We start from the raw sequence: 55,779 nt of genomic DNA on the forward strand, positions 1-55,779 counted from the left end.
GGTTTTGATGGCGATACAGCTGCTGTATTAGTTGCAATTGATGAGCAATCACCAGACATTGCTCAAGGAGTCGACACCGCGTTAGAAGCAAGAGATGAGAAAAAAGATAGTTTAGATGAAATTGGCGCAGGAGACCAAGGTTTGATGTTTGGTTTTGCGGTGGATGAAACACCAGAATTAATGCCATTACCGATTTCTTTAAGTCATCGTTTAGTTAGACGTTTAGCAGAATTACGTAAGACAGAAGAAATTCCTTACTTACGTCCGGATGCAAAATCACAAGTGACTGTAGAATATGACGATCAAGGTAAACCACAACGCGTGGATACAGTCGTTATTAGTACACAACATGATGAAGCAACTAACAATGAAACCATTCATCGTGACGTCATTGAAAAAGTTATTAAAGAAGTCATTCCATCTGAATTATTAGATGATAAAACAAAATATTATATTAATCCAACTGGACGTTTTGTCATTGGGGGACCACAAGGAGATGCTGGTTTAACCGGACGTAAAATTATTGTTGATACGTATGGTGGCTATGCGCGTCATGGCGGGGGAGCATTTTCAGGAAAAGATGCGACAAAAGTCGATCGTTCTGCAAGTTACGCAGCCCGCTATATTGCGAAAAATATTGTCGCTGCTCAATTGGCTTCTAAAGTAGAAGTACAATTGGCATATGCAATTGGTGTAGCACAACCTGTGTCAATTTCAATTGATACATTTGGGACAGGAAAAGTTTCGCAAGCAAAATTAGTCGAAGCGGTACGTCAAAACTTTGATTTGCGTCCAGCAGGGATTATCGAAATGCTAGACTTACGTCGACCAATTTATCGACAAACAGCAGCATATGGACATTTTGGTCGTACAGATATCGACTTACCATGGGAACAAACTGACAAAGTAGACGGTTTATTGGCAAGTGTGAAGGAATAACAGAGGCGATCTCTATTGAGCAATCAATAGGGATGGTCTTATTTTTTTTTTTTTTGAAAGAATGTAAGGGAAGTGAAGAAATGGAAAGAAAAACGAATACAATGATTGTCACGATTGCGATTTTTGTGGCAACTTTTATGACAGCAGTCGAAGGTACGATTGTTACAACCGCTATGCCGACAATTGTGGGATCATTACATGGGATTGAAATCATGAACTGGGTATTTTCAATTTATTTATTAACCAATGCCATGTTGACACCAATTTATGGAAAATTAGCCGACAAAGTTGGGCGTAAACCAATTTTTATTTTTGGAACAGCCATTTTTATTATTGGTTCAGCGTTATGTGGCTTGTCAAATGCGATGTTGCCTTTGATTATCTCACGTGCCATTCAAGGGATTGGTGCTGGAGCAATGATGCCAGTTGCGTTGACTATTTTAGCCGATTTATATGATACGGAAAAGCGGGCACGCATGTTGGGCTTGAATAGTACTGCTTGGGGTGTGGCCAGTGTAATTGGACCTTTAGCAGGTGGTTTGATTGTAGATACTATTGGTTGGCATTGGATTTTCTTTATCAATGTTCCGATTGGTTTAGTATTAATTGCTTTAATTGTGATTTTTTTAGTTGAACCAAAACGGGTAAAAGATACCAAGAAAATGGATTTTCTGGGCAGTATCTTTTTAATGCTGATTCTTTTAAGTTTGTTGCTAGGGTTCCAATATTTAAGTGAACCAAACGCTACATGGAAAGTGTTGGCGCTCTTTAGTTTAACGATTGTCTCGTTTATCCTGTTTATTAAAGTCGAAAAACGTGCAGAAGATCCGGTTATCTCTTTAAATATATTTAGCAATCATGTGTTTGTGATTGTAAATATTGTCGCTGCCTTGTCTAGTGGGTTCTTGATGGGAATTGAAGTGTATATTCCAATGTGGATGCAAGGGGTTCTTGGTTTAAGTGCAGGTATTGGTGGATTGGTGTTAGCACCACTATCAATTATGTGGGTAATGGGTTCATCAATGGCTAGTCGTTGGATGACCAACAAAACCGTGCATTGGGTATTAACTGCGAGTCTTTTCATTATTTTAGTTGGTGGTTTAGGTTTATTTTTAGCACCAGCGAATACACCAATTATTGTCTTTATCTTATTATCAGCAATTACTGGTACTGGTATGGGTGCCGTGACTGTCACAGGAACGGTGGTTGCTCAAAATAGTGTCCCGACATCACAACTAGGAATGGCGACTTCGTTTAATACGCTAGTTAGAACGATTGGACAAACGATTATGGTATCGGTCTTTGGGATTACCTTTAACATGGTTACTTCCGCACAATTAGCTAAAAGTGCGTTAACCGATGATCCCGATATTATGAATAAGTTAGTTAATCCTCAAACAGCCAAATTATTAACCAATGAGTTATTGTTGCCTTTACGTGGAATTTTACACCAAGGATTGCAAGTAGTTTATGGTTTTGCCGCGTTCTTAATTATTATTGCCTTAATTTTTACGCAAACACTTCGTAAAAAACGTGCTATAATAAATAAAAACACTTAAGATAGCGAGGGAAACAAATGGCATTTTTACAAGCAAATGTATATTCGAATGAATTGGGAATGGAAGTTATGGTCAATGTAATTCTTCCACAACAGACCAAAAAAGTGGTTGGGAAAGAGACAAAAGGCGCGTTAACCGATGTCCCAGTCTTGTATTTATTACATGGAATGAATGGCAATCATAGCGTCTGGGCACGACGAACGTCCATTGAACGCTATGTGTCTGATTTAGGCTTAGCTGTGATTATGCCCTCGACAGATTTAGGATTTTACACGGATACAACGTATGATATGAATTATTGGACGTTTATTTCAGAAGAATTACCTAAAATTTGTCATGAACTGTTTCCACAATTAACAACCAAACGAGAAAAAACGTTTGCTGCAGGGTTATCCATGGGCGGTTATGGTGCGATGAAATTAGGCTTACGTAAACCAGAAAAATTTGCGGCAGTGGCTTCCTTATCAGGTGCACTGGCCTTGGCTGAAAGTACCGATTCCTTTTTAGAAATTCGTGGTAAGAACTATTGGGAAGGTATTTTTGGTCCATTGGAAAAAATCAAAGGGTCCGAAAATGATTTAATTCATCTCATTCAAACGATTGATAAAAAGCAAGCACCGCGTTTTTTTATTACGTGTGGAACCGAAGATGAGTTATATGATGCCAATGTTTATGCGACCAAGCAACTGAAAAAACGTCGCTTGGACGTGACATTTGAAGATGGTCCAGGTGCGCATGATTGGGATTTTTGGGATAAATGGATTCAGCGCGTCTTAACATGGATTGCTGAAAAATAAGAGTTAAAAACCGTATGCTTGTTATTTTTTATTGACAGGCATGCGGTTTTCTTTATTATAAAACATAGTTTGTTGGTCTTTGGTCTAATGAAAACGTTTTTTAGAATCCAAATTGGACTCAAACAAACTTTAATTGAAAACGCTTTTAAATTATGATGAAAACATGGAGGTGAGGTTATGTTGGATTATCACTTACAAAAATTATTTCAAAAAAAGTTTTATGGTTCACGTATTTCTCTCGAGGAGTTGGCACTAGTTATTGGAATCGATCCGCAACGACTTTATCAACAAATTCGTGAAGTAAATATTTTTTTGAGAAAAAAGGGACAACCGGAGTTTCGCTTTGTAGATGGTGATATTCAACTACCAGAAAAAATTAATTTTAGTTGGGCAGAGTTAAAGTTTTTGACTTCGCGTTATGAGATTATTTTTTCGGAAATTGAACGCCAACGACTCATCTTTCTATATTGCTTTTTGGAGGTCGAAAATTTATCCGTTTTTCATTTTCAAGATTTTTTGCAAGTAAGTAAAAATACGATTTTGGCAGATATCAAAAAATTGAGAGAATATCTTGAGGAAAATGCTATCCAACTTGTGTATCAACGAAAATCTGGTTTTTATTTATCAGGTGAGGAACTACCAATTCGGATTTTTGCTCGGAATATTGTTTCGGAACTATTGGATAGTGATTCGGGGTATTGGGGATTAACCGCGTTACAAGAACAACTACCACAAAATGACTATTTGCTTTTTCGTCAGCATTTAAAACAAGCAGTAATTGAGCAAAAGCTGACAGTGGTACCAAGTCGAGTGGAAGAAGTGTCGCATTATATCACATTGTTAAGTGGACGAATTGCCCATCATCGCGTCGTTTTCACACAAGAAGAACAAGAGCTTTTGGTAGGGCTAGAAGCAAAAGTAGCAGCAGAAAAATTTATTGCCTGTACGCCAGCATTTGATTACCCGAATGAAGCTTTGTTTCTAACAAGTTTGGTGATGACCGTTGTAGAAGGGAGCATTCAAGATGCTTCACTGGATTATTTATTGCAGTGCGCCCATCAAATTATTCAACGGATTCAAACATTTAGTGCGATTGATTTTCGTGAACGTAATCAAACGTTGTTGCATGTTTTTTATCATCTGGTGCCGTCTTTTTTTCGAATTTATTTTGGGTATCATTTACCCAATGCATGGACCGATGTCGTCAAACGGCAACACAATGAATTGTTTAAATTGACGAAAATTGCTTTACGTCCTTTAGAAAAATTAACGAGAAAAACGATACCCGATATATTGTGCGAACGTACGTTCTATGATAAGCTAAATAACAACTAAGAGGAAAAGTCATTTTTTAACTGTTCTAAGCCTAAAAGATAGATTTTGACACTATTCATAAACGTTTCTTTGGTATCTAGTTCTTGTTCACGTTGCGAAAGAGCAAAACGAAACGATTCGAGCGCTTGTTCTTGTGCATATTGGCGCATCCATTGCACGGATTGTTGTAAAGATTGATTACCGGTTCTAATTTTTTGTGCCAATTGTTCTTCTTTTTGTCGATCAATCAAATAACCAATCAATAAGTAATGAAGCGATAAGACAGCATGACGACTTTGCGCCAAGCTATACCCTTGTTGGTAAACTAATTGATTCATGGCTTCAATATGTTCTAATCGACTGGCGTAAGCTGGAACCGTATTGATTTCTAATTCAGCGCCACACGGAAATTGAGTGTATAAATCATAATAGGCGCTCATAAAAGCGCTGAGTTGCTCCATTGCCGTGAGTGCTGAATCGGGTACTTGTAATTGTTGCTCCATTGTTTCAGCCATATTTTGTAATAAGTCTTGTTTGTCTTTGAAATACCAATAAATGGCAGGTGCTTTGACATCCAATGCGGTTGCTAAGTTTCGCATGGAGAGCCCCTCGATGGTTCGTTTTTCAGCGAGAATGTCGAAGGCGATTTGAATAATTTTTTCCTTCGATAATTTTTGTTCCATTAAAGTCATCCTTTTAGTTGCAATTGATTTTTACTCGTGGTAAATTATTTATCTGCCTGTATTTTACAGTGTTAAATACAAGGTGTCAAATTTATAAAAAAGGAGAAAAAACGATGGATTTAGTCTTAAAACACGTCAAGAAATACAAGCTTGCTGTAACAGTTTCCTTACTATCGGTTGTAGTAATGGTCATGGCATCGTTATGGCAGCCAAAGTTACTCCAACAAGTATTAGAAGCAATTATCACAGAAAACAACGATGAAATGACTGAAATCGGTATTTATTTAATTGGTTTAGCTGTATTAGGTTTAATTGCTGGGATTTTAAATACGATTTTTTCAGCAAAAGTGGCACAAGGTGTCAGTGCGGATATTCGTGAAGAAGCGTTCCGAAAAGTGCAAACCTTCTCATTTGGAAATATCGAAACATTTTCAGCAGGAAATATTGTTGTTCGTTTAACGAACGATGTCAATCAAATTCAAAACTTAGTGATGATTACCTTACAATCATTGTTTAGAATTCCGATTCTCTTTATTGGTAGTTTCATTTTAGCGATGCTGACCTTACCAGAATTATGGTGGATTATTGTCGCTTTAATTATTGCAGTCGTGGTGATTACAGGTTTGTCTTTCACGCGTATGGGCAAACATTTTATGATTATTCAAAATTTAATCGATAAAATCAACAATATTGCCAAAGAAAATCTAATGGGTGTTCGGGTTGTAAAATCATTTGTTCAAGAAAAAAATCAATTGGCTTATTTTAGCAAAGTAAGTGATGATTTAACCAAACACAATATTATTGTGGGAACCTTGTTTTCAGTGATGATTCCCGGTTTTATGTTAGCGGCGAATTTAGCTGTAGTAGGGGCTATTTTCTTTGTAAGTCATCTAGTCAAAGATGATCCAACTGTCATCGGTGGAATTGCTTCATTTATGAACTATTTGATGCAAATTATGATGGCAATTATTATTGGAGGCATGATGATGATGATGACATCACGTGCAGCAGTTTCTTTGAAGCGTATCAAAGAAATTTTAGCTGCTGAACCTGATGTGACGTATGCCGATGTTCCGGAACAAGCGTTGTCAGGTAGCGTCGTATTCGACCATGTCTCATTCCGTTATCCAGGTGATGAGAAAGATACTTTAAAAGATATTAGTTTTACTATTCAATCAGGAGAAATGATTGGGATTGTGGGTGCAACTGGTTCTGGTAAGTCAACCTTAGCGCAATTGATTCCCCGATTATTTGATCCAACTTCAGGAAAAGTTGAAGTTGGAGGTGTTGATTTAACACAAGTTAATGAACGTAGCCTACGTGAAACGGTCTCGTTTGTCTTGCAACGTGCGATTTTATTCTCTGGAACAATTGCGGACAATTTGCGCCATGGAAAAAAAGATGCGACCGAACAAGAGATGACACGTGCTACACAAATTGCGCAAGCTCGCGAATTTATTGAAAAATTACCTGATGGATACAATGCGACTGTTGAAGAACGCAGTGCCAACTTTTCTGGTGGGCAAAAACAACGTTTGTCTATTTCACGCGGCGTCATTGGTGCACCAAAAATTTTAATTTTAGATGATAGTACCAGTGCATTAGATGCTCGTTCAGAACGTTTGGTCCGTGAAGCATTGGATCGTGAATTGAAAGAGACAACGACAATTGTCATTGCCCAAAAAATTGCTTCGGTTGTTAAAGCCGATCGCATTCTAGTCCTTGATGAAGGAAAACTAGTGGGTGAAGGAACGCATAGCGAATTAGTTGCAACAAACCCAATTTATCAAGAAATTTTTGAAACACAAAAAGGAGCGGAGTAAGTATGACTGATTTAGTAAAAGCAAGTAAGTTCTTCTATCATTATTTGAAACGCTACAAAGTATCCTTTTTCTTTATTTTTGTGACCATTATCTTAGCAACTTATCTGCAAGTAAAAGCACCGCAATTTGTCGGAGAAGCTTTTCAAGAATTAGCCAATTATGTTGGTGGATTGATGCAAGGTGTCGATGATAAGAGTAAATTTATTGCGGTTGTGTGGAAATTACTGATTTTTTATGTCTTAGCTAGTGCGGCCAACTTTATTTACAGTATCTTATTTACGCAAGTTGTAGGAAAATCGACCAACCGTATGCGGATTGGATTATTTAATAAATTGGAAAAATTAACCATTCGTTTTTTTGATTCACATCAAGATGGTCAAATTTTAAGCCGTTTTACCAGTGACTTGGATAATATTCAAAATAGTTTGAACCAAGCATTGCTGCAATTCTTTACGAATATTGCGTTGTTAGTGGGGATTTTAATCATGATGTTCCAACAAAATGTGACTTTGGCTTGGGCAACGATTGCTTCCACACCAATTGCGGTTATTTTAGCAGTAGTCGTGATTCAAAAAGCACGCAAATACGTGAATATTCAACAAGATGAAGTTGGTAAACTAAATGGCTACATGGATGAAAAAATCAGTGGTCAACGAATCATTATTACCAATGGTCTACAAGAAGAAACAATTGATGGCTTTTTAGAACACAATGAAAAAGTGCGTCAAGCAACTTTCAAAGGACAAGTTTATTCAGGGATGTTATTTCCATTAATGCAAGGAATGTCCCTAGTGAATACGGCGATTGTGATTTTCTTAGGTGGTTGGTTAGCATTAAATGGTGACTTAGAACGTGCCACAGCATTGGGATTAGTCGTGATGTTTGTCCAATATTCACAACAATATTACCGTCCATTAATGGAAATTTCCTCTGGTTACAGCATGATCCAATTAGCAATTACAGGTGCGCGTCGTTTGAACGAAATGTTTGATGAACCTGATGAAATCAAACCAGTGAATGCTCCTAAAATTTCTGGTGTGGCACAAGCAGTCGCTTTAAATCATGTTGACTTTGGCTATAAAGAAGACCGTTTGATTTTAAAAGACGTTTCTATTCAAGTAAACAAAGGCGAAATGGTGGCTTTAGTTGGGCCAACAGGTTCTGGGAAAACAACCATCATGAATCTTTTAAATCGTTTTTATGATGTCAATCAAGGTTCGGTGACCTTTGATGACAAAGATATTCGTGACATTGATTTGGATAGTTTGCGTCAAAATGTCGGAATTGTGTTACAAGATTCGGTACTATTTTCGGGAACCATTCGTGAGAACATTGTTTTTGGAAAACCTGATGCAACAGATGAAGAAGTGGTGTATGCGGCGCAACAAGCCAACATTCATGACTTTATTATGGGACTAGAAAAAGGGTACGATACCCAAATTACTGAAGAAAACAGTGTCTTTAGTACTGGGCAAAAACAGTTAATCAGTATTGCGCGGACGATTATTACCAATCCATCCTTGTTAATTCTTGATGAAGCAACCAGTAATGTGGATACAGTAACGGAAGCGAAAATTCAAAAAGCGATGGATGAAGCGATTAAAGGACGGACAAGTTTTGTCATTGCCCATCGATTGAAAACGATTTTGAATGCCGATCGAATTGTGGTCTTGAAAGATGGCCAAGTTATTGAAGAAGGCAATCATCATGAGTTACTGGAAAAAGATGGTTTTTACGCTGAATTGTATCACAACCAATTTGTATTTGAATAAGAAAAAAAAGCTCTGAACCAGATAAAGATGGTTCAGAGCTTTTTTTCTATTGGAGTCTTTTTTTGCTGTCTCTTGGGGAAGATTCGCTTAATTAAAGGGAAAAATTATTTTTTTGCTTGATTCATTAAATCTAAGTCTTTTTCAATAGTTGCATCAATTCCTTTGATAACAGTTGAGATAAAGGCATTGTTTTCTAATTCAACTAACCCAGCAACTGTTGTTCCACCAGGTGAGCAGACACGATCAATTAATGTCCAAGGGTTTTCTTTTGATTCTTCAATCATTTTGGCACTACCTAAAACTGCTTGCGTCGCAATTTCTAACGCGATGTCTTTTGGTAAACCGTTTTTGACACCCGCACGTGCAATTGAATCGATAAATAGGTAAGCATAAGCTGGTGAGCTTCCTGCTAAAGCAGTGAAGTTTGAAAAGTTCTTTTCTTCTAATTCCCATGCACGACCAATTTTGTTAAACATTTCAACGATTAATGAAATATCTTCTTTTGAAGCAAATTCATTACCGCAAACTGCAGCAGCACCTTCACCAACCATCGCATTCACGTTTGGCATCACGCGTACGACTTTCACTGGTTGATCTGTTTCAAAGATATCATAGATTGCTTCAGTTGTTGTACCAGCTGCGATTGAAACAAGTAGTGGTTGTTTTTCTAAAATACCTGCTTTAGCATTTAATAAAGCTGTGCGAACGATATTTGGTTTTACTGCTAAAACTAAAACATCTACATTTTCAATGACTTCTTCTGGTGAATTCATGGCATGTGCGCCTAATTTACCAGCAAATTGTTGTACTTTTTCTGTTAAAATATCGAATAAATAAATTTGTGAACCTGCAACAAATTCTTTTGCGACAATTCCTTCAACAATAGCAGATGCCATGTTACCGACACCGATAAATCCAATTTTTAAATCTTTCATTATTTGACACTCCCTAATTTTGTTTGTTGTGTTTCTTTTTTATGTTTTGCAGGTGAATAATTCATCATAATAATTGATAGGCAAACTAATGCTAAACCAACTAATAATGGTGCAGTGAATTTTTCACCTAAGATAACAGATAGAATACTACCTGAAATTGGCATAATAAATTTATAAACAGATAATTCGCTTAGATTTGCGTATTGTGCACACCAGTACCATAAGCTAAATGGAATCGCGGATGTTGCAGCTAAAATGATTAGTAACGTAATTCCTAGTGGTGTCCAAGTGATGATGCTTAAATCGTCATTCATGAATAATCCAATGAGTAATAAAGCAAAACCATCAATGACTAAGTTCCAACCAGTCATGACAAATGAGTTTAAGGTAGAACCTAATTTTTTTGCTAGCATTGTTGCAAGGGCTGCTAATAATCCATAGATTAACATGAAACCTTCACCAGTGAAAGAGAAAGAAAATAAATCGGTAAGTGATGTACCACCTTTAATTTGTGAAATTATTAAACCGGCAAAACCAATAATTAATGCGACTGATATTTACATTTCCAATATTAAAGAAGAAATAGGCAGCAGTTGTTGAAACAAGACCCATTAAAACAACGTCGTCCCATTGTTTTTTTGTTACTTTTAAAATGTTTTGTCCAATGCACATTGCAAAGATTAGCGTCATTAATCCAGCTAAGACAAAACGGATACTAATAACTGATAATACTTGTCCAATGTATTGATCGCCTAAAAGTGTGCGGTCAATTCCTAATTCTGTATTCATGACTTTGATTAATTTTTTTCGAATAATGGCTACCATTCACTTAATTGTGTCTGTGTTCACAATCTTGAAGTTAGATTTATTTGTAATTACATGTTATATTCTACATGAAAATTTTGTGAAAAAAATAGCTAAGCAAAAGGAAAAAGTGTTCTTTTCAAAGGTGGTTAGTATGTATCAATTTAGTTACGAACAACATCAAAAGTTTTATGAGTTTTTGGAGCAATTGGATTGCTATATTTCTTCGGAAGCAGGAATGATAGCAGAATTACATGAGTTTAAAGAGAATTCTCAACGAAATATTGCTGCGTTAGTTTGTCAAAATACCCAAGAAAAATTAAGTTTTCCGGCACCTTATCTGCGGATTTTGTATGTGTTGGAAGGGGAAGTTAAGATATTAATTGATGGGAAGGAATTGGTTTAAGGCGCTGGTCGGATGATTTTATCCAATCGGTTTACGACAATTGCTTATGAGGAGTTGCAAGAATGGTCCTGCATTGTTGGTTTTTATTTTAAACCCGAATATTTTACCGAGTCTTTGTTAAATCAGTTAGCGGAAGAACCGTTATTGTATCGTTTTTTGATTGAATCATTAAAATTAGAAGATACGATTGGTCGTTATTATGTTTTTGAATTTAGTCCCTTAGATGATGTGCATTTCTATAGTATACTATTGTTAAAACAAGTAGTGAAAATGCGTTATAAAGACAATAAAGTTACACGTGTCACCTTTTTATTATTGACGGTTGAAGGTAGTCAATTGGCTGAAAAGTCCCTGCGTTTAAATGATTCCTTTATTTCTTCAACTATTTTAGTATCAGAAATGTTGAATGTAATGGAAAATAATTCAAAAGATATCACGTTAGAAAAATTAGCGAGACAATTTAATTTTCATCCCAATTATTTATCAAGTTTGATAAAAAAGAAACGGGCAAATCATTCAAAGAACATCTTTTGACCATGCGATTAGAAACAGCCGCGTATTATTTACGAAATACCAAGTTGTCGATTCAAAAAATCAGTGAAGAAATCGGTTATCAAGATCGCGCATTCTTCTTTCGTATTTTTAAGAAACATTACGAAAAGACACCTGGACAATATCGAAGTAAATTTCAATCCGTACAAATTTTCGATTCTAAAGAAAACAATTAGCGAAAAAAATATTCAATTGAAAAAGGAGTATTCTCTTTGCGCGAAGAGGGTACTTCTTTTACGTAAGGACGGATTTAAACGTTGTAATTCGTACAACTGAATGGTGGGTTAGAAGAAGATTAGACTCATGTTGCACAACAAGCAGAAGAAAAGTGAGTCTTGAAAGCGATTGCTGTGTAAGCGCTTGTAACGTATAGTAAGACTTGTAAAAGATAACAAATACACAGTGAGATTCAAAATAGTTGTTTTTACATAAAAAGTATATTGGAGGAATTAAGATGAAAAAAGTACGAGTTTTGATTGCATGTGGTGCAGGAATTGCAACATCAACGGTAGTGGTAAAAAAAGTAGAAGATTTATTTGCAGAGCATCATATTCCCTGTGAAATTCAGCAAATTAAAATTTCGGAAGCAGTAGGAAAGCAAGAGAATGCAGACATGCTCATCTCGACGACTATGCTTCCAACACAGTATAAAATTCCGGCGATTCAAGCAATGGCCTTTCTTACAGGTATTGGGACAGAAAAAGTAGAAGACAAAATTATCACCATCGCAAAAGAAATTCTAGCATAGTTTGATTATTATTATTTATAGAATGGAGAGGTCTTATTAATGGATACATTGATGAATATTGTACAGAGTGTCTTGAATATGGGTGCAAGTGTAATGTTACCAATCATTATTTTTATTCTAGGTGTTGTTTTTAAAGTGAAACCTACCAAAGCATTGCTCTCGGGAATTACGGTGGGAATCGGCATGATTGGCATTAATTTAGTGATTAATCTTTTAACGACGAGCGTAGGTCCAGCTGCCCAAGCAATGGTTGAACGTTTTGGGTTAAATTTAACGGTGATTGATGGTGGTTGGCCGGCTATTGCCGCTGGAACTTGGGCACAGCCTATCTCAGCCTTGATGATTCCCATTATTTTAGTGGTTAATTTGATAATGTTAGCATTGAATTGGACCAAAACGTTAAATATTGATATTTGGAATTATTGGCATATGTCGGCAGCCGCAGCAACTGTTTATATTGTGACTGGAAATTTAATTCTAGGTGTGATTGCGGGGATTGCATATACCGTATTTGTACAAATTTTAGCAGATAAAACGGCACCTGCTGTCCAAGAATATTATGGACTTGAAGGGATTGCTTTTTCAACTGGATCAACAGCCGGTTATGCGGTATTGGGAATTCCGATTGGCTGGGTGATTAGTCGAATTCCAGGTATTCGTGACATTGATGTTAACCCAGAGACCATTCAAAAACGTTTCGGCATTTTCGGTGAGCCAATGGTTATGGGTATCTTAATTGGTGGAGTATTGGCAGCTTTAGGTGGGTATGATATTTCAGGTATTTTGCAAATGGGAATGACGATGGGTGCCGTTATGTTATTAATGCCACGGATGGTAAAAATTTTAATGGAAGGTTTAATACCTATCCAAGAAGGCGCGCAAAAATTATTGAAAGATCGCTATGGAGACCGTGAAATTTACCTAGGAATGGATGCGGCGTTAGCAACTGGTTCACCATCAGCGTTAGCTACAGGTTTATTAATGGTACCAATCACGCTATTTTTAGCAGTTATCTTACCAGGAAATCGCGTGTTACCATTTGGAGACTTAGCAACAATTCCATTTTTTGTGGGAATGATTGTTCCAAGTCGCAAAGGAAACATTTTGCATTCTGTTTTAACGTGTACAGTTGTAATGGTATTTGCTTTATTAATGGCGACAGATTATGCACCAGTTTTAACACAAATGGCAGAGGGTGTGGTAGCCTTTCCAGAAGGTGCTGCCCAAATTAGTAATTTTGACACTGGTGGAAATATTTTAAACTGGATTTTCTTAAAATTAGCACAATTATGGAATGGTATTTTCTAAAAAAACGATAAGTTAGAAAGGCTGAAAACAATGACAACGGATAAAATGTTAGGTGTAACTAAAACGGCACCTGGATACGATCAAATGGCACTCTTAGAAGTAGATATTCCGTCTCCTGCAGCGGATGAATTATTAGTGAAAGTTGCTTATACAGGGATTTGTGGTTCAGATATACACACATTTAAAGGCGAATATAACAATCCTACAACACCGGTGATTTTAGGACATGAATTTTCTGGTCAAGTGGTGGAAGTGGGAGCAGACGTGACAAAATTTGTCCCAAATGATCGAGTGACGAGTCAAACGACTTTTTATGTATGCAACGAATGTGAATATTGCGCAAAAGAACAATATAACTTATGCCCCCACCGCAAAGGTATCGGTACACAACAAAATGGCTCAATGGCTAATTATTTATTAGTAAAGGAAAAATATGCGCATAAGTTACCGGACTCTTTAAGCTATAAGGGTGCCGCAATGACTGAACCGTTAGCATGTTGCGTCCACGCCATGTATCAAAAAAGTCATTTGGATTTACATGATACGATTTTAATTATTGGTCCTGGTCCGATTGGTTTGTATTTAGTTCAAATTGCAAAAGAAATTGGTTCTAAAGTTATTGTGACAGGCATTACCAGAGATGAACATCGGTTGGCGTTAGCACAAAAAATGGGTGCTGATGTGATTGTAAATACAGAAAAAGAAGACTTAAAAGAAGTTGTTTTACAAGAAACCGATGAGTTAGGTGTAGATAAAATTTACGATGCTTCTGGTGCAGTAGGTGCCATTAATTATGCGTTACCGTTAATTCGAAAAGGCGGCGAGTTCATTCAAGTAGGTTTGTTCAAAAATAAAATGAATGAATTAGATTTAGAAACAATTATCCAAAGAGAAATTAACTACGTAGGTAGCCGTTCTCAAAATCCCTATGATTGGCCAGTAGCATTGCATTTACTTGCAAAAGGTTCTATTCATATTGATGAAATGATTACCAAAGAATTTGTGTTAGCAGATTGGCGCAAAGCATTTGAAAGTGTCATGTCTGGGGATGAAATTAAAGTGATGATTAAGTCCAATGACTTTTAATTGAGGAGATAGGCAGCGTGATTTGTCCGCTGTCTACTCTTTAAAGATAAGGGTAAAAAGAGGTATATCATGGAATTAGACGTACGAACAAATGAATTATTTATGGAGATATTGAATCATCCTAATGAAACAAGTGGATCATTAGGCAAGCGCTTGGGTTTAACACGGGCGCAAATAAACTATTCGTTTAAAAAACTGAACGAATATTTAGCCGATTTACAATTAGAAGCCATTCATCGAACGCCCAATGGCCACTTTGTTGTTCCACGAACAGTTAACGAACAGTTTAATGATTTGCATCAGCGTAAACAAATTGATATTTATTTGGCACCAGAGGAACGGATGTATTTAATCACATTGATGTTATTATCAAAAACTGATTTTTTATCAATGAATCATTTTATTGTTGAACTAAATGTGAGTAAAAATACCGTAGTTAGAGATTTAAAAGAGTTAGGGGGACTTTTAGCTAAACAAGGATTTAAATTAGAATATTTACGCTCAAAAGGCTATCGCATTAAAGCAACTGAATGGCAACGTCGACAGTTGTTATTGGAAACAATTAATCAAATTTATTTGTTTGATACAGACGGCACATTGTTGCTCCAATTTGCGGATATTAATGAAGCAAGTTTAGCCAAGTATCAAGCGAAAGTCGAAGCTGTTGAACAATCTCTAAATATTCGCTACTCTGACAACAAGATCAAAAATTTACCGGTGTTCACTTTGTTGTTGCATCGACGTGTGAAACGCAAAAAAACGATTCGTTACGATGTCGAATTAGATTTCTCAGAATTACAAGAAACACAAGAATACAATGTCATCAAAGAAATATTTTTTGATGGTGCACTTGCTACAGCTGATTTTAATGATGTGATTTACTTTACGTTATTATTTTTATCAACGAATTTGACGCAGATGGACATTTTATCTGCTAAAGAGTTGCGGCAACTAGAATTAGCTGTCACAAAAGTCATTCAAAACTTTGAGAAAATAGCCCATATGACCATTGTAGATAAAGAAGGGTTGCTACAGCGAGTGATGATACACATGCGTCCAGCTTATTATCGGATTAAATATCAAATGCACTTAAATGAAGTGGACATCGAACGCCAAAAAAACATGGGTGTTTCTTCAGTGTTTTATTTAGTGAAACAATCCTTAGAACCATTGGAACAATTTTTTTCAAAACAGTTACCAGAAACGGAAATCTTTTATTTGGCTTTGTTTTTTGGCGGACATTTATTAGAACATGAGAGTGTGCTTGCAAAGGAAGAACGCAAAACGGCCATCATTGTTTGTACGAATGGCATTTCGGTTTCACTGATGCTGGAAAGAAATTTGACGGGGCTTTTCCCCGAAATTGATTTTATCGCCACGCTATCGGCTAGAGAATTTTATGAGAAAAATATTGAAGCAGAATATGTTTTTTCTTCGGTACCCTTAGAAACGGACAAACGGTTTTATTTAGTGAAGGATTTTCTAACCGATGAGGGTAAATTACAGCTTAGAAAGCAAGTAATGAATGATACATTGGTTGGAATGGATGATTTTGCTTTAGCTGAAAAAATTGTCAAAAAAGTTAAAAAAAATACCAAAGTATTAGATGAAGAAGCGTTATTTTTAGATGTTTTAAATGTGTTAAAAGAAAATGTGGCAAAAAATGAAAAAATCAAAGACCACGTGATTCATTTCGACCAGTTAATTCCATCTAAAAGTATATTAATTGAAGAAAATCAGGTGACTTGGCATGAAGCACTAGACGCGTTAAGTCAACCACTCATTTCTGAAAAAATAATCACACCACAGTATTTAACGGCATTAAAACAAGAGATGGCAGAGATACCGCCATATATGATTTTTCGCAATCGATTGGCCTTGCCACATACTGAACCAGAAAAAGGCGCGCTGGGAGTAGCTATGAGTTTTGGTATCTTTAAAGAAGGATTTCTTACTGAGACAGATGAACGGATACATATTGTCGTATTATTAGCTTCCAATGATAAAGAAAAGCATATAGATGCGCTCTTAGAATTAATGGATTTATCCGGAAGAGACGATTATATTTCAAAATTAGTAGAATGTCAGACGGCAGCACAAGCCTATAAAATTCTACATTCCTATCGAATCAACTATTGGGGGTAAAAAAATGACAGAAAAAGTAACAGATTATTTAAAGAATGCACCGATTTTATTAGGTGATGAATTTGAAAACCGCGAAGTTGTGTTTACTAAAGTAACAGAACAAACGCTTGAAAAAGGTTGGGTGACGGAACAATTCTTGCAGAAAATTATTGAGCGTGAACAGGTTTTTCCAACAGGTTTGCACCAAGGTTCCTTTGGGATTGCGATTCCTCATACAGATCCGGAATGTATTGTAGAACAGTTTATTTCTTTGGTCGTTCCTAAAAAGCCAGTTACTTTTCAACGGATGGACGACATTAATTTATCTGTAGATGCTGATTTCATCTTCATCTTAGGCTTGAATCAACCACATCAGCAATTAGCAATGCTGCAACAATTAATGGGGTTAATTCAAAATACTACCTTACTTCAAGCATTATCGAAACAAACGGAAGCCCAAGACATCATTACCTTACTTGAAGAAAATGGCTATTAAAAGAAAGGAATAAGAAAATGAAAATCGCAATTGGAAATGATCACGGTGGTTTTGAACTGAAAAAAGCAATTGTTGTCTTTTTAAAAGAACACGACATTGAAGTCATTGATGTCGGTACACATAAGCTATTAGAATCTGGAGATTATCCAGATTTTGCCGAAATGGTCGCCGAAAAAGTGGCCAAGAATGAAGTAGACAGTGGGATTTTAATTTGTGGAACAGGGATTGGCGTTAGCATTACCGCCAACAAAATAGCAGGTGTCCGTGCTGCGGTGGTTGGCGATGTCTTTTCCGCACAAGCCACCAAAGAACACAATCATGCCAATGTTTTGTGCTTAGGGCAGCGCGTAATCGGTGAAGGCTTGGCACTAATGATTGTGGATACTTGGTTGAAGACAGAATGTTCGATGGATGAACGTCATTTACGTAGAATTGAGAAAATTCATTTGATTGAAAGACGCAAACAGGAAAATTGATTAAAAAAGAAGAATTCTTCTTTTTTAATCAATAATTTCAGCTGTACCGTCAGCTTGCATTTGTTTTAAATGAGCTTTTGTTTGAGCAATCATTTCATCCGCATGACGTTCCCAGGTTGCCAGTTCTCCAATGATTTTTAATGGTTCTTTCGAGCGATAAGAGCGTGTGGGGTTCCCAGGAAAACGTTTGTCAGTTAGATTGGGATCATTTTCAAATTCACCTAAAGGTTCCACTAAATAGATTCGTTCTTTTCCAGAACCAGTGGCCAATTCCGCGCCCCATTTGGCAGCTTCTAAAGTACCAGTAAAATAGATATAATTAGAAATTCGTCCGACTTCATAGTTGGAATGATGTTGCGGTTTAAAGCAATCACCTAGTTGCAAGACAGCTTTTGTCCCATGCAAAAAGGGTCCACGATCTAACACATTATCAGTTGTCATAAACGTACCTCCGATTGTTATTTGGAAGTCTATCTTATGCTATTTTCGATGAAAGAACCAGTCTATAATTGTCGACCAAAGTGTAGTATAATAAAGGTGAGGGAACCGCCAGCGTGTCGGTTCCCGTTTTTGTTTGCTAAATAAAAACTTCCTCGTTACAATGAAAGAAAAGCGAGGTGTTAACATGAAATCATTAAGAGAATTATTTCCAAATGATGACATATATCAGGCGGTGCAACAAACAGAAGTAGCTGTGTTAGCTTTTTCTTTTAAAAATGCGGGACCATTATCTTTAACAACGAGTAAAGCAGGTGGTGTGGGTTATTTTTCAAAAGAGTTGGCTTATCCAACAAATTTAGCAGGTCAACCGCTATCTTTATTAGCCCAAATCAATTTTGAAGAAATGCCGCACTTAGCAAAGTATCCGAAAAAGGGAATTTTAGCATTTTATATTGATTTATTCGACGATCTGTTGGGATTGGATTTTGACAACCCGACCAATAATAAGGGGTTTAGAGTTGTTTATTTTGAAGACATCACAAAAGAAAGTTATACCAGAGAAGAAATGGATGACATTTTTGCAGAATTCCCTAAAGAAGATGACTATTGTGTAGTGAATGGTGAATTTCAAATGCTTGGGACAATCGAACCTCGCTATTTAGTGACAGATAGTTATTCTTTTGAAAAAGTATATGGCACGCATTTTTATGAGTATATGGAAACGCACTTTGGTGATGCTGCCGATGATGTGAGCGATGCCATTTATGAGAATCTCGCAATTGCTGGGTCACTAATGGGGGGCTATCCGTTCTTTACACAAGAAGACCCCCGTAACTACGCTGAAAATGTCACACATACTGAATTATTGTTCCAGTTAGACACGGATGAGATTGGGATTATGTGGGGCGACTCGGGTGTAGGTAACTTCTTTATTTCGAAAGAAGATTTAGCCAATCGAAATTTTACCAATGTTCTTTACAATTGGGATTGTTATTAGAAAAAAGGCTGTGACGCGTGTCACAGCCTTTTTTGATTTATAAGAAGAATAACATGGTAATCACGGCAATGGTGTTATTGACGAAATGAAAGAGCATTGAAGCGATGACATTCCGATCGTATTTCCAATAGAGCCAAGTCAATACAAGTGTTAATGGTAAATACAAAGCGATGTCTGCTACATGCAACGTGTGTAATAGAGTAAAAATAGTCACCGAAAGAATGGTTAAAAAGATGACTTTTGGTCGATTATTTTTATCGACATATCCCAACATTGCTTGGCGAAAGACGAGTTCTTCTACTAATGGGGCATAAATGGACATCAATAAAAAACTAGCAATAATTGGAATGTTTTGAGAAAGTTCATTTAACATTTCTTGGTTTTGTCCAATTTGACTGGTATCGATAAATAAATCTAGGATCTGTAATGCAATTACCCGAACTACAGCGATTAATAGAAAATAACCGATACAAGAAAGTAAAAATTTGCCAAGATGTACTTGTTGGCTAAATCGTTGGAATTCTGAGCGTAAATAATTGCCAAATAAAAGAAGCGCCAAGACAAGCAAAAAGAGAGACGAACCAATTGATAACCATTCAATAGAGATGAATGAGGCTAAAACTATTGGTAATGCTAACATGACGACAAAATAACTAATAAATAAAATCCGAGACCGCTGTTTCATGACAACACACCCTTTATTGTTTTCTTTTATGATAACATAAAGGGTTTTATTTTGTGTGTTCGCGTAAAATCTTAGGATAATGGATCTCTTGTCCACGGTTTTCAAATGCTTCGATAATCCGTTGAATCATTGATAAGGTAATGCTATCATAGTCAGTTTTATTTGAAGGCGTCAATAAACCAATTGGTGGATGAATCGGCAAGTTTTTGATGGGAATGACTTTCGTTCCACTAAATACTTCTGAATGCGCTGTGGCAGTAAAAATCGAAACGCCCAAATTTTCGCGGACATAATATTTGTGTGACAAGCTAGTCGTTACTTCCATTTTTTTATATTGATCGCCAATACTGCGACGTAAATACTGTTCGATTTGAATCCGAATCGGGCAGTTTTCTGGTGTAAATAAGAAGGTTTCATTTTTTAATTCTTTTAATGACACCACTTTTCGATGAGCAAGTGGATGCTGTTCTGAAACCAATAAATTTAAGTCGTCATGGAAAAAAGGTTCATAATAATGGTCCAACATTAAATTGGGTGCGCCACAGATAGCAAAATCAATGATGCCATCTTGGAGTGCTTGACTACAAGCGTTGGCATCAGCCACTTGTACATGAATCGTAACGGTTGGATGTGCAACATTAAATGACTTGATGACTTGCGGCATAATTAAGCTAGCAGTCGGATCTGAAATACCTAAGACTAAAGAACGTGGCGCTTCGTTATGTAATTGTTCCGCCAATTGATCCAATGCGTCATATTGTGCTAGAAGTGCTTGGGCTTTTTCATAAAAAAGAGTACCAGCAGGGGTTAATTGTAACGTTTTACCTCGTTCGAATAAGGGGATTTTTAATTCGGCTTCTAATTGTTTGATGCGCATAGAGATAGTTGGTTGTGAATATTGTAAAATTTCAGCAGCTTTTTGGAAACTGCCGGTTTTAACGATAACTGCAAATGTCTGAATTTCTCGTATGTCCATAAAATCCCCTCTTTCTAGTGTCTTTCTTACAGTATAAAGAGAGTTTGTGTAATCAACAATCTTATTGTTTTAGGGATATAGTTTTTTTATATCACGTGAAAGAGGACGTTGGATTTTAAAAATAAAGGTGAAAATAAAAAGAATATAGTTGTTTGGAAGCTTGATTTATCAAGCTTTTTTGTTGTTTTTACACATGAATATTTTTTCATGTATTAGTTTTTTTGATACGTCAGATTACTTTTTTTTATTTGTAACTGTGTTTTTTATCCCTTATAGTTTAGAAACAAATTTCACTAAACAATCAGGAAAGAGGGATAAACATGACGAAAGTTACACTCATTGTCGGTGCCAATTCAATGTCTTCTAGATTAAATGGCTTGGTAGAATATACGCAAAAAGTATTATTTGACTATAAAATACAAACGCAGGTGATTCAAGTACACATGTTGCCGCATCAAGCGTTATTGACTGCTGATGTCATGGATAGCACTCTTCAATCATATAATGAACAACTTGCTGCTAGCGATGGCGTATTAGTTTTTACTCCTATTTTTAAAGGCAGCTATTCAGGAATTTTAAAAACATATTTAGATGTGCTTCCTCAAAAAGCTTTAGCTGATAAAGTTGTTTACGCCTTAGGGTTGGGTGGTTCACAACATCATCTCCTAGCGTTGCAGTATGCTTTAGAACCGGTTTTAAAAGAATTAGGCACAGAAGAACTATTGCAATCAACGTATGTTGTGCAAGATCAAGTCGCCAAAGATGATATTAATGGTTTTGTCGTAAGTGATGTGGTGAAGCAACGTATCAACAATCAACTCACTCAATTTTATAACCGTATTGTGTCAAAGCAACCAAAGGAGGAAACACGATGGGAAAAGATCGTTTAAGAATCGCAACGAAAGCAGATGCACCAGCATTTTTAGAATTAATTCAACAATCCTTTCAAGAAGTGAAAGATTATGGCATTGATTGGCCTTCAACCAATGCGACTTTAGAAAGTGTGATCGAAAATATTGAAACAGGAATTGCACTTGTTTTAGAACGAGATGGGCGCTTGATTTCAACCATTACGGTACGTCAACCTTGGGAACATGAGACGCCGATTTCTCGTTATCCCTTCCTTTGGTGGTTTGCCACAGCGGATGATTTAAAAGGACAAGGTATCGGTAAGAAATTTATTCAACAAGTAGAAGAAGAATTTTTAATTAAAGTCTTAAAGGCACCTGCTTACGTCATTGGGACTTCGGGCAGAAAACATCCGTGGTTATTAGATATGTATTTGCGCAATGGGTACCAAGTGTTAACGACTCGTGAAGATGACGATGATACAGGGGTCGCACTTTATAAAGTACTGATTCCTGATAAATTTGATGAACGTATTTTACGAATACCTGAAGTAGTCACACATTAAGGAGGAGAGCGTGATGTCAGACTTTTTTAAATGGGAATATGTTGTTTCGTTTTTTCCAAAAATTTTATCGGCACTACCAGTAACGTTACTCATTGTTGTGGTTGCTTCAATGGTCGGTATGTTACTTGGCTTACTCATCGCGTTGCTTCGAATTGAAAAAGTGCCGGTATTCTCACAAATCAGCCAACTATTTGTTTCATTTATTCGTGGTACACCGATTTTAGTGCAATTGTTTTTAGTTTTTTACGGCTTACCGACATTGTTTGAGAGTTTAGGTAGTTTAAACAAAATTGATTATGTCTATATTACATATGGACTGAATACAGCCGCGTTTTTCTCAGAAATTTTTCGTTCATCCATTTTAAGTGTTCCTGCTTCACAAAAAGAAGCGGCAGCATCTATTGGTTTAACAAAACTTCAAACGTATCGCCGTGTGATTTTGCCACAAGCAGTGCGCATTGCATTGCCTGCGACAGGGACCATGATTGTTAACTTGTTACAAGATACTTCATTAGCCTTTTCTTTAGGCGTGATTGATGTGATTGGTAAAGTGCGAGCATTAGGTGCATTGACCTATCACTCATTAGAAGGTTATTTCATTGCTGCATTGATTTTTATTGTGTTGAGCATTCTCCTTGAACAAGTCTTTACTTGGTTAGGACGTCGTTATCAATTTCAATCAAAAAAAGTGGCACAACCGAAAAAGGTGGTTCATTTTCAACCACTGATGAAACCAGAAAAAAAATTACCGAAAATCGTTCGATGAAAGAGGAGTAAATGATGAAAAAATTAGGGGAGAAAAAATGGGTTATTTCATTAGGAATTGCAGGAGCGCTTTTATTAAGTGCGTGTGGCAATAAAACAGAAGCAACGGAGACATCAAAAAATCCAGATGCGGAAACAGTCATTGTCGGAACAGGAAATGTGTATCAACCATTTGTTTATTTAGATGAAAACAATGAATTACAAGGGTATGATGTCGAAATTTTACGCGCGATTGATGAAAAACTCGATCAATACAATTTTGAATATGAATCAATGGATTTCAAAAATATTTTGACGTCTTTATCCGCTGGCAAAGTTCGTTTAGCAGCCCATCAATATGAACAAAACGAAGAACGTGCTGCGAAATATTTATATGGGGAAGTCGGCTATACCGATTACACGCTCTATATTGTGCACGATGGAAGTAATAAGGTGGAGTATCAGTCACTAGATGATTTAGTTGGGAAAAAAGTATTTGCTTCACCGGGCGGAAATGTGGCGTATTTACTTGAAAAATACAACAAAGAACACGACGAAAAAATCGAAGTTATCTATAACGAAGCGTCTAGTGAAGTATTTGTGAAAGGCTTGCAAAACGGTACAGCCGATGCGGCAATTTTAACCAAATATGACACGAATAAATACAATGAGCAATTTAATGCTGACTTGCAAATTTCGGGTGATCCAGTCAATGTCTCCAAAACATATTTCTTATATGAAAAAGGCGATGAAGAATTGAAAGAGGCTGTAGATGGCGCATTACAAGAATTAATTGATGATGGTTCATTAGCGAAATTATCTGTGGAAATTTTAGGAGATGACTATACGAAATAAGTAGTGAATGGAGGACGTTAAATGAAAAAACAAAAATGGTTACTATCACTAAGTATTGTTGGTGCTGTATTTTTAGGGGCATGCGGCAATCAAACCGATTCATCAGCAGCAAATGCGGATGAAAACGCGGAAACAATTATTGTCGGAACAGGAAATGCCTATCAACCGTTTGTCTATTTAGATGAAGATAATAACCTACAAGGATACGATGTGGAAGTTTTAAAAGCAGTTGATGAAAAGCTACCAGAATATACATTCAAATTTGAATCGATGGATTTTAAAAATATTTTAACGTCACTATCCACTGGAAAAATCCAATTGGCGGCACATAACTATGCGTACAATGAAGAACGTGGCAAAAAATATTTATATGGTGAATTTGCCTACAACACTTATGCCCATCATATTGTCAATAGTGACAGCGCAGGTTCGCCATATGAAACATTGGCAGACTTGGAAGGAAAAAAAGTATTCGCTTCTCCCGGTAGTGAAGTGGCGTATATTTTAGAAACGTATAACAAAGAACACAATCAAGCAATTGAGATTGTCTATAATGAAGCATCGAGTGAGGTACTAGTCAAAGGGTTAGAAAATGGCACAGCTGATGCGGCAATCTTAACAAAATTTGACACAAACAAATACAATGAGCAGTTTAATGTTCAGCTCCAAGCGTCAGATAAAGCTATCAAAAGTGCCGGTATTTTCTTTATTTTCCAACAAGGCGATGAGCAATTAAAAGCAGCTGTCGACGGTGCGTTGCAAGAATTATCTGATGAAGGGACGTTATCACAATTATCAATTGATATTTTTGGTGACGACTACACGAAATAATAGAAAGTAGGTAGCAGGAAATGAAAATAGATTTTACAGCGATAGTGACCGCTTTTAACGCAGCAATTCCTTATATCCCGGTAACGTTGCGCTTGGCATTTGTGCCACTGGTCATAGGAACCGTTATTGGTTTAACGATTGCATTCATTCGTTTTTACCGTCTGCCTATTTTAGCGAAATTTTTCTCTGGAATAATTACAGTTGGTAAAGGTATTCCAGTCGTCCTAAGTTTGATTGTGGCGTATCTGATTTTTTCAGACGCCTTTGATCAAGTTTCTCAAGCACTTGGTTGGTCGATTCAGTTTAAGGATATCAATCGTGAATACATTGCGATGTTTGTCCTTAGTTTATATGCCAGCATTGGGTTATCAGAAATTTTCCGTGGGGCCTTAACTAGTATTCCCAAAGACCAATGGGATGCTGCTGCGTCGATTGGTTTAACGCAAGTTCAAACGATTCGACGGGTCATTTTACCCCAATTGGTGCCAATTGTTTTACCGATGATGTGTAGTCAATTGATTAGCTTAATTAAAGCGTCAGCCCTTGTTTCACTAGTCTCGGTGGTGGATGTCTTAAATGGGGCATTGATTACATCTACAACGAGTTATACTTTCTTAGAATCGTACATTGCGGCAGCACTGATTTATTGGGGCTTATCGATTGTTATCGAGCAACTTTCAGGATTCTTTGAACGACGCTACGCACGAAAATTTGTTAGGGGGACTCTTGTATGATTAAGATAGAAAATATTCATAAACGATTTGGACAAAATGAGATTCTTAAAGGCGTCGATCTTACGATTGAAAAAGGCGAAGTGGTGGTCATTATTGGGCCGAGTGGTTCAGGGAAAACGACCTTTCTACGTTGCTTGAATTTTTTAGAACGTGCCGAAGAAGGAAGCCTTCAAATTGGGGATACAACCGCAGATTTCAAACAAGCCACCAAGAAACAAATTTTAGCAATTCGCAAAAAAACGGCGATGGTTTTTCAACAATATGCGCTCTTTTTCAATCGCACAGCTTTGGAAAATGTCATTGAAGGACTGGTGATTGCGCGAAGTGTGCCAAAAAAAGAAGCAACTGAAAAGGGCAAAGCACTCTTGGCAAAAGTTGGATTAGCTGGCAAAGAAAATCATTACCCGCATGAATTATCTGGTGGACAACAGCAACGTGTCGGGATTGCTCGTGCGTTAGCGTTAAATCCAGAAGTGATTTTATTCGATGAACCAACTTCTGCATTAGACCCAGAGTTAGTTGGTGAAACCTTGGATGTCATTAAACAAGTGGCCAATGAAGGCAGTACCTTAGTGATTGTCACGCATGAAATGCAATTTGCTTATGAAGTGGCTGATCGTGTCATCTTCATGGAGAATGGCGTGATTGTCGAAGAAGGAACACCGCAAGAAGTATTTGATTATACCAAAGAAGAACGGACGAAAAACTTTTTAGCACGAACCGCCGTTTACCATTAAGGAGGGAAAGAAATGGGGATAAAATTAAGTTTGTTGGATCAAAGTATCATTTATGAAGGCGAGACTGCGACATCAACGTTAGCTAAAACGGTGGCCTTTGCTCAAAAAGCTGAATCGCTTGGTTTTGATACATTTTTTGTATCCGAGCATCATTTGATTAAAGAATTAGCTGGAGCGTCACCTGAAGTATTGATTGGGTATCTTTTAGCCAGTACGAAAACTATTAAAGTAGGGGCTGCGGGTGTGATGTTACAGCATTATGTGCCGTTTAAAGTTGCTGAATCATTTAGTGTTTTACACCATCTTGCGCCAAATCGTGTGGTGTTGGGTATTGGTAAAGCACAAGGAGGAAAAGATGAAGCTGTTGAAGTCTTACAACGTGATTTTGTAAAACCACCGCAAACATTTGAAGAAAAGTTTGCCGAACTTGCCCATTTTATCCGCAATGATTTCCCAGAAGAACATCCTTATGCTGCATCAGCATACACGTTGGAACCCCAAATTCAAGAAAACTTAGCCATTGAATTGTTAGGTGGTAGTCAGGAAAGCGCCGTGTTAGCAACGAAAGAACAAGCAGGTTTGATTTATCCTTATTTTGGCAATGCCGATGAAACAGCTCTAGCGGATACTCGTCACGCTTATCAAGCAGCGGAAAGCTTCAAAATTGCGGTTATTGTCTATATCACGGACGATGAAAATGAGGCAAAGGACTACTTAGAAAAACAAGCATCGTATACAGTGGTCTTAAACAATGGCAAACGACTGAATTTTGCTGACCAAGCAACGGCAAATGAGTATGCCAATCAGCATCAAGCAGAAAAAGCACAAGTCATTCAACGACAAGTCGGTGCGTTTGTCGGATCAGCCGCGCAAGTGACCGCAGAGTTATTGGATTTTGCGGAACGTTTTAACACCGAACATTTTGTGATTCACACACCTGGTGTACCGTATGATAAAAAACATGAAATCATTCAAGCATTAGCGAATGAACTAAAAGGAGAGTAAGCAGATGACGCAAACAAATCAAGAAGCAAACATTATTTTATGGGCAAAGGATGGATGCCATTATTGCCAAGAAATCAAAGACTTTTTTCAAGAAAAAGAATTAGCCTATCAAGTAATCGATGTGACACAACAAGATAATTTTCGTGATATTTTGTTTGCGAAATATGGTATCCGATATGTGCCAGTTGTGGAAGTTGCTCCAGCAGGAAGTCAGACGTATCAAGGGATTACTGATCTTGGTTTAGAGCACGTGATTAATGGCTTGCGTCAAGCAGAGATTGGAGTGTAGTGTATGAGTAAAACGATTCATTTTGGTAGTATTCTTCATGGCGTTGGCGGAACAACAGATGGTTGGCGTCACCCAGAAATTGATGAAACAGCAAGTACGAATTTTGATTTTTACAAAACACGGGCACAATTAGCGGAGAAAGGTTTGTTTGATTTTGTGTTTATTGCGGATGGATTGTACATATCAGAAAAATCGATTCCGCACTTTTTAAATCGTTTTGAGCCGATTACACTATTGTCTTCTTTGGCAGCAGTGACAGAAAACATCGGTTTGGTGGGGACATTTTCTTCAACGTATACGGACCCATTTACGTTAGCGCGTCAATTAATGTCTTTAGATCATCTCAGCCAAGGACGTGCCGGTTGGAATTTAGTCACTTCTCCACAAGCTGGTGTAGCTAAAAACTACAACAACCGTGCGTTACCACCACATGATGAGCGGTATAAAATTGCACAAGAACATTTAGATGTTGTTCGTGGCTTGTGGCGCTCATGGGAAGCCGAGGCATTTCCACGAAACAAAGCAACAGGTGAATATTTCGATCCAACCAAATTACATCGCTTGAATTATGAAGGTGAGTATTATCAAGTAGCGGGACCATTAAATATTGGTCGTTCCCCACAAGGCGAGCCTTTAATTTTCCAAGCGGGTTCATCAGACAATGGTCGGGCATTTGCAGCCGGCAATGCCGAAGCGATTTTTACCCACAGTAGTTCATTAGAAGAAACCAAAGCTTTCTATGATGATGTTAAAAAACGTGCACAAGCAGCTGGAAAAAATCCGGACCATGTCAAAATTTATCCCGGCATTAATCCGTTAGTTGCGGACTCTTTAGAAGATGCGGAAGCAAAATATCAAGAATTTGCCAGTTTGATTCCCATTGAAAATGCTGTGCGTTATCTCGCGCGTTATTTTGATGACTATGATTTTAGTGGGTATGATTTGGACGCACCTTTCCCAGAATTAGGCGATATTGGGAAAAATGCCTTCCGAAGTACGACTGATTACATCAAACAACGTGCCAAAGAGCAAAAGCAAACCCTGCGTCAGGTGGCATTAGAACAAGCCGTGCCACGGCCTAACTTTATTGGTACGGCAACCGATGTCGCTGATGAAATTCAGCGTTGGTTTGAAGCAGAGGCAATTGATGGGTTTATCATTGCGGGCGATGTGCCTCATTCTTTTGAGCGCTTCGTTAATGAAGTTATTCCGATTTTACAAGAACGTGGCATTTACCGCAAAGCCTATGAAGGACAGACGCTTCGTGAAAATATCGGTGTACCTATCGTTCAATAACCAATAAAAAATGCGTTTCCTATTGAGGAAGCGCATTTTTTGTGTCGTTGATGGTACACTTGATATGAAAGGTAGTTAAACGAATGAAAAATTGGTTGTTTTTTGATGTTGGATTTACGTTGATTGATGAGACACGATGCTACCAAGACCATGTCCTGCAATGTACCCAACAATTAGCTTTAGAAGGTATTCATGTCATTCCAGAAGCCTATTATCAACAAATGACTGATGCATCAAAACAAGGACAAAAACCGATTAAAACTGTTTGGGAAAGGTAGACACAAAAAGCGAAACCAGCATGGAAGTATACAGGTGAAAAACGTTATCCTGAAACCATAGCGACTTTGGAAAAACTTAGGGAAAACGTTCATTTGGGGATTATTGCCAATCAAGGAAAAGGATTGAGAGAACGTTTAGAATCACATAGTATAGCCGATTATTTTGAGTTGATTGTTTCTTCCGCTGAGGTCGGTATGAAAAAACCATCCCCTGACATTTTTATCCATGTCTTGCAACGAGCGAACGTTGCGGCAAAAAGCTGCGTCTATATTGGTGATCGTTGTGACAATGACATCATTCCCGCTAAAAAAATTAGGTTTTATGACTGTCCGAATCATGCAAGGTTTAGGTCAATATCAACCAGAACATCCAATATTTCATTCGGATCATACGGTGCAAAACTTATCAGAATTAGTAGAACTTTTCAGTAAGAAAGGATGAAGAAAGATGAGTGTGTCTATTTATTATAGGTGTAAACGGGAACCGTTAACGATGCAGGAGCAAGAACAAGTAACCATAATTATTGAAAAATACAATCAGGATTTTTTGTGGAAAGAAAAAGCCGAGTCATTCTTTGTCTATGACAATCTGACGGGGGATACGGTGTTTGAGGGGGCAACGAAACTCCCTTTGACTGAAGAATATGAACTAATCGAAGCAACCTTGGCGTATTGGTTGGCGTGTTTAACTGATATTCGTCATCAAATTGCTGGCGAATGGCAGGTGCATTTGGATGACATCGATGCGGTGTGGCGAAATCAACAATGGCAAATGCCCACTTAACTTCCTTCTAGAGACTAAGTGACAATTCCATCTTGATACCGATGTTTCGTCTCAGCATTTTTCGTACACTTTAGTTAGAAAATGAATAAAAAAGAGTGGCAATTAGCTGTTGGTTTAGATGCTTGGCATTAGTGCGCCCCTTATTGAGTATCGTTGGTATTGCGGAAATGCTGGGCAAACCAGTTGTCAGTATTGGAAGTACCCTTGTCATTACCATTATTTGGGTGTGGGTTGCTAGTCAGAAATCAGAAGACCCTATCAAAACGCTAGCCGCAACGGGTATCACGTATGGTTTATTAGCTATTATTTTAAGTGCGATATTGTTGCCGATTTTGATTGGACAGCTCCAAGGCCCAGTATTAAGTATCTACGGAATAAGCAGTGTGCTTATCACCAATTTGATTTGGGGTGTTGTTGCGGGGGTGTTAGCAAAAATTCTCCAATCAGCTCGTCGTTGATTGGTTAACAATAAAAATAGCCGATCTTTTAGGTTTGAAGATTATTTGAATGTGCCAGTTGTCGCTGTAAACGTTAGTCAGCTTTCTGCACATGAGAAAGGACACGCAGTATTTTTCTTGCGTGTCCTTTTTCATGTGAGTTATTACAAAAAACGAACAGTCATCTTCACCAATTGATGATCAGTTGCTTTGAAATCGGTGTTTGTGACCTGTACGGCATCGATTGCTAGGTTATCAGAAACGATAAAACCGTCAATGACATAGACTTGCGAAGTGGCATAATCGCCAGTGTACGCGCCATTTAACACGCGCACAGTAGGATAGGTGTCATCGTAAGCAAAATCAAAGTGTTCAGGTAAATCTTTTTTTGCAAGAGTTCCTGCTTGCCAACTGTCTTTACTCACTACAGGGAAGGGATGACTGCCTTCAAACACTTGATTAAAATCGCCACCTGCAATCACATAGTTGCCTTTTTGATACTCATTTGCTAATAATTCAGCCAGCTTTTTACTTTGGGCGATTTTACCTTCTCCGTTATCGTAGGCTTCTAAATGTAAATTAAAAACGACCAATTCTTGCTCACTGTCCGCAATAGGAAAACGAGTTTCCAACAGTGCACGTTTCAAATTTGCTATGCGTACGGGCCATTTAAAAGGAACCGGCAAAGCGATCCGACTTGCTGATGTCATGTGATAATCGGTGAAAGTTGTTATCCCGCTCGCAACTCGCCCAATTGGAGGAAATGGAAACGGAACGAAATCGACTAAAAAATTATACGCATACACGCTTGGTAAGTGTAACTTTTCTTGTAAATAGGCTTCTTGATTCATGAAATACGAACGTTGAGAGTTACGATCGACTTCTTGTAACAGATTAATATCTGCTTGCGCTGTGTGTAACGTTTGGGCAATTGCTTCTAAGTTTTTTTGCACAAACTCCTTGTTAGGTGGTTGGACATTTTTACCCCCATCCATAAAGAAATCTTCGGTTGCACTTAAACCACCATAACCGATGTTGTATGTCGTAATAGTGAGTGCTTGTTTTTGATCAATCATCTTTTCGCCCTTAGTGGGTGTTAGCTTTTCCGTAGCTGTTGGACGGTATTCATTTAGCGAAAGATAGCTGACGAAACTAACGAGTACTAATAAAAGGACTAAAAATGGAATGGTGCTAAATTTGAGTAGTTTTTTCATTGATTGGACTCCTTTTTGTTCACTATACTATTGTAAGTTTGTTTGTGAAAAAAAGGAATCCCTAATCACTAAAAATTTTCTAAACGATTGACGGCAGTCACTAATGCTTGTAGGGTAGCTTTGACAATATCTTGGTCAATGCCAGACCCCCAATACATTTTTCCTTGTGAAGCAATTCCGATTTGGGCACATGCTTGTGCTTTGGAATTTTTTCCTAGTGAATTTTGCTCATAGACTTCCAGTGTATACGTTGCACCAAGTGTTTTTTTAATGGCTTGATTGACGGCATCTAAGCTTCCTGAACCAACACTATGGGTTTTAATTTGTTGATTATCTTTTAGAATGGTTAGATTGACTTCAGGTTGCTCGCCTTGATTAAATTGGTAATCAACAATATCGAAATGAGGATGGAAATTCACATATAGGCTGATAAACGCATCGTAAATTTCTTGTGTTGTCAATTCACGATTGGTTTTATCTGAAATATCTTTAATCGCATAACCAAGTTCTTCATTCATTTTGTAAGGTAGTTTAATGCCATAATTGGTCTCCAGTAGATAACCGACGCCACCTTTGCCCGATTGACTATTAATCCGAATAACATCTGTTTGATAATTGCGTCCAATATCAACAGGATCAATCGGAATATAAGGCACATCCCAAATGTCGAGTTGATTTTCTTCACGGTATTTCATGCCTTTTGAAATCGCATCTTGATGGGAACCAGAAAAGGCAGTAAAGACCATATCACCAGAATACGGTTGTTTTTCAGGGACCGTAATCCGTGTCAATGCTTCGTAGCGTTGGCGAATTTCTTCCAAGCGACTAAAGTCTAATTTTGGATCATATCCTTGTGAGTACATATTCATCGCTAGCGTAATAATATCCACATTTCCTGTGCGCTCACCAATACCAAACAGCGTTCCTTCCACTCGATTCGCTCCAGCAAGGACGCTGAATTCAGCATCACTTACGCCACAGCCACGGTCATTATGTGGATGAACGGACAGCGTGACGGCTTCGCGATAGTTTAGATGTTTATGAATATATTCTACTTGGCTCGCAAAATATGTGGCATAGCGTATTCTACTGTCGTAGGAATATTAATAATTACTTTTCGTTCAGGAGTTGGTTGCCAGATATCCAGAACACTATTGCAAATATCTAAGGCATACTCGACTTCTGTTCCCGGGAAACTCTCTGGACTATATTGAAAATAGAAATTACCTGGTGTTTGTTCGGCCAGTTCTTTGACTAAAGCCGCGCCATCTAGGGCGATTTGTTTTACTTCTTCTTGACTCTTACGAAACACTTGGCGTCGTTGGGCTTCGGAAGTGGAATTATACAAGTGAACAATAGCGCGTGGTACACCTTCGATTGCTTCAAATGTCCGACGAATAATATGTTCGCGTGCTTGGGTAATGACCATGATTGTGACATCGTCAGGAATCATGTTTTCTTCGATCAATGTCCGAACAAATTGAAATTCGGTTTCGGAAGCAGCGGGAAAGGCGACTTCGATTTCTTTAAAACCAACCGCTACTAATAATTGAAACATGGCCAATTTTTCTTCTAAATTCATCGGAATCGCAAGCGCTTGGTTGCCATCACGTAAATCAACACTACACCAAATAGGGGCTTTTTCAATCGTTTCTTTTTGCACCCAGTCATAGGTTAATTGTGGTGGTAGATAATATTTCTTTTCGTATTTTGTGTGATTAAACATGTCATTTCCTCCTTTAATATAAACTAAAAAAGCCTTCCATCTGCCAGTAAATTACTGGAGACGAAAGACTTGCTCACGCGGTACCACTCCTGTTCATGACGAAATAAGCCATGGCCCTTTGTCTATCAATTCCTTGATAGACTTTCCTGAATAACGATCGGTTGCCGTCCTTGACTAATCATTTGATTCATCAAGGCTACTTCGAGGCGAGTTCCTTATTGGCCATTCTTGCTTCTCAGCAACCAGCAAGTTTCTGTAAATGGATAGATAAGTACTACTCCTCAGCATCGTATTTATTGTCTGAATATTCTTGTTATAACAAATTTCAGAGAAAGTAACAGGGGTATGTGATATTTTTTTATTTTTTGATATAAGCAACGAGAAGTTTAAAGGTATTTTCAATGGCGTCAACATGGGTACGTTCCATCCCATGACTACTTGCAACACCTGGTCCGATAAGCGCTGCGCGAATATTTGCCCCGCCACCTAAAGCAGCAGACGCGTCACTACCATACATTGGGTAGATATCGACAGCATAATTCAAGTCGTTTTCTTTCGCGTATTGCACTAAACGGGTCGTCATTTCATAATCATATGGACCAGAAGAATCTTTGGCACAAATGGATACGTCATACTCCGTACATTCCAAATCTAATCCGATACAACCCATATCGACAGCTAATAATTCGGTAATGTCTGCAGGAATCCATGCAGCTCCGTGACCAACTTCTTCATATGTTGAAAAAATAAATGTTAAATTAGTCGCAGGTACAATGTGTTCTTGTTTCAGTGTTTTTAACAAGCTGACTAAAATCGCTACCGAAGCTTTGTCATCTAAGAAACGTGATTTGACAAAACCAGAATCTGTGACAACGACTTTTGGATCGTAAGCGACAATATCCCCATTTTGAATGCCTAATGCTTGGACGTCTTCCTTGTTCGTGACACGTTCATCTAATTTTACGACTAAATTGTCGATGTCACGTGTTTTGGTGGAAGCATCTGGAAAAACATGAATGGAAGGCGTATTTGATAAAATGGTTCCCGTATAAACGGTATCTTCACGAGTGATAATGTCGCAGTATTCACCATCTAAGGTTGGTGTTAAAGGACCACCTAATTTGGTTAGAGCTAACGTGCCATCACTATTAATGGAACGAACCATTAAACCTAACGTATCCACATGAGCACTTAAACCACGTGTTTGTGTCGTGTCTTGTCCGGCAACCTGGACCATCAGATTTCCTTTTGGTGTACGAATTGTTTCGTAACCAAATGATTCGACAGTTGTTTGAACGAAATCAATCGCTTGTTTCGTATAACCAGTCGGACTATTAATTGCTAATAATTCTACTAAAAATGAAAGTGTTTCTTCTTTGTTAAACATCGATTAGTTCCTTTCTGTTACATACTTACATTCAAACTATAGCACAAGTAAAATGAAAACCCAAACAGGCTGTTATTTTTAATTTTGTCAGAAAAAACGTAGAATTTCATGATGATTTAAGCAGATTCTCGTGCGTTAAACTTGTTAGAATGGAGGAAATAAACGCAGTAAAAGGAGACGACGATGAAATATTGGAAAATTAGTTTATTAAGTGTATATAGTGCGTTAATTGTGTGGGTATTATTATTTAAGTTTTCATTATCACCACAAGCTGTCATTGAGGCTGCAATCAATGGCGAAAATCGCGTGATTAAGCTCATACCTTTCAAGGCACCTGGTAAAATGGTCGTTACTTGCAAATCATATTGTTGAGCGAGTGACCAAGCTGTTTGTTCAGCGAAAAGTTTCGAGAGACGATACGCATTTAGCTCAGGATTTTCAGCATCAGACCAAAATGTTTCGTCAATGATTCCGGTAGTATGAGCCAACGGTGTTGCTGCCGCTTGACTGGAAGTCATCACAATTCGTTTGACTCCAGCTTTTTTAGCCGCTTCAAAAACAATAGTCACTCCAGAAATGGCTTCATCAATTAATTGGGGATTATTGGCATTTTCATGGCCGAGTGGACTGGCGACACAACATCGGTCATTGCGTCTAACCAACCCTCAGCACTCGTTAAGTTCGCAACGACATAGGTGACATTATCAAAAATTGGGGGTTGTTTCGCTCGATTACGAATGGTACCGACGACCGTGTGTCCTTCGGCAAGTAATTGCTGAATAATGTGGGTTGCCACAAATCCGTTCTCTCCTGTGACTAAGATTTTCATTTTCATCCTCCTAGTGTTACACTTGTTATAGATGCTATTGTAGGCAATGAAAAAAGAAAGTACAAGTGATGAAACCGCATTTGTGACAGATAGGAGAAAGTGTTATGGTAGCGACCAATTATGCAAGAAATTTAAAACAAGATAGTAAAAACTGGATTACGATTGCAACATTAGAATTGTTGCAATATAAAAAATTATCGGAGTTGACGGTTGCCGAAGTAGCAAAAAAAGCAGGCGTCAGTCGAATGGCTTTTTATCGCCATTTTCCTAATTTGTCACAAGTTTTAACCGAATATTATGAGCCTAAGTTTCAAAAGATATTTGACCAAACAATTCATAAAATAAGTGACGAACAAAAAATCACCGATTTGCATGATTTTTTTACTGAATTGACGCCGGATTTCAAACGGGCGATTGCTGGAGAATATACAACCATCATTTTTCAAATTTTTACCAAACAAATGGCACGATTTTATGATACAACGACAACTTGGACAGATTGGCAAGGTAGCAAACGTTTGTATTGGATTAAGTTTATGTCAGCGGGGATTTTTGAAGTCTGGTTGACCTGGATTCAAAATGGTCAAAAAGAAAGTCTAGTAGAAATGACGAAATTAGTAAAAGAATTTCACGAGTAATCAAGGAGGTGAATCTTGTGTGGAAACAGTTAAAAAATCAACCAGAAGGGCAAATAATCAGTCAACAGCTGCAATCAGCTGGTTGGGATGAAGCAGCGATTAACGGCTATTTGAAAAACGTGGTTCGTCGTTCTAAAAATTTTGCGACAAGTAAGCAAAACGTTGCTCATTACTACAAGGAGACGTTTGCCATTGGTTCGCCGAGTTATTTGGCGTTGTATCGTGCGAGTCGTTTGTCTGCACGAGAAAAAATCACGCTTGTTTTGCACCAATTAGAAGCCGAAATTGACGCGTATCATTTCATGCATTTGTTGTCAGAAACATATTATTTGGATGAGAACTTACCACCTCATGCTAGATTTTACGCATATTTTCGTCGGGATGTATGGTGGGCATTTTCGACAAAAGATGGTTTAAACAATGATGAATTGGGGGATAAAGTCCACTTGTTTCGGACCTATATTGATCGCCAAAATATTTCGTATATTCGGATGAACTTTCAAGGTGCCACCGATTATGAAAAATTATTGGCTTATAGTAAAGCCTGTCATATCACCTTCGATTATACGACCAATGCACGATATCATAATCGTACGTTGGAGCCGTTTGACTATCCACGAAATATGAAAATTCAACTACCGAAACGCAAAACTTGTTTATGGGGGCCTAACGATGCACGTATGTCGGAATTTATCGTGCGTATTAGCACAGGTGCGTTTGTCAGTCAATGGGATGTGTTTCGTCAAACGAATGGGCGATACGATAGCCATCCCGACCATTATTCTGTGCAAGAATTAGGGGCGGTTGCGAATACAGAATCGTTTAATTACGGTTTGTCGTATGGTGCCAATTTTGATGTATTACCTTGGAACCATTCCCACGAATATTTGGATGTTTTGTATCCAATTAATCCTGATATTCGTCGCAAAGCGTTGCGTTACTGGAAAAGTCCAGTCGCTCTTAAAGAAGAAGGAACCTATTTGGATATTGTCAAAAAGCAGCATGATCCTTATTTATGGCAGAAAATTCCTAAAGAACAACGACAGATAACCTATCAAGCGTATTGTCGCTATTGTCAAAAAAAGAAAATTCAATCGGGATTTGGGAAGTATCACAGTAAAAAAGGTCTGTGATATAAGTAAAAACAAAATAAAAATAGCCAATCGATAGAACATGAAAAGTGCTCATTCTGTACTAAATTGCAGGAGCAAGTTCTCTATTGATTGGCTATTTTATTAGTAAGTTGTATTAATTTGTTGTTTCAAGCACTTTAATAAATTCACGCATGTAATCAGGTAAATCTGGTGGTCTTCTACTTGAAACGATGTGTCCATCTGAAATTGCAGGAGTATCTACCCAAGTAGCGCCTGCATTGGTCATATCATCTTTGATACCGGGTGTACTTGTGACGGTTTTGCCTTGTAAAATGTTTGCTGAGATAAGTACCCAACCAGCATGACAAATTTGTCCGATGGGCTTTTTGTGTTCATCCATCTGTTTAACCATATTGATTACTTCAGGGAAACGGCGTAATTTATCCGGTGCCCAACCCCCAGGTACTAAAATCGCATCGTAATCTTCCGGATTCACTTCATCAAACGCATAATCTGATTCGGCAGGAACACCATATTTCCCGATATACGTTTTCTTTGCTTCTTGTCCGACTAAATCGACTTGTGCCCCTTCTTCACGTAAACGGTGAACAGGGTACCATAGTTCTAAATCTTCGAAATCGCCATCGACTAATGCGATAACTTTTTTGTTTTCTAAGCGCAAAACTATCCCTCCATTTCTTATTTGTTATATAGTCAGTGTAACAGAGTCAAAAGCAAATGACGATTGAAATGATTGGTTGATTTCTAATGAATTTTTGGAAAATTCATACTATACTAATAATGATTTGTATGAAAAGGAGAATGCGTATGTCAGCGATTATAGGTGTGATGCCATTATATGATTCAGAAAAAGAAAGCATTTGGATGTTGCCCAATTATTTACAATTAATTGAGAAAAATGGTGGGATTCCTTTGATCGTACCGTTGACGAATAAACAAGAAACATTGGATTATTTTCTTGAGACTTGCGATGGTTTTTTATTTACAGGTGGTCAAGACGTGTCACCCATGCTTTATGGTGAAGAGACGCACGCAAATTGTGGCGAAGTTTGCTTGCTTCGTGATGAGATGGAAACGTATTGTTTTCAACGTGCATTGGCTTTGGATAAGCCAGTTTTAGGGATTTGTCGCGGAATACAATTGTTTAATGTCGTCTTAGGAGGAACCTTGTATCAAGATTTACCGTCGGAATTTTCCTCAAGTGTCAACCACCAAATGACACGACCTTATCATCGCAAACAACATGAAGTCACGCTTGCATCGGAGAGTTTATTATTTAAAATTTTAGCAAAAGAACAACTGAGCGTGAATAGCTACCACCATCAAGGCATTAAAACACTAAGTCCCAAACTAAAAATTGCTGCAACTTCGCAAGATGGTTTGATTGAAGCAGTCTATCTACCAACGAAGCGGATTCAATCGATTGGTGATGGTGTCGTTGTTACCGATGATGACGGTCATATTACCAATATGAATTGTGTAGCAGAAAACTTAACAGGTTGGACACGTGAAGGCGTGTACGGGAAAGAATTCTCTGAAATTTTTGTCTTGCGTAGTGAAAAAACAGGGCAATTAATCGAAAGTCCGATTAAGCAAGTGTGAAAGACGGGGGCTATTGTCGAAATTAGAGGAAGAATTAAACCGTCCTCAGTTTGCTGATTTTTTTCAGCTTGCTTGTTACGACGAAAAACGATTAGTCGGGTACCTTTCCGTTGTGAGTAATGGGGCAACTGATGCGTACATTCAAGATGTAATGGTTGCGCCAGCCTATCAAGGACAAGGCATTGGTACAACTTTGATTGAACTGAGCGCGCACACCCGTTACTTTAGTCGTGGGAGGTTCAGGAATCAAGCGATTGCCAAGATAAAAGCACATCGCATTTACATGATTCATGTCATTTACGGTGAAGAATCCTTACGAAAATATTATGAAAAATTTGGTTTCTATACGATGCTTGCTGGACAGATGGAAAGTCACGAAGTATAAAAAAGCAGCAGCTGTGATATAAGCTGTTTAACAGTAAACTATCCGAACAATAGAAGATGGCTCCTCGTCGCAAGGTTACCTAGATTTGAGAGCGTCCATTCTATGTTGTTCGGATAGTTTTGTCTTGCACAGCTCCTTTTTTCGTATCTTGGTTATCCAGACACTAGGGGAGTTGGTGGAAGTAAAACAACGTGCCGGGTTTTAAAAATGAGTTACATTGTTTTTTATATTTTTGATGTGTTGTCGTTTGACTTTGTTGCTTTGATTGCTGTATTGCTTCAAGATAGCATAATAGCGATCGATGTCCTGCTCGGTATAAATGACCTGTTTGATTTCTTTGGTAAGTGTTCGTTTCAGCTTGCGACGTTTAATCACGATATGATCTTCTGCCTCAATTTTTTTTAACTTGGCTTGTTCACCAAAGACTACGATGGATGTGACCGAGATAGTTCCTAAGACTCTTTTCAGATATTTGATATGTGTGCGATTTTGCCAAATGGGATTATAAAATTTATTTTTAGTTTGATAAAGCACACTTGTCCAATACCGTGAGCGTGCATCGCCAAAAATCCAACCACTATAATTTTTACTTTCTAGTACATAAATACCTGATGGTGCAAGATAAATTAAGTCAATTTCTGTTGTGCCGTACTCTGTCGGCAAATAGACATTCGTCACAATTCTACTGTAACAAGGAACTTTTTCAAGTTCGAAGAAAATTAATCCTTCACCTAGAGCCCCTTTGTCTGTCAGAAATGTAATCAGTCCAACATCGCTTTCATATTTAAAAGCTGATTTTCGATAGTTTAAAATCAAAGGCAAGTAACGCAGAAAATGGATAGTTATGTATAGTAAAAAAATACCAATAAGATAGCTTTTCAAAATGTCCCTCCTTTCGACATACGTTGTCTATTGTACTATAAAAAAACGAATGATACTTAATTTTTTTGGAAATGTGTCAACTGTTGAATAGAATGAAAAATATACAAAATTTACAGCTTATTTACGAAACGTTGACGCCAATTTAATACTAGTTTGTTATTTTTAGTTATGTAAGAGACACATAGAGGAGGAAAAATGTAATGAAAAAGCGTATTTTAGGATTGGGTATCGCAAGTTGTTTAGCCTTAGGAGCAGTCGTTTCAACGAATGTTTTAGCAGAAAGTAGCGATAAAAAAGCAAAAGTAGCAACTACAGAGAACCATCCTAAAAACATTATTTTTTTGATTGGTGATGGAATGGGCGTTTCATATACCTCAGCATATCGTTATTTTAAAGAAGAAGGAAATCATAAAATCGCCCCTTCAACAGCCTTTGATCACTATTTAGTGGGACAACAAGCAACACATCCCGAAGATCCAGAAGAAAATGTGACCGATTCGGCTGCAGCAGCGACAGCAATGTCCGCAGGCGTGAAGACGTATAATAATGCGATTGCTGTGGATAATGATTTATCGGAAACACCGACTGTTTTAGAACGTGCGAAAGAATTAGGGAAGTCTACCGGTTTAGTCGCAACATCTGAAATTACCCATGCAACACCGGCTGCTTTTGGTTCTCACGATGAGTCTCGTAAGAACATGAAAGAAATTGCGGATGATTATTTTGATAATTTGACGGATAATCAGCAGACAGTCGATGTATTATTAGGTGGTGGATTGGATTATTTCCAACGAGATGATCGTGATTTAGTGAAAGAATTTGAAAAAAGTGGCTATAGTTATGTCGCAAACAAAGAAGAACTATTAAAAGACGATAATGCGAAAGTCTTAGGTCTTTTTGCACCAGAAGGGTTACCTAAGATGATTGACCGTGACAAAGAAACACCTTCTTTAGCAGAAATGACGACAGCAGCGATTGAACGGTTGAATAAAAATGATGACGGCTTTTTCTTAATGGTTGAAGGAAGTCAAATTGACTGGGCTGGACATAGCAATGATGTTGTCGGTGCGATGAGCGAAATGCAAGATTTTGAAGCGGCATTCGAAGCAGCCATTCAATTTGCTGAAAAAGACGGCAATACCTTAGTCGTCACAACGGCAGACCATTCAACAGGTGGATTTTCAATTGGCGCGAATGATGAATACAATTGGTTGACGGAACCACTTCACGCAGCGAAAAGAACACCCGACTTTATGGCGAATGAAATTTTAAATGGGGCATCTGCGAAAGAAGTTTTGGAAAAATACATTGACTTTGAGTTAACGAAAGAGGAATTAGCGACTGTCACAAAAGTTGAAAAGAGCAAAGAATTGGAAGAAATTGCCGGACCGATTCGCAAGATTTTTGATGCACGCTCCAATACAGGATGGACCACTGGCGGACATACAGGTGAAGATGTGAATGTGTATGCTTATGGGCCAAAATCAGAAGAATTTGCTGGAAGAATTGACAATACCGATCAAGCAAAATTGATTTTCAACTTATTAGAAGGCAAAGATGGCAAAGCGAAAATCAACGATAAAGATATTCCCAAAAATTAAATAGACAAAACATACTTGGAAAACAGCATTTGTTTTTCCAAGTATTTTTTTGTGATTGCAATTGCGTTTCGTTCAGGTACTATTTTAGATAGAGAGGTCTTGAGGAAGAACGCAATGAAAGAGTTTATTTTTTGAATGGTCCAACGGATGTTGGTAAAACAACGCTGGCGAAAAAGCTCCATCATCATTATCAAGGAGTTTATATCGAACAACATAAAAGGCATAGTGGTTGCTGCCGCCTGCAAAAGGATACGCATCTGCGTAAAGTTCAGAGACGCCTCTAGTCAGCAATTTTTTTCTTAAATGATCCACTTGTTGTTGGTCAGCTACTTGAAAAGCAAGATGATTTAAACCAATATGTTTTCTATGATACGGAGGCTGTTTGTAGGCTGCTTCGACTTGCACAAATACAATGTATTCCTTTTCAAATTGGTAACTAATACCATTGGGCCATTGTTGGTAAACGACAGCACCTAATTCGGCAAATAAAAAGTCATAAAATTGCTTTGTTTGCGCTAGATTACTGACGTATAGTTCAATATGATGAATCATCGTCTCACTCCTTTAGCACTAAGTATATCGGAAGAATGTAGGAAATGAAAATGAATGTAGAAATAACGCGCTTTAAAGTACGTGCAGGTAAACGGAAGCAAGTCGATGAATGGCTAGCTTTTTTAAACGAAAATATGTCTGAAGTATTGCTTACTTTGGAAAAAGAAAAAATGTATGTTGAAACGATTTTTCGTGAAGTTCTTGAGGGGCAAGAGTTTCTTTATTGGTATTCTGTCCAAGGTGACGGTGGACAAGAGGTGGAAGAATCGACCCACTGGATAGATAAAAAACATCTCGACTATTGGAAAGAGTGTATTGATCCAACCTTTGCACCTGTAAAATTGACTACAGAAGTTGTAATGATTCCCGATAATATTCGCCAAAAAATGCAGTGAGTCGTTACGTTTAGCAAATATAAAACGATTTCTTGTCTTAAAATTTGTAAATCGTTTATACTAATAGTACATCGAAGGAGGGAATTATATGTCAGAATACAACATCCCAAAAGTCTGGGAATGGAAGCAAGAAGAAAAGAATCAGTTTGGTAACCAACCTGTAGCAGGCAGCCGTTTTGAACAAAAACTTCCTGTAGGAGATAAATCACTACAAGTCTATTCATTAGGGACACCGAATGGCATGAAAGTCACTATCTTATTAGAAGAACTACGTGAAGCAGGCGTGGAAGATGCGCAATATGATTTATATAAAATTAATATTGGCGAAGGCGATCAGTTTGGTAGTGATTTTGTTAAAATTAATCCGAATTCTAAAATTCCAGCGATGATGGATTATTCAGGTGAACAACCAATTCGTGTTTTCGAATCGGTTTCTATCTTGTTATATTTAGCAGAGAAATTTGGCAAATTTATCCCAACAACACTAGCAGAGAGAACAGAATTAATGAACTGGCTATTTTGGCAAACAGGTGCAGCACCGTTTGTTGGCGGTGGATTTGGGCATTTTTACCACTATGCACCGTTTCCACAAGAATACCCGATTGACCGTTATACAATGGAAACCAAACGCCAACTTGATTTATTAGACAAACATTTGGTAGAGAATGCCTATATCAATGGTGAAGAGTACACGATTGCAGATATGGCACTTTGGCCTTGGTATGGCCGTTTAGTTCAAGGAGAATTATATGGTGGAGCAGCTGAATTTTTAAATGCCCAAGAGTATACGAATTTAAAGGCATGGGCCGATAAAATTGCAGAACGCCCAGCAGTGAAACGTGCGTTGGAAGCTGACTACAAACCAATTAAATAATCAAAAAATATCCGAACGCATGTTATCGTTCGGATATTTTTGTCTTCTGCTAATGGATGTCACAAGTTCTTCGTTTTTTATTTGCATTCATCTAAAGGTTTTAGATGTCTTTCAGAGATTTCTTTGACTTTGTTGACACGGCGAATATATTTTTCTTCAGCTAAGAAATCGGTTGTCATCCAGACATTGACAATTTCTAAGGCAATCGCCGATCCAATAATTTTGCCACCTAAACAAAGGACATTACTATCGGTATGTTCACGCGCTAATTTTGCACAAAAAGGGTCTTGGCAAACCACTGCGTCAATACCGTAAATTCGATTAGCAATTAAGGCACTACCATACCCTACACCATCTACAAAAATACCACGCTCTGCTTGACCTTCTGCTACAGCAACTGCTGCTGGATAGACATAATCTGATAAATCCGCTGCTTCTTTTGTATAAGGGCCCATATCTTCTACTTCATGCCCCATACTTGTCAATAAATCCATAATTTCTAATTTCAAATCTATTCCTGCATGATCACTCGCCATAATAATTTTCAAAAGAACAACCTCCTTTTTTCTTTTAGAGTACCATGTCGATGAAGGATTTGCTAGGTAAAAGAAGAAGGGAAATTTGATATACTGAAACAAAGGAGACGGTAAAATGAAACTATATTTGATTCGTCATGGAGAACCCGATTATGACCAAGTGACAGAGGCAAACTATAAAGGCTTTGGTCGAGATTTATCGCGATTAACAAGTGAAGGCATAAAGCAAGCACAAGCACATGCCAAACATCCTCTTTTCAACACTATCGAATTGTTGTTAGTCTCACCTTATACCCGAACGATGCAGACAGCGCTTGAACTAACGCGAGACAAAGACATACCCGTTTTAGTCGAATGAGGCCTGCATGAATGGTTACCAGATAAAACGGGAACGAAGTTAGAGAGACCCGAACAAGTCAAAACGGCTTACCATGACTATTTAAACGGTACACAGTTCTCTGATTTAGAATGTGAAAATAAAAGTGACGTGTATCAACGTGTGGAAAGTGTATTTCAACGTTATGAAAACGCAGGCTATACTAGTCTTGCTTGTGTGACACATGCAGAGGTGATTTGCGTATTAACTGGTGTGAAAAAAGTCGCGTATTGTGTTGTGTATACGTATGAATAGGTTAGCCTAGAAATGAAGGAGGAGGAAAATAAGTGAAAAAAATCAGCATATTCGTATTAAGTTTCGCTACATTATTACTCTTTTCAGGATGTCAGCAATCAGAAACTATAGAAGATACTGTTACCACCAATTCTGAACCTGCCATTTCACCGAAACAAAATGTTTTAGCAGACTTTGAAGAAGAAGCAACTATTAAAGAGACGATAGATATATCTACTTTGCAAATGGAATTAGAAACAGATAACGCCAATAAAAGAGTATTATTTTTTTCAACAGACAAAGGTCAAAAACGTTATAAAAGTATTTTTATCAAGCGAACAGAACGACTGAAAATTATCGATTTATCTGATGATAACATGTTATATAATCAAGAAATTCATTAAATAGGAAATGAATTTCTTGATATTTAGGCTTTATGTTGTTAGTAAAATTTCTGAAAGATTTGCGTTTTAGATTGGTAGAGGTTTTTTATTATTTTCTTTCAACTAAGGCTTTACAAGTGTATGATAAAATTAATTAATCCTTGGAAAGGAAGTGATTTTTTGGCAAATATATCTTCACCAATTATTTATGATTTTGAATATACAAAAGATGAAATATTAAATTTGGAAACCAAGATTTTAAATGAGACGCATGAAAAATACCTTTTACGTTATCCAACTGTATATATTGTAAATGATGGCGAGCAAAAAAATAATTACTCTATCTACATAGGAGAAACGACCAATATTAAACGCCGAACGCTTGAGCATTTATCAAATGAGTTACAGACAAGAGAAGATTGGCAAAAATTTGCTTCTTCAAAAAGTGCAAGAATGTTTGTGATAGGACATGATCATTTTAATAAGTCTTTAACTTTGGATATTGAGAATAAATTAATGCAATATTTATCAAGTGTAGATACTGTGCAATATGTGCATAATCGTCGAACGAATCAGCAACAAGAATATTTTTCTTCGGATAAAATGGAAGAAATTTTCTCGAAAATTTGGCGAAAATTACATCAAAGCAATAAAGAACTGTTTCCTTTAGAACGTGTGATTCAGGATTCTGCTTTATTTAAAGCCTCCCCCTTTCATAAATTATCCAAAGAACAATTTGAAGCTAAAGATCAAATTATTTTAAAAATTGAAGAAGCGTTAAATCGTAATAAAACTGGACAACTGATACTAGTCGGAGGAGAAGCCGGGTCAGGTAAGACGGTATTAATGAGCAGTTTATTTTATGATTTATTTCAGTTAGCTGGTGAAAATAGTGACAATCTTATTTTAAAAGGAAGTTCTCAGTACTTGCTAGTCAATCATGAACAGCAATTAAAAGTTTATCAGCAGATAGCTGAAAAATTAGGGATGTCATCAAAACAATCGGATAAAGTTGGCAAACCAACCTCATTTATCAATAATCATTCAGAAGAAGAAAAGGTAGATGTTATTATTGTTGATGAAGCACATTTACTTTGGACACAAGGAAAACAGTCTTATCGTGGTCAGAATCAATTAAAAGATTTGTTAGTACGTGCGAAAGTTGTAGTAGCTGTTTTTGATAATAATCAGGTTCTTTCACGAGAACAATATTGGGCTGAAGATGAGTTAGGTTATATTGTGAATCAAACGAATCTCTACGGCAATTACATTCATTTAGAAAATCAAATGCGAATCAACGGTAATGAACAAACTGTTGATTGGATTCGTCATTTGGTAGATCATCAAGAGATTAAAAAAATTCCACAAGATGAAAAGTATGATTTAAGAGTATTTGATTCACCAGAAAAAATGTTCCAAGCAATCAAAGAAAAAGCGAAAAATCAACATGCAGGTATTTCCCGTATGCTGGCAACGTTTGATTGGGAATATATCGATAAAAAAACGCCTAGTGATAGAGACTACTGGGATGTTTCGATTGGGGATTTTTCATTACCCTGGAACTTACAGTTACCACAAACTAAGGAATTGAAACGTAAAAATAAAAAACTAGCTTGGGCAGAGCAAGAACAAACTATTGGTGAGGTAGGTTCTACATTCACTATTCAGGGGTTTGATTTGAATTATGCGGGTGTCATTATTGGCCCTTCTGTGAAGTATCGTGACGGAAAAATTGTTTTTGATCGAGCAGCTAGTAAGAACAAAAAAGCTACACAACAAAGAACGATAAAAGATGAAAAAGTTTATTTATCCGATACGTTGCTTAAGAATGAATTGAATGTTTTATTGACAAGAGGTGTAAATGGCTTATATTTGTATGCGGTAGATGAGGCATTGCAAGAGAAGTTAATAGACGCAAAGAATGGAGTATGAAAAATATGAATGAATTAAGTTTGAAGAAAATTAATCAATTTCGCGATGATCGTAATTGGCGTCAATTTCATAATGAAAAAGATTTAGCGATTTCTATTTCTCTAGAAGCTTCCGAATTATTGGAACTTTTTCAATGGAAATCATCAGAAGAAGTTGTAGATCATAAAAGAGAACGAATCGAAGAAGAATTAGCAGATGTCTTAATTTATTCATGTATGTTAGCCGATAATTTAAATATGGATTTAGATGATATCATTGCTAAAAAATTAGAAAAAAACAATCAAAAATATCCAGTAAATAAAAGTTTTGGAAGTAATTCAAAATATGATGAGTTGTAAAAAATATAGAAAGAATTAAATGAGAAGGTATATTAAAAAATGGATAGGTTTCTATTATCTTTATAAATTAGAATCCTATCCGTTGTTTTATATGTTAGGTCGCATAAAAGTGTACAATAAATTTCAAGAAGATTCTTAGTACACTAGAAGGGGGACATATCTATGAAGCGCATCTTAAATGAAGATTTAATTTATGAAGTTCTTTCTGCTGTAGAAGAAATACCCAAGGGCTGTGTTGCTACATACGGGCAAATAGCTAGTTTGATTGGTAGAGACAAAAATGCCAGACTTGTTGGTAGAGTCCTTAGTATGGCTGAATATTATGGGAAGTACCCTTGCCATCGAGTGGTGAATCATGCCGGTCGCTTGGTTCCAGGTTGGGTTGAACAAGCCGAGTTATTACATAATGAAGGTGTTTTTTTGAAAGACACAGGGTATGTGGATTTGAAAAAATATCAATGGGAGTGTTGAGAAGCGGATATTTAGGTGAATCTGTATATAATACAAGTTTTTTCTGAGAGAAAATGCCAGACAATAAAAAAGAGTTAGGAATTTTTAACTACAAAGTTCCTAACGCTTTTTAGCTTAATTCCAATAATAAGTTCCTAATTTAGGTTATGTATACTGGTGCATTAAGGTCTTGTGTAAAGTGATTGTGATTAAATTACTTATTTTAGTAAGGTGTTTTAGGTGCGTGGATAAATCAAGTCTATTCATTAGTTGATGGGAGGACATATCTATACAATTAGAATTCAACTAATAGTAAAAATATTGTATTGGAGCTTACATATTTTTATATATCGAATATTGGCATTTTTTACAGTTTGAATTATCTGAAAATTTTTTGTATACAATTCCCTCATATTCGAAACCACTTTTTTTTAATACTCGCCCAGACTGTGGATTCATTGGATCATGAAATCCTTCTATTTTTTTTACAGCCGTATTCTCAAATAGATATGTAACAACTGCTGTAAGTGCTTCTGTCGTATACCCGTTAGACCACCACTGTTCACCAATTACATACCCAATTTCCATGATATTTTCTTCTTTATTGTAGTGTGTAACTGTGATAGATCCAATCAATGTCTCGCTAACAGAAAGTTCGATACCCCAGTCAAAAAAATTAGGATCAGAATATTTTAGCAATCTTTTAGAAATGCTTTTTTCGACTGAAGCAATATTTGAATGTGGTTCCCAAGTGAGGAAATGAGTTACTTTTTTATTTGAAGCCCAATTATTATACATCTGAATAGCGTCATTCAATTCAAATTTCCTTAAAATCAATCTTTCTGTAATTATGGTATGTGTTCCCATACTTATACCTCCTATAAGCCTAAAATATTCCAATCAATTAAACAAAGAAAATAAAAAAATCCCCGCTAAGAATTTTCTTTGCGGGAATCTATTTTATTTTTGATTGATAGTTATCTTTTTACACTAACTGAAAAGCTGTTAAAGCAAGATATATCGTTCAATTTATGTTTATGAATTATTCCCACTCCACTGTTGAAGGTGGTTTGCTCGTAATATCATACACAATTCGATTCACGTGTGCGACTTCGTTTACGATGCGAACAGAGATTTTTTGCAAGACATCCCATGGGACACGAGCAAAATCAGCGGTCATCCCATCGATTGATGTTACGGCACGGATACCAACTGTGTAGTCGTAGGTACGGCCATCGCCCATTACACCAACTGAACGGATACCTGGTAAGACTGTGAAGTATTGCCAGATGTCACGGTCTAAGCCGGCTGCGGCAATTTCTTCACGCAAGATAGCGTCCGAGTCACGTACGATTTCTAATTTTTCTTCCGTGATTTCGCCCAATACACGGATACCTAAACCAGGACCAGGGAATGGTTGGCGCCATACGATAGAGTCTGGCATACCTAATTCAGTACCTAATGCACGAACTTCGTCTTTAAATAATGTATCAAGAGGTTCAATTAAAGCAAATTGCATGTCTTCTGGTAATCCACCTACATTATGGTGAGATTTAATTGTTTGTGCTGTTTCAGTACCAGATTCAATGATGTCTGTATACAACGTACCTTGTGCTAAGAAGGCAACACTGCCATCGCTGGCAATTTTCGTTGCTTCGTCATCAAAGACATAGACAAATTCGTTACCGATGATTTTACGTTTTTCTTCTGGGTCAGAAACGCCAGCTAATTTTGATAAGAAGCGATCATGTGCATCGACTTTAACGATGTTTAGGCCAAATTTTCCGCCTAACATTTCCATTACTTGTTCTGCTTCGCCTTTACGTAATAGGCCATGATCGACAAAGATACATGTTAATTGATCACCGATAGCTTTTTGTAATAACACACCAACAACAGAAGAATCCACACCGCCGGATAAACCAAGCAATACTTTTTTATCGCCAACAGTTTGACGAATTTCTTCAATTTTCATGTCGATGAAGTTTTCCATGCTCCAGTCACCTGTACATTGACAAACATCTAATGCAAAGTGTTTTAATAAATCATTTCCGTATTCAGAATGACGTACTTCTGGATGGAATTGCACGCCATACATTTGGCGCTCGCTGTTTTGGATTGAAGCGATTGGGCAATCTTTACTTGTTGCTACTGTTTCAAATCCTTCTGGTGCTTGTGTTACTAAGTCACCATGACTCATCCAAACGGTTTGTTTTTCAGGAGTGCTTGCAAATAATTGAGCAGCTTTATCCGTAATTTCTAATTCCGCTTTTCCGTATTCTTTGTTTTTAGCAGGTTCAACTTTACCACCTAATTTGTAAGTGATTAATTGCATGCCGTAGCAAATACCTAAAACTGGAATCCCTAACTCAAAAATTTCTTCGTCAATACCAAAAGAACCGTCGTCATACACACTATTTGGTCCACCTGACAAGATGATTCCTTTAGGATTGATGGCTTTCACTTCTTCAGCAGTAATACGATGGCTCAATAATTCAGAAAAGACACCGAATTCGCGAATACGACGTGTAATCAGTTGGTTGTACTGGCTACCGTAGTCTAACACGATAATCTTTTCAACGTTTGGCAAGTTGTCAACGTTTGTCACAATAAATTACCCCTATTCTATTTGATTTATGAAAAATAAATTTTCAAACGAAAATGAACTGCCTCCATGATAAATGAGGCGTATGAAATTTGCAAAAACAATGGATTGATTCTCAATATTTTCTTAAAAAGACTTGGTCAATCTCATGATTTGCTGTTTTATGGAGAATAATATCTGCTCGACTCCGCGTTGGCAAGATATATTCCGTTAAATTCTTTAGATTGACATTTTTCCAAACCGATTGTGCCATTTCAAGGGCATCTTGTCGGTCGCCAATCGCGAACTTGTAATAATAATTAGTAGGATCTTGAAAAGCGGTATCTAAGAGTGATTCAAACCGTTCTAGATACCAGGTTTCAATCAATTTGGGTGCAGCATCCACAAAAATTGAGAAATCAAAGAAATCACTCACATAAATTTGTTGGTTTGCGGGTAGCTGTAACACATTAATTCCTTCGACAATCAGAATATCCGGTTGCGAAATAGTTTCAAACTCACCATCCACAATATCGTAGACTTGATGTGAGTAAGTGGGAATTTGAAGGTTATCTTCTCCAGACTTCACACTATTTAAAAATTGAATCAAACGTTCCATGTCATAACTTTCAGGAAACCCTTTGCGCTCCATCAAACCGCGCTCTAATAAGACACGATTCGGATGTAAAAAACCATCTGTCGTGATTAATTGAACGTTATGGCGTGGAAATAAGCGTGCTAGTAATGTTTGCACTAAACGTGCCGTTGTACTTTTACCTACCGCAACACTTCCAGCGATACCAATAATAAATGGTGGAACTTTGACATAACGATGTAAAAAAAGACCTTTACTTAACGTCAGTGATTCATACTCTTTCATGTATAAATGAATCATATGACATAAAGGAATGTAAACATCTTCTACGTCTTGCATGGAGATGCGGTCATTTAAACTTTTGATATTATCTAATTCAGCTTGTGTTAAGGGCATGTGTTCTCTTGTGTAAAACCCTTGCCATTCTTCACGAGGAATTTGATAGTAATTCATCTGTTCCTTCATCGGAAACCCCCTTCAATCACTCGAAAATAGTGTAACACAAAAACAGAAGGTCTTACAGAAGAAGTCGTGAAAAATACAAAATTCTCTTACAGAAAAGAAAAGATAGTTTACAAGGAATTTTTTTTCGGTATGATGGAAGAAAATAGATGATAAAAGAGGGACGACATGAGTAATCATTATTATAGTCAAAAACCAGATACCGCGCATGATTTTGAAGAGTGGGATTTTGAATTAAAAGGGAAGAAATTTCGTTTTGTGACCGATAGTGGTGTTTTTTCACGAGACACGGTAGATTATGGTTCTCGCGTGTTGATTGATGCGTTTGAATGGGACGAATTACCCGAAGGCACGATCTTAGATTTAGGCTGTGGCTACGGTCCAATTGGGTTATCTTTAGCGTATGCTAGTGGTCGTTTGGTGGAAATGGTGGATGTGAATGAACGTGCCGTTGATTTGGCACAAGGGAATGCCACACGCAACCAAATTGAGACGGTTGACATTCACACGTCCTATATTTACGAAGATTTACATCACGAAACGTATGCGGCGATTTTAAGTAATCCACCGATTCGTGCAGGGAAACAAGTGGTGCATGAAATTTTAACTGAGGCGTATCCGCGTTTGAAAACTGGTGGCACATTAACCATTGTGATTCAGAAAAAACAAGGTGCGCCAAGTGCACAAAAGAAAATGCAAGATACCTTTGGCAATGCAGAGATTATTAAAAAAGACAAAGGGTATTACATTATTCAAAGTGTGAAAGAAGACTAAGAAAATGACGACAATCGCAAATGATTGTCGTTTTTTTTCGCAAATTTTGCTAAACTGAGCTTGAGAATATAGAAAGAGAGGAGTAGGACATGAAGCTAACGATTCGACAAATTGCCGAAATGGCGGGTGTTTCGGTGACGACCGTATCACAAATTTTAAATAACAAAGGTAGTCGCTTTAGTGATGCGACCCGAAAAAAAGTATTAGATATTGTGAATGAGCATCAATACAAGCCTGATTTTTTTGCTTCGAATTTAATTACGCGTCATTCGAAAACAATCGGGATGATTGTTCCAGATGTCACGGATTTCTTTTTTTCCAAAATTGTTGAAGGTGCTGAAAGTTACATGAATCCGTTAGGCTATATGTTGATTTTATGCAATTCACATCAAAGTTTGGAAAAAGAAAAGCAATTGTTGCAACAATTGGCGCATCGTGCCGTGGATGGCATTTTATTAGCTACGCCCAATCAGTTACCTGAAGAATTTAATTTACAGAGTTCGTTCTATCATAAAATGCCAATGATTTTAATCGACCGTGGGATTAATCAACGTGAAGCAGGCCGTTTAATTGTCAAAGAATATGAAGGGGCGTATCAAGCGGTTAATTATTTAATTTCGCAAGGGCATCGCAAGATTGGTTTGTTAAAAGAAAAAACAGGCTATTATCAACTAGAAGAGCGCTACAATGGGTATCGTCATGCATTAAAAGACGCGGGGATTTCATTTAAACGTCATTGGGTGGTTGATGGTGAGTTAACAGTGGCTGGTGGGTACTTAGCGGCGAAAGAACTATTGCGCTCCAGAGATATTACCGCTATTTTTTGTGGCAATGATGCAATGGCTATCGGTTGTTACCAAGCGATTTATGAAATAGGGAAAAAAGTGCCAGATGATATTTCAGTCGTGGGCTTTGATGGCTTGAAATTGTCTTCCTATACAACACCGCCGCTGACGACAGTGATGCAACCAACTTTTGATATTGGGTTCACGGCAGCCAAATTTTTAGTGGATGCTATTGAGTTTCCAGAACGACGAATCCCAAATAAAATTTTTGATACAAAATTAATAATTCGTGAGAGCGTGAAGGATATTACAAACGTAAATTAAGGGGAAAAGAAAAGGCTTAAGTTTACGTTTGACAATTCATTTGTTGTCATGTATTCTTGTTTTTGAAAAGGGTTACAAAACGTATCAATGTTAAGTAAAACAGTTTACTAAAGTGTTTTACCTAATGGAAAAGTATTGTATAATAGATGAGATGTAGGAAGTGAGGTTCAAGTCTATGCGAATGGTGGATTTGATAGAAAAAAAACGCGATGGGGGCACATTGTCAGAAAAAGAGATTCAATATATTGTTAACGAATATACCGAGAATCGAATACCTGACTATCAAATGAGTGCATTGCTCATGGCGATTTTTTATGAAGACATGACAGATGAAGAGATTACGGCATTGACGTTAGCAATGGCAAATTCTGGTGAAGTGATTGATTTATCATCAATCGATGGTATTAAAGTGGATAAACATTCAACCGGTGGTGTGGGTGATACGACAACTTTAATTTTAGCACCGCTTGTAGCAAGTGTTGGCGTACCAGTAGCAAAAATGTCCGGACGTGGATTAGGTTATACCGGTGGAACATTGGATAAATTAGAATCTATTCCTGGTTTCCAAATTGAATTGTCAGAAGAGAACTTTATAAAACTCGTCAACGAAAGCCAAGTGGCGGTTATTGGGCAAACTGGAAATTTAGCACCAGCAGATAAAAAACTCTATGCCTTACGTGATGTAACAGCAACTGTGAATTCGATTCCGTTAATTGCTAGTTCAATTATGAGTAAAAAAATTGCCGCCGGTGCCGATGCAATCGTCTTGGATGTTACAACTGGTGATGGCGCATTTATGAAAAATTTAGAAGATGCCCGTCGTTTAGCACATACAATGGTACGCATTGGAAAACTAGCGAATCGTCAAACCATGGCTGTTATTTCAGATATGTCACAACCACTAGGTGAAGCAATTGGGAATAGTTTAGAAGTTGTCGAAGCGATTGAAACATTGCAAGGCAAAGGCCCAGAAGATTTAGTGGAAATGTGTTATGCCTTAGGAAGTCAAATGGTGGTTCTAGCGAAAAAAGCAGAGACTTTAGAAGAGGCGCGTCAGCTACTAAAAGAAGCGTTAGATTCAGGAGCAGCTTTAGAAAAATTCAAAGAGATGATTCGTAACCAAGGTGGAGACGCTTCGATTGTAGATGAACCAAACCGACTATTGACAGCGAAGTATGAACAAGCATTACCAGCAAAACAATCTGGTGTGATGACAAAATTAGTTGCGAATGAATTAGGAATTGCGGCTATGATGTTAGGCGCAGGACGACGCACGAAAGAAGATGCGATTGATCATGCGGTTGGTTTGAAATTGCATAAAAAAGTGGGCGAAGCCATTCAAGAAGGTGACGCATTGTTAACCATTTATAGCAATACAGAAGATATTGAAGAAGTAAAAGCCTTATTGTATCAATATATTGAAATTGGTGAAACTGGAGAAGAACCTCCGTTAATTCATGAAATTATTACAGAATAGGACGTGTAAAAAAGATGGAACTAAATCGAATGATGGACCATACTATTTTAAAAGCAGACACACCCAAATCAGAAGTTTTACGCATTATTGAAGAAGCGAAAAAATATCATTTTTATTCTGTTTGTATCAATCCAGTATGGGTTTCATTAGCAGCAGAAGAATTAAAAGGTGAACCTGTGTCCGTATGTACAGTTATTGGTTTCCCTTTAGGCGCGTCAACTACAGCAACGAAAGCTTTTGAAACAGAAGATGCTATCAAAAACGGTGCAGACGAAATTGATATGGTTATTTCAATCGGTCAATTAAAATCAGGCGACTACGAAGCTGTTCAAAATGATATCGCAGGCGTTGTTGCTGCTGCCAAAGATCGTGCATTAGTAAAAGTTATTCTTGAAACATGTCTGTTAACAGATGAAGAGATTGTCAAAGCTTGTGAATTAGCTAAAGCAGCAGGAGCAGATTTTGTTAAAACATCTACCGGCTTTTCGACTGGTGGAGCGGATGTGAATGATGTTCGTTTAATGCGTGAAACAGTGGGACCAGAAATGGGTGTCAAAGCTTCAGGCGGTATTCACAACGAAGCGCAAGCCTTAGCAATGGTAGAAGCGGGAGCAAGTCGTCTGGGAACAAGTGCTAGTGTGGCAATTATTTCAGGAGCCAATGGCACAGGCTATTAAGAGGTGGCAAATGAAAGCAAAAGAAGATTGGATTCAAACGGCCATCGATGCGTTAGATAAAGCGTATGTACCGTATTCACACTTTCCAGTGGGTGCCTGCTTAGTCACAAAAGATGGGAAAGCTTATCAAGGGCTAAACATTGAAAATGCGTCGTATGGATTAAGCAACTGTGCGGAACGGACAGCAATTTTTAAAGCTATTTCTGAAGGTGAACGAGAATTTCAACATTTAGTGGTAGCCGGACATACACCAGAACCAATTGCACCATGTGGCGCTTGTCGTCAAGTAATTGCTGAGTTTTGCCAAGCGGATATGCCCGTAACGTT

Annotated in this window: 66 protein-coding genes, 2 pseudogenes and 1 other annotated feature (2 of these 69 running past the window's edge); of the genes and pseudogenes, 48 read left to right on the forward strand and 20 right to left on the reverse strand. The window is 37.5% G+C overall.

The genetic code is table 11. From position 1 onward, the window contains the following. The 4 genes from metK to PYW32_RS01035 form a co-directional block, all read left to right on the forward strand. A protein-coding gene (metK, locus tag PYW32_RS01020) for a methionine adenosyltransferase (protein ID WP_016176387.1) crosses the window boundary here: on the forward strand, positions 1-939 show its 3' portion. The gene continues 252 nt to the left of window position 1, outside the view; the window shows 939 of its 1,191 coding nt (coding positions 253-1,191); its start codon lies beyond the left edge, outside the window; the stop codon is at positions 937-939. Positions 940-1,019: 80 nt separating this feature from the next. Beyond that, positions 1,020-2,498, forward strand: a complete 1,479-nt coding sequence (locus tag PYW32_RS01025) for an MDR family MFS transporter (RefSeq protein ID WP_035009942.1) — start codon at positions 1,020-1,022, stop codon at positions 2,496-2,498. 17 nt (positions 2,499-2,515) lie between these two features. Beyond that, on the forward strand, positions 2,516-3,295 hold the full coding sequence (locus PYW32_RS01030; protein ID WP_016176385.1) for an alpha/beta hydrolase: 780 nt from the start codon (positions 2,516-2,518) through the stop codon (positions 3,293-3,295). Between the two features lie 177 nt (positions 3,296-3,472). Further along, the gene (locus PYW32_RS01035) at positions 3,473-4,630 is read left to right on the forward strand and encodes a BglG family transcription antiterminator (RefSeq protein WP_016176384.1); all 1,158 of its coding nucleotides are present in this window, start codon (positions 3,473-3,475) and stop codon (positions 4,628-4,630) included. Here the strand turns inward: PYW32_RS01035 and PYW32_RS01040 are convergent. Then, positions 4,627-5,292 carry a TetR family transcriptional regulator gene (locus tag PYW32_RS01040; protein WP_016176383.1) on the reverse strand — a complete coding sequence of 222 codons (666 nt, stop codon included), beginning with the start codon at positions 5,290-5,292 and terminating at the stop codon, positions 4,627-4,629. The genes PYW32_RS01035 and PYW32_RS01040 overlap by 4 nt on opposite strands. 113 nt (positions 5,293-5,405) lie before the next feature. Between PYW32_RS01040 and PYW32_RS01045 the strand changes: the two genes are divergently transcribed. Next, on the forward strand, positions 5,406-7,115 hold the full coding sequence (locus PYW32_RS01045) for an ABC transporter ATP-binding protein (RefSeq protein WP_016176382.1): 1,710 nt from the start codon (positions 5,406-5,408) through the stop codon (positions 7,113-7,115). Between the two features lie 2 nt (positions 7,116-7,117). Beyond that, the gene (locus PYW32_RS01050) at positions 7,118-8,887 is read left to right on the forward strand and encodes an ABC transporter ATP-binding protein (RefSeq protein ID WP_016176381.1); all 1,770 of its coding nucleotides are present in this window, start codon (positions 7,118-7,120) and stop codon (positions 8,885-8,887) included. Between the two features lie 104 nt (positions 8,888-8,991). Here the strand turns inward: PYW32_RS01050 and proC are convergent, their stop codons facing one another. From proC to PYW32_RS01065, 3 genes are read right to left on the reverse strand one after another with little or no spacing between them, the layout of a single operon-like run. After that, on the reverse strand, positions 8,992-9,822 hold the full coding sequence (gene proC / locus PYW32_RS01055; protein ID WP_016176380.1) for a pyrroline-5-carboxylate reductase: 831 nt from the start codon (positions 9,820-9,822) through the stop codon (positions 8,992-8,994). Next, on the reverse strand, positions 9,822-10,271 hold the full coding sequence (locus PYW32_RS01060; protein ID WP_016176379.1) for a DMT family transporter: 450 nt from the start codon (positions 10,269-10,271) through the stop codon (positions 9,822-9,824). Before PYW32_RS01060 ends, proC begins: the two co-directional genes overlap by 1 nt. A gap of 55 nt (positions 10,272-10,326) precedes the next feature. Then, positions 10,327-10,647 carry an EamA family transporter gene (locus PYW32_RS01065; protein ID WP_016176378.1) on the reverse strand — a complete coding sequence of 107 codons (321 nt, stop codon included), beginning with the start codon at positions 10,645-10,647 and terminating at the stop codon, positions 10,327-10,329. Between the two features lie 133 nt (positions 10,648-10,780). Between PYW32_RS01065 and PYW32_RS01070 the strand changes: the two genes are divergently transcribed. From PYW32_RS01070 to rpiB, 9 genes are all read left to right on the forward strand, one after another. Continuing rightward, complete coding sequence (locus PYW32_RS01070) at positions 10,781-11,032, forward strand: hypothetical protein (RefSeq protein WP_016176377.1); 252 nt, start codon at positions 10,781-10,783, stop codon at positions 11,030-11,032. Positions 11,033-11,044: 12 nt separating this feature from the next. After that, positions 11,045-11,566, forward strand: coding sequence for a hypothetical protein (locus tag PYW32_RS01075; RefSeq protein ID WP_016176376.1), 522 nt, complete (start codon positions 11,045-11,047; stop codon positions 11,564-11,566). 2 nt (positions 11,567-11,568) lie between these two features. Beyond that, entirely contained in the window at positions 11,569-11,760 is a 192-nt protein-coding gene (locus tag PYW32_RS01080; protein WP_035009926.1) for a helix-turn-helix domain-containing protein, read from the forward strand. A gap of 278 nt (positions 11,761-12,038) precedes the next feature. Then, on the forward strand, positions 12,039-12,332 hold the full coding sequence (locus PYW32_RS01085; RefSeq protein WP_016176375.1) for a PTS sugar transporter subunit IIB: 294 nt from the start codon (positions 12,039-12,041) through the stop codon (positions 12,330-12,332). 39 nt (positions 12,333-12,371) lie between these two features. Then, entirely contained in the window at positions 12,372-13,640 is a 1,269-nt protein-coding gene (locus tag PYW32_RS01090; protein ID WP_016176374.1) for a PTS galactitol transporter subunit IIC, read from the forward strand. Positions 13,641-13,670: 30 nt separating this feature from the next. Then, positions 13,671-14,726, forward strand: a complete 1,056-nt coding sequence (locus PYW32_RS01095) for a zinc-binding dehydrogenase (protein WP_016176373.1) — start codon at positions 13,671-13,673, stop codon at positions 14,724-14,726. A 69-nt stretch (positions 14,727-14,795) separates the two neighbouring features. After that, positions 14,796-16,871 carry a BglG family transcription antiterminator gene (locus PYW32_RS01100; RefSeq protein ID WP_016176372.1) on the forward strand — a complete coding sequence of 692 codons (2,076 nt, stop codon included), beginning with the start codon at positions 14,796-14,798 and terminating at the stop codon, positions 16,869-16,871. Positions 16,872-16,875: 4 nt separating this feature from the next. Continuing rightward, positions 16,876-17,346 (forward strand): PTS sugar transporter subunit IIA, encoded by a 471-nt coding sequence (locus tag PYW32_RS01105; protein WP_016176371.1) that lies wholly within the window; start codon positions 16,876-16,878, stop codon positions 17,344-17,346. A gap of 17 nt (positions 17,347-17,363) precedes the next feature. Beyond that, entirely contained in the window at positions 17,364-17,822 is a 459-nt protein-coding gene (rpiB, locus tag PYW32_RS01110; protein WP_016176370.1) for a ribose 5-phosphate isomerase B, read from the forward strand. A gap of 24 nt (positions 17,823-17,846) precedes the next feature. On the opposite strand, the gene arr is transcribed toward rpiB, so the two are convergent. Beyond that, positions 17,847-18,263: an NAD(+)--rifampin ADP-ribosyltransferase gene (arr, locus tag PYW32_RS01115; RefSeq protein WP_016176369.1), complete on the reverse strand. Its 417-nt coding sequence runs from the start codon at positions 18,261-18,263 to the stop codon at positions 17,847-17,849. A gap of 184 nt (positions 18,264-18,447) precedes the next feature. On the opposite strand from arr, the gene PYW32_RS01120 reads away from it, so the two are divergent. Continuing rightward, a complete protein-coding gene (locus PYW32_RS01120; RefSeq protein ID WP_016176368.1) occupies positions 18,448-19,260 on the forward strand; it encodes a YwqG family protein in 813 nt (270 codons plus the stop codon). Positions 19,261-19,297: 37 nt separating this feature from the next. Here PYW32_RS01120 and PYW32_RS01125 read toward each other — a convergent pair whose 3' ends face one another. After that, positions 19,298-19,945 (reverse strand): CPBP family intramembrane glutamic endopeptidase, encoded by a 648-nt coding sequence (locus tag PYW32_RS01125; protein ID WP_016176367.1) that lies wholly within the window; start codon positions 19,943-19,945, stop codon positions 19,298-19,300. Positions 19,946-19,991: 46 nt separating this feature from the next. Then, positions 19,992-20,921: a LysR family transcriptional regulator gene (locus PYW32_RS01130; protein WP_016176366.1), complete on the reverse strand. Its 930-nt coding sequence runs from the start codon at positions 20,919-20,921 to the stop codon at positions 19,992-19,994. 320 nt (positions 20,922-21,241) lie between these two features. On the opposite strand from PYW32_RS01130, the gene PYW32_RS01135 reads away from it, so the two are divergent. The 14 genes and pseudogenes from PYW32_RS01135 to PYW32_RS01195 all read left to right on the forward strand — a co-directional run bounded on the left by PYW32_RS01135 (position 21,242) and on the right by PYW32_RS01195 (position 30,346). Continuing rightward, positions 21,242-21,811 (forward strand): NAD(P)H-dependent oxidoreductase, encoded by a 570-nt coding sequence (locus PYW32_RS01135; protein WP_016176365.1) that lies wholly within the window; start codon positions 21,242-21,244, stop codon positions 21,809-21,811. After that, on the forward strand, positions 21,793-22,335 hold the full coding sequence (locus tag PYW32_RS01140; RefSeq protein ID WP_016176364.1) for a GNAT family N-acetyltransferase: 543 nt from the start codon (positions 21,793-21,795) through the stop codon (positions 22,333-22,335). Before PYW32_RS01135 ends, PYW32_RS01140 begins: the two co-directional genes overlap by 19 nt. Before the next feature lie 13 nt (positions 22,336-22,348). Further along, positions 22,349-23,101, forward strand: a complete 753-nt coding sequence (locus tag PYW32_RS01145; RefSeq protein WP_016176363.1) for an amino acid ABC transporter permease — start codon at positions 22,349-22,351, stop codon at positions 23,099-23,101. A 14-nt stretch (positions 23,102-23,115) separates the two neighbouring features. Continuing rightward, positions 23,116-23,934 carry a transporter substrate-binding domain-containing protein gene (locus PYW32_RS01150; RefSeq protein WP_016176362.1) on the forward strand — a complete coding sequence of 273 codons (819 nt, stop codon included), beginning with the start codon at positions 23,116-23,118 and terminating at the stop codon, positions 23,932-23,934. 21 nt (positions 23,935-23,955) lie between these two features. Then, entirely contained in the window at positions 23,956-24,765 is an 810-nt protein-coding gene (locus PYW32_RS01155) for a transporter substrate-binding domain-containing protein (RefSeq protein WP_016176361.1), read from the forward strand. Between the two features lie 20 nt (positions 24,766-24,785). Further along, positions 24,786-25,499 (forward strand): ABC transporter permease subunit, encoded by a 714-nt coding sequence (locus PYW32_RS01160; RefSeq protein WP_016176360.1) that lies wholly within the window; start codon positions 24,786-24,788, stop codon positions 25,497-25,499. Next, positions 25,496-26,236, forward strand: coding sequence for an amino acid ABC transporter ATP-binding protein (locus PYW32_RS01165; RefSeq protein ID WP_016176359.1), 741 nt, complete (start codon positions 25,496-25,498; stop codon positions 26,234-26,236). Before PYW32_RS01160 ends, PYW32_RS01165 begins: the two co-directional genes overlap by 4 nt. A 12-nt stretch (positions 26,237-26,248) precedes the next feature. Next, the gene (locus PYW32_RS01170; RefSeq protein ID WP_016176358.1) at positions 26,249-27,241 is read left to right on the forward strand and encodes an MsnO8 family LLM class oxidoreductase; all 993 of its coding nucleotides are present in this window, start codon (positions 26,249-26,251) and stop codon (positions 27,239-27,241) included. A 4-nt stretch (positions 27,242-27,245) separates the two neighbouring features. Next, a complete protein-coding gene (locus PYW32_RS01175) occupies positions 27,246-27,530 on the forward strand; it encodes a glutaredoxin family protein (RefSeq protein WP_016176357.1) in 285 nt (94 codons plus the stop codon). A 3-nt stretch (positions 27,531-27,533) separates the two neighbouring features. Then, the gene (locus tag PYW32_RS01180; protein ID WP_016176356.1) at positions 27,534-28,826 is read left to right on the forward strand and encodes an LLM class flavin-dependent oxidoreductase; all 1,293 of its coding nucleotides are present in this window, start codon (positions 27,534-27,536) and stop codon (positions 28,824-28,826) included. Positions 28,827-28,909: 83 nt separating this feature from the next. Beyond that, a complete protein-coding gene (locus PYW32_RS01185) occupies positions 28,910-29,104 on the forward strand; it encodes a hypothetical protein (protein WP_016176355.1) in 195 nt (64 codons plus the stop codon). 27 nt (positions 29,105-29,131) lie between these two features. Beyond that, a pseudogene (locus tag PYW32_RS13340) lies at positions 29,132-29,536 on the forward strand (HAD family hydrolase); the annotation flags it as partial. Between the two features lie 61 nt (positions 29,537-29,597). Beyond that, entirely contained in the window at positions 29,598-29,888 is a 291-nt protein-coding gene (locus PYW32_RS01190) for a C2 domain-containing protein (RefSeq protein WP_275066190.1), read from the forward strand. A 131-nt stretch (positions 29,889-30,019) separates the two neighbouring features. Then, positions 30,020-30,346 (forward strand): hypothetical protein, encoded by a 327-nt coding sequence (locus tag PYW32_RS01195; protein WP_016176353.1) that lies wholly within the window; start codon positions 30,020-30,022, stop codon positions 30,344-30,346. A gap of 143 nt (positions 30,347-30,489) precedes the next feature. Here the strand turns inward: PYW32_RS01195 and PYW32_RS01200 are convergent, their stop codons facing one another. The 6 genes and pseudogenes from PYW32_RS01200 to PYW32_RS01225 all read right to left on the reverse strand — a co-directional run bounded on the left by PYW32_RS01200 (position 30,490) and on the right by PYW32_RS01225 (position 35,481). After that, positions 30,490-31,539: an endonuclease/exonuclease/phosphatase gene (locus PYW32_RS01200; protein ID WP_016176352.1), complete on the reverse strand. Its 1,050-nt coding sequence runs from the start codon at positions 31,537-31,539 to the stop codon at positions 30,490-30,492. 68 nt (positions 31,540-31,607) lie between these two features. Next, a complete protein-coding gene (locus PYW32_RS01205; protein ID WP_420828461.1) occupies positions 31,608-32,408 on the reverse strand; it encodes an alpha-isopropylmalate synthase regulatory domain-containing protein in 801 nt (266 codons plus the stop codon). Further along, positions 32,403-33,265 (reverse strand): annotated as a pseudogene (locus PYW32_RS01210) (2-isopropylmalate synthase); the annotation flags it as partial. The pseudogene PYW32_RS01210 and the gene PYW32_RS01205, both read right to left, overlap by 6 nt. A gap of 53 nt (positions 33,266-33,318) precedes the next feature. Beyond that, positions 33,319-33,562, reverse strand: a binding site (T-box leader). 61 nt (positions 33,563-33,623) lie between these two features. Continuing rightward, the gene (locus PYW32_RS01215) at positions 33,624-34,652 is read right to left on the reverse strand and encodes a M42 family metallopeptidase (RefSeq protein WP_016176349.1); all 1,029 of its coding nucleotides are present in this window, start codon (positions 34,650-34,652) and stop codon (positions 33,624-33,626) included. Positions 34,653-34,768: 116 nt separating this feature from the next. Next, positions 34,769-35,314: an NAD-dependent epimerase/dehydratase family protein gene (locus PYW32_RS01220; protein WP_081633706.1), complete on the reverse strand. Its 546-nt coding sequence runs from the start codon at positions 35,312-35,314 to the stop codon at positions 34,769-34,771. Beyond that, positions 35,242-35,481 (reverse strand): NAD(P)H-binding protein, encoded by a 240-nt coding sequence (locus tag PYW32_RS01225; RefSeq protein ID WP_016176347.1) that lies wholly within the window; start codon positions 35,479-35,481, stop codon positions 35,242-35,244. Before PYW32_RS01225 ends, PYW32_RS01220 begins: the two co-directional genes overlap by 73 nt. A 104-nt stretch (positions 35,482-35,585) precedes the next feature. Between PYW32_RS01225 and PYW32_RS01230 the strand changes: the two genes are divergently transcribed. Together PYW32_RS01230 and PYW32_RS01235 are read left to right on the forward strand one after the other, a co-directional pair. After that, complete coding sequence (locus PYW32_RS01230) at positions 35,586-36,119, forward strand: TetR/AcrR family transcriptional regulator (RefSeq protein ID WP_016176346.1); 534 nt, start codon at positions 35,586-35,588, stop codon at positions 36,117-36,119. A gap of 17 nt (positions 36,120-36,136) precedes the next feature. Next, positions 36,137-37,252, forward strand: coding sequence for a DUF3114 domain-containing protein (locus PYW32_RS01235; RefSeq protein ID WP_016176345.1), 1,116 nt, complete (start codon positions 36,137-36,139; stop codon positions 37,250-37,252). A 115-nt stretch (positions 37,253-37,367) separates the two neighbouring features. Here the strand turns inward: PYW32_RS01235 and PYW32_RS01240 are convergent, their stop codons facing one another. Next, positions 37,368-37,895, reverse strand: a complete 528-nt coding sequence (locus PYW32_RS01240; protein ID WP_016176344.1) for a type 1 glutamine amidotransferase domain-containing protein — start codon at positions 37,893-37,895, stop codon at positions 37,368-37,370. A gap of 146 nt (positions 37,896-38,041) precedes the next feature. Between PYW32_RS01240 and PYW32_RS01245 the strand changes: the two genes are divergently transcribed. Together PYW32_RS01245 and PYW32_RS01250 are read left to right on the forward strand one after the other, a co-directional pair. Then, positions 38,042-38,836 (forward strand): gamma-glutamyl-gamma-aminobutyrate hydrolase family protein, encoded by a 795-nt coding sequence (locus PYW32_RS01245; RefSeq protein ID WP_016176343.1) that lies wholly within the window; start codon positions 38,042-38,044, stop codon positions 38,834-38,836. A gap of 13 nt (positions 38,837-38,849) precedes the next feature. Then, positions 38,850-39,221, forward strand: coding sequence for a GNAT family N-acetyltransferase (locus PYW32_RS01250; RefSeq protein ID WP_016176342.1), 372 nt, complete (start codon positions 38,850-38,852; stop codon positions 39,219-39,221). A gap of 201 nt (positions 39,222-39,422) precedes the next feature. Here the strand turns inward: PYW32_RS01250 and PYW32_RS01255 are convergent, their stop codons facing one another. Next, a complete protein-coding gene (locus tag PYW32_RS01255; RefSeq protein ID WP_016176341.1) occupies positions 39,423-40,103 on the reverse strand; it encodes a nuclease-related domain-containing protein in 681 nt (226 codons plus the stop codon). Positions 40,104-40,303: 200 nt separating this feature from the next. On the opposite strand from PYW32_RS01255, the gene PYW32_RS01260 reads away from it, so the two are divergent. Continuing rightward, positions 40,304-41,704, forward strand: a complete 1,401-nt coding sequence (locus tag PYW32_RS01260; RefSeq protein WP_016176340.1) for an alkaline phosphatase — start codon at positions 40,304-40,306, stop codon at positions 41,702-41,704. A gap of 84 nt (positions 41,705-41,788) precedes the next feature. On the opposite strand, the gene PYW32_RS01265 is transcribed toward PYW32_RS01260, so the two are convergent. Next, positions 41,789-42,256 (reverse strand): VOC family protein, encoded by a 468-nt coding sequence (locus PYW32_RS01265; protein ID WP_016176339.1) that lies wholly within the window; start codon positions 42,254-42,256, stop codon positions 41,789-41,791. A 44-nt stretch (positions 42,257-42,300) separates the two neighbouring features. Between PYW32_RS01265 and PYW32_RS01270 the strand changes: the two genes are divergently transcribed. Together PYW32_RS01270 and yghU are read left to right on the forward strand one after the other, a co-directional pair. Then, positions 42,301-42,651 (forward strand): DUF6176 family protein, encoded by a 351-nt coding sequence (locus PYW32_RS01270; RefSeq protein WP_211210813.1) that lies wholly within the window; start codon positions 42,301-42,303, stop codon positions 42,649-42,651. Positions 42,652-42,739: 88 nt separating this feature from the next. After that, complete coding sequence (gene yghU, locus PYW32_RS01275) at positions 42,740-43,525, forward strand: glutathione-dependent disulfide-bond oxidoreductase (RefSeq protein ID WP_016176337.1); 786 nt, start codon at positions 42,740-42,742, stop codon at positions 43,523-43,525. Positions 43,526-43,602: 77 nt separating this feature from the next. Here the strand turns inward: yghU and PYW32_RS01280 are convergent, their stop codons facing one another. Continuing rightward, positions 43,603-44,073 (reverse strand): RpiB/LacA/LacB family sugar-phosphate isomerase, encoded by a 471-nt coding sequence (locus PYW32_RS01280; RefSeq protein WP_016176336.1) that lies wholly within the window; start codon positions 44,071-44,073, stop codon positions 43,603-43,605. A 103-nt stretch (positions 44,074-44,176) separates the two neighbouring features. Between PYW32_RS01280 and PYW32_RS01285 the strand changes: the two genes are divergently transcribed. The 6 genes from PYW32_RS01285 (at position 44,177) to PYW32_RS01310 (ending at position 47,795) form a co-directional block, all read left to right on the forward strand. Continuing rightward, positions 44,177-44,419 (forward strand): histidine phosphatase family protein, encoded by a 243-nt coding sequence (locus PYW32_RS01285; protein ID WP_016176335.1) that lies wholly within the window; start codon positions 44,177-44,179, stop codon positions 44,417-44,419. Positions 44,420-44,560: 141 nt separating this feature from the next. Continuing rightward, positions 44,561-44,692 carry a hypothetical protein gene (locus PYW32_RS01290; protein ID WP_275066191.1) on the forward strand — a complete coding sequence of 44 codons (132 nt, stop codon included), beginning with the start codon at positions 44,561-44,563 and terminating at the stop codon, positions 44,690-44,692. 32 nt (positions 44,693-44,724) lie between these two features. Then, positions 44,725-45,075: a hypothetical protein gene (locus PYW32_RS01295; RefSeq protein WP_016176334.1), complete on the forward strand. Its 351-nt coding sequence runs from the start codon at positions 44,725-44,727 to the stop codon at positions 45,073-45,075. Positions 45,076-45,195: 120 nt separating this feature from the next. Next, positions 45,196-46,986, forward strand: coding sequence for a DUF2075 domain-containing protein (locus tag PYW32_RS01300; RefSeq protein ID WP_016176333.1), 1,791 nt, complete (start codon positions 45,196-45,198; stop codon positions 46,984-46,986). Between the two features lie 5 nt (positions 46,987-46,991). Further along, positions 46,992-47,324, forward strand: coding sequence for a nucleotide pyrophosphohydrolase (locus PYW32_RS01305; protein ID WP_016176332.1), 333 nt, complete (start codon positions 46,992-46,994; stop codon positions 47,322-47,324). Positions 47,325-47,486: 162 nt separating this feature from the next. After that, positions 47,487-47,795 carry an MGMT family protein gene (locus PYW32_RS01310; protein ID WP_016176331.1) on the forward strand — a complete coding sequence of 103 codons (309 nt, stop codon included), beginning with the start codon at positions 47,487-47,489 and terminating at the stop codon, positions 47,793-47,795. Between the two features lie 312 nt (positions 47,796-48,107). Here PYW32_RS01310 and PYW32_RS01315 read toward each other — a convergent pair whose 3' ends face one another. The 3 genes from PYW32_RS01315 to coaA all read right to left on the reverse strand — a co-directional run bounded on the left by PYW32_RS01315 (position 48,108) and on the right by coaA (position 51,418). Next, entirely contained in the window at positions 48,108-48,641 is a 534-nt protein-coding gene (locus PYW32_RS01315; RefSeq protein WP_016176330.1) for a GNAT family N-acetyltransferase, read from the reverse strand. A 175-nt stretch (positions 48,642-48,816) separates the two neighbouring features. After that, positions 48,817-50,382: a glutamine-hydrolyzing GMP synthase gene (gene guaA, locus PYW32_RS01320; protein WP_016176329.1), complete on the reverse strand. Its 1,566-nt coding sequence runs from the start codon at positions 50,380-50,382 to the stop codon at positions 48,817-48,819. Between the two features lie 112 nt (positions 50,383-50,494). Then, entirely contained in the window at positions 50,495-51,418 is a 924-nt protein-coding gene (gene coaA, locus PYW32_RS01325) for a type I pantothenate kinase (RefSeq protein WP_016176328.1), read from the reverse strand. 165 nt (positions 51,419-51,583) lie between these two features. Between coaA and PYW32_RS01330 the strand changes: the two genes are divergently transcribed. The 5 genes from PYW32_RS01330 to PYW32_RS01350 all read left to right on the forward strand — a co-directional run. Further along, the gene (locus PYW32_RS01330) at positions 51,584-52,189 is read left to right on the forward strand and encodes a class I SAM-dependent methyltransferase (RefSeq protein WP_016176327.1); all 606 of its coding nucleotides are present in this window, start codon (positions 51,584-51,586) and stop codon (positions 52,187-52,189) included. Positions 52,190-52,278: 89 nt separating this feature from the next. Further along, positions 52,279-53,298: a LacI family DNA-binding transcriptional regulator gene (locus PYW32_RS01335; protein ID WP_016176326.1), complete on the forward strand. Its 1,020-nt coding sequence runs from the start codon at positions 52,279-52,281 to the stop codon at positions 53,296-53,298. A gap of 175 nt (positions 53,299-53,473) precedes the next feature. Next, a complete protein-coding gene (locus PYW32_RS01340; protein WP_016176325.1) occupies positions 53,474-54,775 on the forward strand; it encodes a pyrimidine-nucleoside phosphorylase in 1,302 nt (433 codons plus the stop codon). A 14-nt stretch (positions 54,776-54,789) separates the two neighbouring features. Beyond that, a complete protein-coding gene (deoC, locus tag PYW32_RS01345; protein WP_016176324.1) occupies positions 54,790-55,452 on the forward strand; it encodes a deoxyribose-phosphate aldolase in 663 nt (220 codons plus the stop codon). Between the two features lie 10 nt (positions 55,453-55,462). Beyond that, positions 55,463-55,779, forward strand: partial view of a cytidine deaminase gene (locus PYW32_RS01350; protein WP_016176323.1) — the 5' portion only. The gene runs 79 nt beyond the window's last position; 317 of the gene's 396 nt are visible here — the first part of the coding sequence; it begins with the start codon at positions 55,463-55,465; its stop codon lies beyond the right edge, outside the window.

Origin of the sequence: Enterococcus saccharolyticus subsp. saccharolyticus, from assembly GCF_029023825.1 — a bacterium.
Classification (GTDB): Bacteria; Bacillota; Bacilli; order Lactobacillales; family Enterococcaceae; genus Enterococcus_F; species Enterococcus_F saccharolyticus.

What these genes read in the sequence shown, in the direction of transcription:
- PYW32_RS01025 (WP_035009942.1), top strand. Translation starts at nt 1,020, where the DNA reads ATGGAAAGAAAAACGAATACAATGATTGTCACGATTGCGATTTTTGTG.
- PYW32_RS01030 (WP_016176385.1), top strand. Translation starts at nt 2,516, where the DNA reads ATGGCATTTTTACAAGCAAATGTATATTCGAATGAATTGGGAATGGAA.
- PYW32_RS01035 (WP_016176384.1), top strand. Translation starts at nt 3,473, where the DNA reads ATGTTGGATTATCACTTACAAAAATTATTTCAAAAAAAGTTTTATGGT.
- PYW32_RS01040 (WP_016176383.1), bottom strand. Translation starts at nt 5,292, where the DNA reads ATGGAACAAAAATTATCGAAGGAAAAAATTATTCAAATCGCCTTCGAC.
- PYW32_RS01045 (WP_016176382.1), top strand. Translation starts at nt 5,406, where the DNA reads ATGGATTTAGTCTTAAAACACGTCAAGAAATACAAGCTTGCTGTAACA.
- PYW32_RS01050 (WP_016176381.1), top strand. Translation starts at nt 7,118, where the DNA reads ATGACTGATTTAGTAAAAGCAAGTAAGTTCTTCTATCATTATTTGAAA.
- proC (WP_016176380.1), bottom strand. Translation starts at nt 9,822, where the DNA reads ATGAAAGATTTAAAAATTGGATTTATCGGTGTCGGTAACATGGCATCT.
- PYW32_RS01060 (WP_016176379.1), bottom strand. Translation starts at nt 10,271, where the DNA reads ATGTTAATCTATGGATTATTAGCAGCCCTTGCAACAATGCTAGCAAAA.
- PYW32_RS01065 (WP_016176378.1), bottom strand. Translation starts at nt 10,647, where the DNA reads ATGGTAGCCATTATTCGAAAAAAATTAATCAAAGTCATGAATACAGAA.
- PYW32_RS01070 (WP_016176377.1), top strand. Translation starts at nt 10,781, where the DNA reads ATGTATCAATTTAGTTACGAACAACATCAAAAGTTTTATGAGTTTTTG.
- PYW32_RS01075 (WP_016176376.1), top strand. Translation starts at nt 11,045, where the DNA reads ATGATTTTATCCAATCGGTTTACGACAATTGCTTATGAGGAGTTGCAA.
- PYW32_RS01080 (WP_035009926.1), top strand. Translation starts at nt 11,569, where the DNA reads ATGCGATTAGAAACAGCCGCGTATTATTTACGAAATACCAAGTTGTCG.
- PYW32_RS01085 (WP_016176375.1), top strand. Translation starts at nt 12,039, where the DNA reads ATGAAAAAAGTACGAGTTTTGATTGCATGTGGTGCAGGAATTGCAACA.
- PYW32_RS01090 (WP_016176374.1), top strand. Translation starts at nt 12,372, where the DNA reads ATGGATACATTGATGAATATTGTACAGAGTGTCTTGAATATGGGTGCA.
- PYW32_RS01095 (WP_016176373.1), top strand. Translation starts at nt 13,671, where the DNA reads ATGACAACGGATAAAATGTTAGGTGTAACTAAAACGGCACCTGGATAC.
- PYW32_RS01100 (WP_016176372.1), top strand. Translation starts at nt 14,796, where the DNA reads ATGGAATTAGACGTACGAACAAATGAATTATTTATGGAGATATTGAAT.
- PYW32_RS01105 (WP_016176371.1), top strand. Translation starts at nt 16,876, where the DNA reads ATGACAGAAAAAGTAACAGATTATTTAAAGAATGCACCGATTTTATTA.
- rpiB (WP_016176370.1), top strand. Translation starts at nt 17,364, where the DNA reads ATGAAAATCGCAATTGGAAATGATCACGGTGGTTTTGAACTGAAAAAA.
- arr (WP_016176369.1), bottom strand. Translation starts at nt 18,263, where the DNA reads ATGACAACTGATAATGTGTTAGATCGTGGACCCTTTTTGCATGGGACA.
- PYW32_RS01120 (WP_016176368.1), top strand. Translation starts at nt 18,448, where the DNA reads ATGAAATCATTAAGAGAATTATTTCCAAATGATGACATATATCAGGCG.
- PYW32_RS01125 (WP_016176367.1), bottom strand. Translation starts at nt 19,945, where the DNA reads ATGAAACAGCGGTCTCGGATTTTATTTATTAGTTATTTTGTCGTCATG.
- PYW32_RS01130 (WP_016176366.1), bottom strand. Translation starts at nt 20,921, where the DNA reads ATGGACATACGAGAAATTCAGACATTTGCAGTTATCGTTAAAACCGGC.
- PYW32_RS01135 (WP_016176365.1), top strand. Translation starts at nt 21,242, where the DNA reads ATGACGAAAGTTACACTCATTGTCGGTGCCAATTCAATGTCTTCTAGA.
- PYW32_RS01140 (WP_016176364.1), top strand. Translation starts at nt 21,793, where the DNA reads ATGGGAAAAGATCGTTTAAGAATCGCAACGAAAGCAGATGCACCAGCA.
- PYW32_RS01145 (WP_016176363.1), top strand. Translation starts at nt 22,349, where the DNA reads ATGTCAGACTTTTTTAAATGGGAATATGTTGTTTCGTTTTTTCCAAAA.
- PYW32_RS01150 (WP_016176362.1), top strand. Translation starts at nt 23,116, where the DNA reads ATGAAAAAATTAGGGGAGAAAAAATGGGTTATTTCATTAGGAATTGCA.
- PYW32_RS01155 (WP_016176361.1), top strand. Translation starts at nt 23,956, where the DNA reads ATGAAAAAACAAAAATGGTTACTATCACTAAGTATTGTTGGTGCTGTA.
- PYW32_RS01160 (WP_016176360.1), top strand. Translation starts at nt 24,786, where the DNA reads ATGAAAATAGATTTTACAGCGATAGTGACCGCTTTTAACGCAGCAATT.
- PYW32_RS01165 (WP_016176359.1), top strand. Translation starts at nt 25,496, where the DNA reads ATGATTAAGATAGAAAATATTCATAAACGATTTGGACAAAATGAGATT.
- PYW32_RS01170 (WP_016176358.1), top strand. Translation starts at nt 26,249, where the DNA reads ATGGGGATAAAATTAAGTTTGTTGGATCAAAGTATCATTTATGAAGGC.
- PYW32_RS01175 (WP_016176357.1), top strand. Translation starts at nt 27,246, where the DNA reads ATGACGCAAACAAATCAAGAAGCAAACATTATTTTATGGGCAAAGGAT.
- PYW32_RS01180 (WP_016176356.1), top strand. Translation starts at nt 27,534, where the DNA reads ATGAGTAAAACGATTCATTTTGGTAGTATTCTTCATGGCGTTGGCGGA.
- PYW32_RS01185 (WP_016176355.1), top strand. Translation starts at nt 28,910, where the DNA reads ATGAAAAATTGGTTGTTTTTTGATGTTGGATTTACGTTGATTGATGAG.
- PYW32_RS01190 (WP_275066190.1), top strand. Translation starts at nt 29,598, where the DNA reads ATGCAGGAGCAAGAACAAGTAACCATAATTATTGAAAAATACAATCAG.
- PYW32_RS01200 (WP_016176352.1), bottom strand. Translation starts at nt 31,539, where the DNA reads ATGAAAAAACTACTCAAATTTAGCACCATTCCATTTTTAGTCCTTTTA.
- PYW32_RS01205 (WP_420828461.1), bottom strand. Translation starts at nt 32,408, where the DNA reads ATGAATATGTACTCACAAGGATATGATCCAAAATTAGACTTTAGTCGC.
- PYW32_RS01215 (WP_016176349.1), bottom strand. Translation starts at nt 34,652, where the DNA reads ATGTTTAACAAAGAAGAAACACTTTCATTTTTAGTAGAATTATTAGCA.
- PYW32_RS01225 (WP_016176347.1), bottom strand. Translation starts at nt 35,481, where the DNA reads ATGAAAATCTTAGTCACAGGAGAGAACGGATTTGTGGCAACCCACATT.
- PYW32_RS01230 (WP_016176346.1), top strand. Translation starts at nt 35,586, where the DNA reads ATGGTAGCGACCAATTATGCAAGAAATTTAAAACAAGATAGTAAAAAC.
- PYW32_RS01245 (WP_016176343.1), top strand. Translation starts at nt 38,042, where the DNA reads ATGTCAGCGATTATAGGTGTGATGCCATTATATGATTCAGAAAAAGAA.
- PYW32_RS01260 (WP_016176340.1), top strand. Translation starts at nt 40,304, where the DNA reads ATGAAAAAGCGTATTTTAGGATTGGGTATCGCAAGTTGTTTAGCCTTA.
- PYW32_RS01265 (WP_016176339.1), bottom strand. Translation starts at nt 42,256, where the DNA reads ATGATTCATCATATTGAACTATACGTCAGTAATCTAGCGCAAACAAAG.
- PYW32_RS01270 (WP_211210813.1), top strand. Translation starts at nt 42,301, where the DNA reads ATGAAAATGAATGTAGAAATAACGCGCTTTAAAGTACGTGCAGGTAAA.
- yghU (WP_016176337.1), top strand. Translation starts at nt 42,740, where the DNA reads ATGTCAGAATACAACATCCCAAAAGTCTGGGAATGGAAGCAAGAAGAA.
- PYW32_RS01285 (WP_016176335.1), top strand. Translation starts at nt 44,177, where the DNA reads ATGAAACTATATTTGATTCGTCATGGAGAACCCGATTATGACCAAGTG.
- PYW32_RS01300 (WP_016176333.1), top strand. Translation starts at nt 45,196, where the DNA reads ATGATAAAATTAATTAATCCTTGGAAAGGAAGTGATTTTTTGGCAAAT.
- PYW32_RS01305 (WP_016176332.1), top strand. Translation starts at nt 46,992, where the DNA reads ATGAATGAATTAAGTTTGAAGAAAATTAATCAATTTCGCGATGATCGT.
- PYW32_RS01310 (WP_016176331.1), top strand. Translation starts at nt 47,487, where the DNA reads ATGAAGCGCATCTTAAATGAAGATTTAATTTATGAAGTTCTTTCTGCT.
- PYW32_RS01315 (WP_016176330.1), bottom strand. Translation starts at nt 48,641, where the DNA reads ATGGGAACACATACCATAATTACAGAAAGATTGATTTTAAGGAAATTT.
- coaA (WP_016176328.1), bottom strand. Translation starts at nt 51,418, where the DNA reads ATGAAGGAACAGATGAATTACTATCAAATTCCTCGTGAAGAATGGCAA.
- PYW32_RS01330 (WP_016176327.1), top strand. Translation starts at nt 51,584, where the DNA reads ATGAGTAATCATTATTATAGTCAAAAACCAGATACCGCGCATGATTTT.
- PYW32_RS01335 (WP_016176326.1), top strand. Translation starts at nt 52,279, where the DNA reads ATGAAGCTAACGATTCGACAAATTGCCGAAATGGCGGGTGTTTCGGTG.
- PYW32_RS01340 (WP_016176325.1), top strand. Translation starts at nt 53,474, where the DNA reads ATGCGAATGGTGGATTTGATAGAAAAAAAACGCGATGGGGGCACATTG.
- deoC (WP_016176324.1), top strand. Translation starts at nt 54,790, where the DNA reads ATGGAACTAAATCGAATGATGGACCATACTATTTTAAAAGCAGACACA.